The following is a 51102-nucleotide window of genomic DNA, read 5'->3' as shown; positions in this document are numbered from 1 at the left end:
AGCACATACATGATGCAGGCGGCCAGCACCAAAATCACGCCGAGCGCCAGAAAGGCGGCCACCATCGCGCGCGCCTCGCGCCGCAGCACTGCAGCCACCATGTTCAGCCCCGGCGCATAGCGCGCCAGCTTGAACAGCGTGAACATCTCCAGCACCAGAAACCATTCGCGCGGGATCGGCAACAGCAGGTGCAGGAAGAATGGCAGGATCACCAGCAGATCGGCGATGCCATGGAATGAGCGCAGATAGCGCAGCCGCATCACCCGCGCCGAGAGCCGCAGGTCGCCGGCATAATCCGGCGCGATCCAGATGCGCAGCAGATACTCTATGGTGAAGATGATATCGGTGGCTTCGCGCAGGCGATCCAGCCGATACACGGTTTCCGGCGTGATGCCCGGCATCGTCACCGCCATGATCGCCGCCGCACACGCGGCAACCGTCAGCAGGATGAATGCCGAAACGAAACGATGGCCGAGCGAATAGGCCTCGCGGCCATCGGCCAGCAGGTCGAAACAGCGGCGGCGCAGGCTATGCTGCCGCATGATGCTGTCCTCAGATTTTCGCCAAGGCGTCGGCCAGCGCCTGCAGCGCGGCATCGGCACCGGCCGGATCGGCACCACCACCTTGCGCGAAATCCTGCCGACCGCCGCCGCCCTGACCACCGATCAGTGGCGTGATCAGCTTGATGAAGCTGGCGGCATCCGCGCGGCCGGCCAGATCGGGCGTCACGCCCACCACAGCCGACACCTTGCCATCCACCGCCGAGATCAGCGCCACCACGCCGGAGCCGATCTCCTTCTTGATTGCATCGGCCATGCCGCGCAGATCCTTGGCCGGCACGCCATCCAGCTTGCGTGCCGCCAGCTTGATGCCGTTGATTTCCTGTACCTGCGGGCCGCCGCTGCCGCCACCTGTCGCCAATTGCTTGCGCAGATCCGACAATTCGCGTTCCAGCTTGCGCTTTTCGTCCAGCAAGGCGGTCAGGCGCTGCGGCACTTCGCGCGGCTGCGCCTTCAGCGCATCGGCAGCCGAACGCAGGGTGTGCTCGGCCTCAAGGAAATAATCGCGCGCGGCCTCACCGGTCAGCGCCTCGATGCGCCGCACACCGGACGCCACCGCGCCCTCGCCCACGATCTTGAACAGCGCGATATCGCCGGTGCGCTTCACATGGGTGCCGCCGCAAAGCTCGACGGAATAATCCACGCCATCGGGCAGCTTGCCCATGGAGAGCACGCGCACTTCGTCGCCGTATTTCTCGCCGAACAACGCCATGGCGCCGGCTGCAATCGCTTCATCCGGCGTCATCAGGCGGGTGGCCACTGCATCGTTCTGGCGCACGATATCGTTCACCTCGGCTTCCACAGCCGCGATTTCATCGGTGCTCACCGCCTTGGGATGCGAGATATCGAAACGCAGCCGCTCGGCGGAAACCAGCGAGCCCTTCTGCGTCACATGATCGCCCAGCTTGCGGCGCAAGGCGGCATGCAGCAGATGGGTGGCGGAATGGTTCGAGCGCACGCGCGTGCGGCGCGCATGATCCACGATCAGCTGCGCCAGATCGCCCATGGCGATTTTGCCTTTTTTCACCACGCCGATATGGGCATGCAGCGCGCCCAGCTTTTTCTGCGTGTCAGCGATTTCGATCTCGGCGCCCGTGGCCGTATTGATCCGTCCGGTATCGCCGACCTGGCCGCCGGATTCCGCATAGAACGGCGTCTGGTTCAGCAGCAGCGCCACCTGCGCGCCGGTCTCCGCAGTCTCCACGCGCTGGCCGCCGACAATGATGGCCTCGATGCGGCCTTCCGCGCTTTCGGTGTCGTAGCCGAGAAATTCGGTGGCGCCCTTCTCTTCCTTGATTTCGAACCACACCTTCTCGGTGGCGGCCTCGCCGGAGCCGGCCCAGGCCTTGCGGGCTTCTTCGCGCTGGGCCTGCATGGCGGCCTGGAAGCCATCGAGATTCACATTGATGCCACGATTGCGCAGGGCATCCTGGGTCAGATCGAGCGGGAAGCCGAAAGTGTCGTAAAGCCGGAACGCGGTTTCGCCGGGCAGCATGTCGCCCTTGCCCATGCCGGTAGTGGCTTCATCCAACAGCTTGAGGCCGCGTTCCAGGGTCTGCTTGAAGCGGGTTTCTTCCAGCTTCAAGGTCTCGGCAATCAGCGCCTCGGCGCGGCCAAGCTCCGGGTAAGCGCGCCCCATCGCGGAAACCAGCGACGGCACCAGGCGATGCATCAAGGGTTCCTTGCAGCCCATCAACTGCGCATGACGCATGGCGCGGCGCATGATGCGGCGCAGCACATAGCCGCGCCCCTCGTTGGACGGCAGCACGCCATCGGCGATCAGGAAGCAGGACGAGCGCAGATGATCGGCGATCACGCGATGGCTCACCTTATGCTCGCCATCGGCGGCGGCCTTGGAGAATTCGGCTGAGGCCTCGATCAGGCCGCGCATCAGATCGATATCGTAATTGTCGTGCTTGCCTTGCATCACGGCGGTGATGCGCTCCAGGCCCATGCCGGTATCGATGCTGGGCTTGGGCAGATTGATGCGCTCTTCCTTCGTCACCTGCTCGTATTGCATGAACACGAGATTCCAGATTTCGATATAGCGGTCGCCATCGGCTTCCGGCGAGCCCGGCGGGCCTCCCCAAACCTTGTCGCCATGATCATAAAAGATTTCCGAGCACGGACCGCAGGGGCCGGTATCGCCCATGGCCCAGAAATTGTCCGACGTGGCGATGCGCACGATGCGCTCATCGGGCAGGCCGGCCACCTTCTTCCAAAGATTAAAGGCCTGATCGTCGTCGTGATAGACCGTCACCCAGAGCTTATCCTTGGGCAGGCCGTATTCCTTGGTGATCAGGTTCCAGGCCAGCGGGATGGCCTCTTCCTTGAAATAATCGCCGAACGAGAAATTACCCAGCATCTCGAAGAAGGTGTGGTGGCGGGCGGTGTAACCTACATTGTCGAGATCGTTATGCTTGCCGCCGGCGCGCACGCATTTCTGGCTGGTGGCGGCCCGGCTATAGGGGCGCTTCTCCTGGCCGGTGAACACATTCTTGAATTGCACCATGCCGGCATTGGTGAACATCAACGTGGGATCGTTGCGCGGCACCAGCGGCGAGGACTCCACCACGCGATGGCCATTGCGGCCGAAATAATCCAGGAAGGCCTGGCGGATATCGCTGGCGGAGGTGGTCATCTAAGCGGCCTCTTCACAATAGATAATCTTTGGCGGCAACCCGCGGAAAGCCCGGCCAAATTCCGCAGGATAAGCCCCTGAATAAGTCCCCGGACAATCCCGGGCCGGACCGAGGTTTTTACCCTTCCCGGCCAAGCCCTGTCCAGCGCAACGGGGCGGGCCTGTTCCGGGAGTGTTTCACGTGAAACAAAATACATAAATTGTATGTTATAAGATGAAAATCCTAAACACACAAATCCCCCGAAGACAGAGCCCAGCGGGGTGCCAACGGGGGATTGTGAAAATTAAGTGGGCAACTGTGTCGGAGGGATGCCCAGCCCTCGCTCTTGGAACACTTACACTTTGCGTGCGGTAAGCGAGCCAATGCCGTCTTTGCTAAACTTGCAAAAGAATATCCCATACATTTAGATTGTTCAACATAATTATATGCCACCAGGGAGGGTGTAATGCTGGTATGGGGGTTTGATCTGGGCACAACCTCGGTGGGCTTTGCCGCCATCGAATACGACCAAGACCGTCGCATGGTTGGCAACATCAAGGCCCTGGGCAGCCGCATTTTCCCTGAAGGCATCACCGAAAAGGAGCGCGAGCCGCGCAACAAGGAACGCCGTTCCAAGCGCATGATGCGCCGGCAGCTTCGGCGCAAGCGCTGGCGGCGGCGGGCGATGCATGAGGCGCTGGCCGAAGCTGGCCTGCTGCCCTCTCCCAACCCCAAAGAATGGCCCGCCGAGCTTACCGCCGCCCTGCCCTATGAGTTGCGCGACCGGGGCCTGACCGAAAAGCTGGAGCCCTGGGAGGTTGGCCGGGCGCTGTTCCATGCCCTGAAACGGCGCGGCTTCAAGAGCGCACGGCTAGTGGATGACAAAAAACCCAGCAAGGACGAAGAAAAGGAAGAAGAAGGCATCAAGCAGCAGATCGCCGACCTGGATGCCAAGCGCGGCGACAAGACCGTGGGCGCCTATATCGGCCAGCCGATCCGGGCATGGCGCGCCAATCCCAAAGGGCCGGCGCCGAAAATCCGCGGGCAATATACCGCCCGCGCCATGGCGGAAGAGGAATTCGACCGCCTATGGGATGCCCAGGCGAAGCATCATCCCGCGTTGATGACGCCCGAACGCAAACAGATGCTACGAGACACCGCTTTCCGCCAACGACCGATCTTCTGGCGCCTGAAAACCTTGGGCACCTGCTCGCTGGAACCGGGCGAACCACTGGCCGCGAAAGGTTCTTGGTTGGGGCAGCAATTCGAAATGCTGCAAACCCTGAACAACCTGAAAATCGCCACCGGCAATGGCCGCGCTCTGGACGACAATGAACGCGACGTGCTGCGCCAGGCCCTGGCCGAACAACGCCGCCTGACCTTTGGCGACGCACGCAAATTGCTGAAAGCCCTGTGGCAGGAAAACGGCACGCCGTTCAAAGGCACGAAATTCAATTTCGAGGTGGAAGGCGGCCGCAAGGAATTGCATGGCAATGCCATGGAAGCCGCCTTGCGCAAAGCGTTCGGTGCGGCCTGGGGCGATCATCCGCAGAAGCAACAGATTCGCGACGAAGCTTTCCAACGGCTCTGGGGCGTGAATTACCGCCGCCTGGGCAACAAGCGGGTGGAAATCCGCACCGAACAGGATGTGGCCGCCGAGCGCCAGAAGCTGATCGCCCATGCCATGCAGCATTGGAGCATGGCCCGCAAAGCGGCGGAAGACTTCGCCGATACAGATATGCCCGCAGCCTGGCTGCATGTCTCCGAAAAAGCCATCCGTACACTACTGCCCGCCTTGGAATCCGGCGAAACCTATGGTGCCGCCCGCCCTCGCCTCTATCCCAATGTAGCGCCCACCGAGGCGGAGAAGCGCAAGCGGAAACGCAAGCCGAAATCCAGTCGCATCCTGGGCCTGCCCACCGATCCGCTGGATTTGCCGATCCAGCGTAACCCCACCGTACAGCGCGCCCTGACCGAACTGCGCAAGGTGTTCAACAATCTGTTGGAATCCAATGGCTATCGCCTGCCCGATCTGATCCGCATCGAACTGGCGCGCGAAGTGGCGCTTTCGGGCAAGGACAAGAAAAAGCTGCTGCAATCCATCCGCGACAACACCAACGAACGCAAGGCTGCCGAGAAGGCGCTGCGCGAACGCGGCGTTGAACCCACCGGCAGCGCCATCCTGAAATGGCGGCTCTGGCAGGAATGCGACAAGATTTGTCCCTATACGCAAGAAACCATCGGATGGGAGGATCTGTTCGGTCCGAAGCCGAAATTCGACATCGAGCATATCACGCCGCGTTCGCGCAGCCAGGATGACAGTTTCGCCAACAAGACCCTGGGCCATGTGGCGTTCAACCGCAACTTCAAGCGCAATTCCACCCTGGTGGAAGCATTCAAGCGCAATCACGGCAAACCCTTGCAACCCGATTGGCCGGACCTGGAACAGATTTCCAGCCGCCTCAACCGCCTGGCCGCCGAAAACAAGTTTCCGCGCGGCAAGGTGAAGCGCCTGCTGAATGCCGAAAGCCCAGAAGAGCGATTGAACCGGCTGGATAAATTCGACCCAACCGAACGCGACCTGGAAGACGATACCGGCAATAGCCGGCTGATCCGCGATACCGCCTATATCGCGCGCACCGCCTCGCTGTGGCTCGCCACCATGATGCCGCAAGGCGGCGATGGTGGCCGCAGCAAGGTGCAAACCCGCAATGGCCGCGCCGTAGCGCATCTGCGGCAATTGTGGCGGCTGAATCATCTGCTGGGGCCGGATGAAAAACCGCGAGGACCATCGCCATCATGCGCTGGATGCGGCGCTAGTGGCTTGTTTCGATGTGCGTGCGATGCAGCAGATCGTCGGTTGGTTCAAGCAACTGGAACTGGAGCCGGACAAGCCTTTCCCCGATATCCAGATGCCCTGGCCGAAATTCGTGGAAGACCTGCGGCTGGCACTGGATAAGATCGTGATCTCGCATCGGGTGCGGCGCAAGGTGAGCGGCGCATTGCATGATGAAACCCGCCTTGGGCCCACCAAAGAGCCCCCAATTACGGAAGCAGGCAAAACCTATCGCTTCTATGTGAAGCGCAAGGAACTGGCCTCCATGAGCAAGGGTGAGATCGCCGCCATCCGCGACGACAAGATTCGCGCCCTGGCCGAACATCGTCTGGCGCAGTTCGACGGCGATGTGAAAAAGGCTTTTGCCGAGCCCTTGATGCTGGATGATAAATCCGCACCAGATCGCAGGCGCGCAATCCGCAAGGCCCGTTTTTGTGTGAAGCTGCAAGCCGAAATGGTGGTGCCGGCCGGCCATGGCAACAAGGCGGTGGCCGAGCGCGGTGATGTGCATCATTATGTGCTGTACAGGTTGCCAGACGGCAAGGCCGATCATGAAACCGTCAGCCGCTTCGAAGCGATGCAAAGGCTGTCGCGCAAACAGCCAGTGATCAATCGCAAGCGCGACGATGGCGCCAGTTTCGTGATGACCCTGGCGCCTGGCGATATGCTGCGGCGTCGCAACGACAAGGGCGAATGGGAGTATCTGGTGGTGCGCAAGTTCAATGCCGCCGGCCAGGTTTTCATCAAGCCGCATAACCAGGCCGGCGCACCGAAACCGGAAATCAGTTTCGGCCGCGAAAAACTGGCCAGCGGCGAGATTGAAAAAATCTCCGTCGATCCGATCGGCCGCATCCGGCCGGCGCGGGATTAGCCGCCATGGCGGATTTGAAGCGGGTGATCGAGATTTCTTCCGCACCGACCCGGCTTTCGGTGAAGCATAAGCAGCTTGTGCTGGAAATCGCCGAGCGCGAACCGGTGCGGGTGCCGCTGGAAGACCTTGGCGTATTGGTTGTCGATCAGCCGGAAACCCGCTTCACCCATAATGCCTTGGTGGGGCTTGCCGAAGCAGGCGCGACCGTGGCGCTTTGCGGCGCAGATCATCTGCCTGCGGCTCTGCTGTTGCCGCTGGATGGCCATGGCCGGCAGGCCGAGCGTTTTCGTCGCCAGGCCGATGCCAATGCGCCGGTAAAGAAACGCCTGTGGCAGGCACTCATCGCCGCCAAGATTTCGCAGCAGGCCATTGTGCTGTTGGCCGCCAAAGGCCGCGACGATGGCCTGCCGCGACTTGCCGGCCAGGTGCGCTCGGGCGATCCGGATAACCTGGAAGCCCAGGCCGCGCAACGTTATTGGCCGGCCCTGATGGGTCGCGATTTCCGGCGTGACCGCTTCGGCGCGCCGCCCAATGGCCTGCTGAATTATGGCTATGCCGTGTTGCGTGCGGCCTGTGCGCGCTCTCTGGTGGGCGCCGGCTTGCATCCCAGCCTGGGCATCTTCCATGAGCGGCGCGATAACCCCTTCTGTCTAGCGGATGATTTGATCGAGCCCTTCCGCCCCTATGTGGATTGGGTGGTGCATGGCCTGATGGAGGCTGGCCATGCCGGCGAAGTGGACCGCGATGGCAAACGCGCGCTGCTGGGCTTGTTCGGCGAACGGGTGGATCTGGGCGGCCGCGCCGTGCCGCTCATGCTGGCCATCGAACGGGCAGCGCAGGGCTTGGCGGCGGCATTGGCTGGCGACGAAATCTCGGAAGCCGGCAATGCGGCGCGCCTGATCTTGCCGCGAGGGCTGACCTTGGGCGCTGAGGCTGCCTCCCCGCCCCTGCCCGATGATGAAGCAAGCGATGCTGGAGCCGGCGATGGCCCGCCGGCCGGCTGACAGCGGCCCAGCCTGGCCATTCGGGTGGCGCACCGTGTGGGTCTTCGCCTTCTTCGATCTACCGACCGAGACCAAGCCACAGCGCCGCGCCTATGCCCGCTTCCGCAAGGATCTGCTCGATGATGGTTTTTCCATGATGCAGTATTCAGTGTATTATCGCCATTGTGCCAGCCACGAAACAGCCGCCACCCATGTGCAGCGCATGGGGGGCAAAGTGCCGGGAGAAGGCGAAGTGCGGTTCATGACCATCACCGACAAACAATTCTCCCGCATACGCACTTATGTGGGCCGCAAACGCCAGGCGATGCCCGGGACGCCCGCCCAGTTGGAGATGTTCTGATGGGATGGCAAGCGGATTGGGCGACCCTGATACAGGGCGAATCGGGCCAGGAACATCTGGCGAAACCAGCCTTCCCGATTGCCCGGACGGGACAAGAAAAATGCCCGACCGAGAGCCCAGAGAGCATCCCAAATCGGGCATTTTACTTGACGATAGAAAGCTTTACACAAAGCCTAGTTTAGCAAAGACGGCATTGGCCGCAAACCGCAGCCCGTCCAACGACTACACTAACTCCGAAGGAGTTTAGCAAAGACGGCATTGGCCGCAAACCGCAGCGCCCACCAGCATGATGGTCGCCTCGGGCGCAGTTTAGCAAAGACGGCATTGGCCGCAAACCGCAGCCATGTTGGCGATGATCATCGCGTGGATCGTAGTTTAGCAAAGACGGCATTGGCCGCAAACCGCAGCGTTGCAAGGTTTCGAGATTGACGACCGGACAGTTTAGCAAAGACGGCATTGGCCGCAAACCGCAGCCGCTTCGCGTCATGTCGGCCGTCGAGGCACTAGTTTAGCAAAGACGGCATTGGCCGCAAACCGCAGCGGCTCGCCAAGATGTGACGGCGGATCGCGCAGTTTAGCAAAGACGGCATTGGCCGCAAACCGCAGCATCCATGGCTATATCCTGCCAGCCGATCTCAGTTTAGCAAAGACGGCATTGGCCGCAAACCGCAGCACGAGCCGCTGCCCGAAGCCGTCCAGGCGGAGTTTAGCAAAGACGGCATTGGCCGCAAACCGCAGCCAGGGGCCGCACCATGAAGCCGCGATTGCAAGTTTAGCAAAGACGGCATTGGCCGCAAACCGCAGCGATGGCGTCAGCCATGGCTCAAGCCTCCCAGTTTAGCAAAGACGGCATTGGCCGCAAACCGCAGCCATGCAGCGCATCCTTGCCTTCGATATCGAGTTTAGCAAAGACGGCATTGGCCGCAAACCGCAGCTAAACGCGACGGCATCACCGTCAAACGCCGAGTTTAGCAAAGACGGCATTGGCCGCAAACCGCAGCATGATCCGCATGGGCTATCCGCGCCCGGTGAGTTTAGCAAAGACGGCATTGGCCGCAAACCGCAGCGTTCGGCCATGTCATCGTCCGGTGCAATCAAGTTTAGCAAAGACGGCATTGGCCGCAAACCGCAGCACGTTGGTTTTCTTCCCCTTCACCACACCAAGTTTAGCAAAGACGGCATTGGCCGCAAACCGCAGCCGGCGCTGAGGGCGAATGCGTTGTCACCCAGTTTAGCAAAGACGGCATTGGCCGCAAACCGCAGCGGCTCCGGCCCCGCCCCCGAAATCCGCAGAAGTTTAGCAAAGACGGCATTGGCCGCAAACCGCAGCCTGCCGCGTGGTGGAAAGAACCACGCAGCAGTTTAGCAAAGACGGCATTGGCCGCAAACCGCAGCGCAGGCGTCACGGAGACCGATCGGCACTTAGTTTAGCAAAGACGGCATTGGCCGCAAACCGCAGCGCTCTTGTTGCCGGCGCGGTCCACGGCCTTAGTTTAGCAAAGACGGCATTGGCCGCAAACCGCAGCTGCGACGCAGCCTGTCCATTCCGTTTGTGGAGTTTAGCAAAGACGGCATTGGCCGCAAACCGCAGCCGCATCGGTCCCCTGGCCGATATCGCCGCAGTTTAGCAAAGACGGCATTGGCCGCAAACCGCAGCGGGCTGGAGCCGATACCGCACGAGCCGAGAGTTTAGCAAAGACGGCATTGGCCGCAAACCGCAGCAAGTTGCTTAATCAGGTAGTCGCGGCGCCCGAGTTTAGCAAAGACGGCATTGGCCGCAAACCGCAGCAGCCGCTTCACGACAAGCTTTTTCATGCTGAGTTTAGCAAAGACGGCATTGGCCGCAAACCGCAGCGCCATGATAAGCCTCGTAATCGTGAGCCGAGTTTAGCAAAGACGGCATTGGCCGCAAACCGCAGCTTCGAGCGCCGGCCGGCGCCGTATGGCGCGAGTTTAGCAAAGACGGCATTGGCGCTCCGCCTCAGCGGCTCGTTTGTCTTTTCATCGCACACCCTCCAACTAAAAAAATACCCCGGCGCCGAGGTCCGGGGCCGGGGTTCCCATGGAGGAGAGAAATCGTTCGGCCCGGGTGTGAAACCCGAGCCGCACGCTGGGAAAAACTGGTGTGAAGGATCAATCGTCGGCGGCTTCTTCTCCGTCTTCGCCCGGGCCGGCATCGATGGCGGCTGCCACTACGCCGGCATTGGCGCGGATGGCGGCCTCGATCTTGTCGGCCATTTCGGGATGTTCCTTCAGATAATTCTTGGCCTGCTCGCGGCCCTGGCCGATACGCGTGCTGTCGTAGGAGAACCAGGCGCCCGACTTTTCGACCACATTGGCCTTCACGCCGAGATCGATCAGTTCGCCGGTCTTGGACACGCCCTCGCCATACATGATGTCGAACTCGACGACCTTGAACGGCGGCGCCACCTTGTTCTTCACCACCTTCACGCGGGTCTGGTTGCCCACCACGTCGTCCTTGTTCTTGATGGCGCCGATGCGGCGGATATCGAGACGGACCGAAGCGTAGAATTTGAGCGCATTGCCGCCGGTGGTGGTTTCGGGATTGCCGAACATCACGCCGATCTTCATGCGGATCTGGTTGATGAAGATCACCATGGTATTCGACTTGGAAATCGAAGCGGTGAGCTTGCGCAGCGCCTGGCTCATCAGGCGGGCCTGCAGGCCGACATGGGCATCGCCCATCTCGCCTTCCAATTCCGCCTGCGGCACCAGGGCCGCCACGGAATCGACCACCAACACGTCGATGGCGCCGGAGCGCACCAGGGTATCGGCGATCTCGAGCGCTTGTTCGCCGGTATCGGGCTGGGAAATCAGCAATTCGTTGACATTCACACCCAGCTTGCGGGCATAGCTGGGGTCGAGCGCATGCTCGGCGTCGATAAAGGCGCAGGTGCCGCCCTTCTTCTGGGCCTCAGCCACGCAATGCAGCGCGATGGTGGTCTTGCCCGAACTTTCCGGGCCGTAAATCTCGATGATACGGCCCTTCGGCAAGCCGCCAATGCCCAGCGCAATGTCGAGGCCAAGCGACCCCGTCGAGATTGATTCAATCTCGATGCTCTGGCGCGTACCGAGGCGCATCACCGAACCTTTGCCGAAGGAACGCTCGATCTGAGCGAGCGCGGCGTCGAGCGCTTTACCCTTGTCCATGTTCTCCTTGTCCACCAAACGGAGGCTAGCGGCTGTCATAACGCCCTCATCCTTTCACGGCCCCAGCGGAATTGCAACGAGGCTCGGTTAACCCCGTATATGTTCTATTTTCGTATTGCTGTCCAGAGAATTTTGCAAACCCTTGGTTTGACTATATTTTCTCTGAGTATTTAGGCTATGTTCAGGTCAGGTTCCCGGCCTGATTTCGGATGTTCCGGGTGTTTTGTTCCAGAATCCGGCGGGGCCGGATTCCCTGCCACAGAAGCCCGAAAAGCCCCCGGAAAAGGCAAAAATAGCCCAGTTATACGCGCCCTTCCATAACGTCTTTCAATTTCCCCGCGAGTTGGCTGAGGGAGAACGGCTTGGGCAGGAAGGAGACGTTATCGGTGTTGGCGAGGCTGCGGCGCAGGCCATCCTCGGCATAGCCGGAGATGAAGAGAATCTTCAATCCCGGGCGGCGCTGACGCAAATGCTCGGCAAGCGTCGGCCCATCCATGTTGGGCATCACCACATCGGTGACCAGCACATCCACACGATCAAGCTGCTCTGCCGGCAGATCGAGCGCCTGCTCGCCGGAGCCGGCTTCGATCACGGTATAGCCCTTGTTGCGCAAGGCACGCACCGCGAAGGCGCGCACGGCATCTTCGTCTTCCACCAGCAGCACCAGGCCCTGGCCGGTGAGATCGGCGGCATTGGCCGGAGCATCCTCGCGGTTGCTACGCTGCTCTTCGCGGCTGGGCTGATGGCGCGGCAGATAGATGCGGAAGCAGGCGCCGGGATTTTCGCCGGCATCGCCATGGGGCTGGCAAGGGCTTTCCACCTGGATGAAACCGCCGGTCTGCTTGATGATGCCGTAAACCGTGGAGAGGCCAAGCCCGGTGCCCGCCCCCACCGCCTTGGTGGTGAAGAAGGGATCGAAAATCTTCGCCAGGTTTTCCGGCGCAATGCCATGGCCGGTATCGCTGACCTCGATCAACACATAATCGCCCGCCGGCATGGTTTCGCCGCCCACCGCGCCTTCCAGCAGGGCCGTGCGATCCTGCCGATGATTGGCGGTGCGGATCTGCAATTCGCCGCCAGATACACCACTGGCGGCATTGGCCGTGTTCATCGCATCGCGGGCATTCACCGCCAGATTGATGATCACCTGTTCGATCTGGCCCTGATCCACCTTCACCAGGCCGAGATCGCGGCCATGGGTGATGCGCAGGCTGATGGTTTCGCCGATCAGCCGGCCGATCAGGTTGCGCAGATCGGCCAGCACATCGCCAAGATCCAGCACCTTGGGCATCAGGGTCTGCTGGCGCGAAAAGGCTAGCAATTGCCGCACCAGATTGGCGGCGCGATTGGCATTCTGCTTCACCTGCATCACATCGGCGAAGGATTGATCGCCCGGTTGATGGCGCTGCAGCAGCAGATCGCAAAAGCCGATCATCGCGGTGAGCAGATTGTTGAAATCATGGGCGATGCCGCCGGCCAGTTGGCCCACTGCCTGCATCTTCTGGCTTTGATTGAACTGCGCCTGCAGGCTGCGCTGCTCGGTGGTATCCACCAGATAGACCAGTTGGGTGGCCTGGGTGTCGCCGCTTCCTGGCATGCTGCCGCCTGCCATGACATGCCCCGCCGAGCCGGCGAAGACTTCCGCCGCCCGGCCATGCTGGCCGCTGAAGCGCACTTCCAGCGGCCGCGCCGCGATGCCCGCCTCGCCGCGCCGCGCCGCCATCAAATGGCGCACCAGTTCGGCCCCATCCTCTTCGCGCACCAAAGCGGCCAGGCGCTGGCCCGGCCAATCCTCGCGGCCGCAAAGCGCGCTGAAAGCCGCATTGGCCTGCAGGATGGCGCCAGACGCATCCAGCACCAGAATGCCGATCGGCGCCTGATCGAAGAAGCGGCGGAATTCGCCTTCCACCGGCCGCAATGTGCCGCGCAAGCGCAATTCGCGGCTGAGATCATGCACCACACCGCTGAAGCGCTCGGAGCCGCCCTCGCCGCCGCGAACCGACGAGCCCGGCACCGGCGTATGGGTGATGCCGACCAGGCGCGGCGGCTGGTCGCTGGCCGGATCCAGCGGCATCAGGCGCGCTTCGCCGCCCTCCCAATCCGGCGCGATCTGCGTATTGCCATTCTCATGGCGCAGCAGATCGCCCAGGCGCACGGCGCCACGGGTAAGCTGGTCGGGCGTGGCGCCCACCCAGGTGGCGAAGGTCTGGTTGGCAAACAGAAAGCGGCCATCGAGGCCCACTGAATACAGCCCCACCGGCGCATGATCGAAAAACGCCGCCAGGGCATCGCGCTGGCCGGCCAGTTCGGTGAGCATGCGGGTGGTGTCGCCGATATCGGCAATATCCCAGATCAGTTGCACCGGATCGTCTGGCCGCGCCATCAGGGTGACGCGCAGATGCAACTCACCCACCAAGAAATCCTCGGCCAGGATGCTATCGGGCCCCAGCCGCCGCGCCATGCGCTGCAAAACCGGGCCGGCCTCGGCCAACAGGCTGGGCGGATCGGGCAGGCCGGCGGGATACGGCGGCAGATGGCCCAGTTTTTCCACCAGCCGGCGATAGGCGCCATTGGCCGCAACGATCTCCGCCCCACCACCCAGCCGGGTGAGGCAGCGCGCCATCGACGAGGCATCGGCTATCGCCTGCGCCTGCCGCGCACGAACCGCCGAAAGCTGGCTGTCGCGCGCCGCATCGCGGCCGCCGAACAGGCGCAACAGGCTCATTGCGCCGCTCCGCTCATGAGCCGCCCTCGCCCTTCAGCTTCATCACGAAGCTGATCACATCGGCCACCGCCTTGTAATGCTCCACCGGGATCGGATCATCCACCTCGACCAGGAACAGCGCGCGCGCCAGCGGCGGGTTTTCCACCAGCGGTACATTATTCTCGGTGGCGATTTCGCGGATGCGCTTGGCGATCAGATCGGCGCCCTTGGCGGTAACGATCGGCGCATCCATCTTGCCCAACTCGTATTTCAACGCCACGGCATAATGGGTCGGGTTGGTCACCACGACGCTGGCCTCGGGCACATTGGCCATCATACGGGTACGCACGCGCTGCATGCGGATCTGACGCAAGCGCGCCTTGATCTGCGGGTCGCCTTCGCTTTCCTTGTATTCGTCCTTCAATTCCTGCCGCGTCATGCGCAGGTTTTTCATGTAATTGTAGCGCTGATACATATAGTCGAACACCGCAACAACGAACATCACCGCCATCAGCGCGCCCAGCAGCTTGAACACGATACGCGCGGTATGCGGCAGCATCACGGTGATATCGAGAGCGATCAGGGCTTCCAGCGAATCCAGTTCAGGCCCGATCAGATAAGCCAGCAGCGCGCCGATCAAGCTGATCTTGAACAGGTTCTTCACGAACTCGACAACGCTGGATACCGAGAAGATGCGCTTCAGGCCGGATAGCGGATTGATCTTGTCGAACTTCGGAATGATGCGTTCGACACTGAATTTCGGCACATTCTGCACGGCGTTGCCGGCCAGGCCGAACAGCGCGAACAGGCCCAGGATCGGAAACAGCGCGCCCCCCACCACAAGCGCGACATCCAGGATCAAGCGCAGCAGGTTGGATGGATCCATGCCGATACGGTGCGGCTGTTCGAAAAAGATCAGGCTGCCGCGCATGAAGCTGCGGCTGAGATTGTCGCCCAGCATCCACATGCCGATCATCGCCGCCATGAAAACGAACCAATGGCCGATTTCCTGCGACTTCGCGATATTGCCTTTTTCTTCGGCTTCGCGAAGTCGCTTTTCGGAAGGTTCTTCGGTTTTTGATTCGGGATCGGCATCTTCCGACATACGGCGGCCTCCCTATCGTGGCAGCAGGAACTGCGCAGCCAGTTCCTCGAATTGCGTGGTGAACAGCAATCCAATGGCAGCGAGCGAAAACCCGAACAGCAGGAACGACATCGCAATCTGCGGCGCCTGCATGATGAAGAAAATCTGCAAGGTGGGCATCAGGCGGTTGAGCAAGCCAAGCGCCACGTTGAACACGATGCCGTAAACGATGAAGGGCGCGGCCATGCGCATGCCCAGCGAGAAGCTGGACGACACCATCTGCTGCGCCACTTCGGCGAAATCGCCATAGGCCGGCGCCCGCAGCGGCGGGAAAAGCCGGTAGGAATCCACCATGCCCTGCAGCAGCACCAGATGCAGATCGGTGGCGAAGATCAGCATCGTGCCCATGAAGACCAGCGCGCCGCTGAGGACGGCGGTCTGGCCGCCCTGGTTGGGATCGAAAAACATCGCCGCGGCCAGGCCGGCCTGCGAGGCGATCACGGTGCCTGCCACCTGCAAGGCCGACATCATCATGCGCGCGATCATGCCGAAAGCCAGGCCGAAGCCGATTTCGGTGAGGATCAGGAAGCCGAGCAGGAAAGGCTGCGACGGCATCGGCGGCAGGGTGGGCCCCAGCACAGGCACCAGCAGGCCGGCCATCAGCAGGGCAATGGAAAGCTTCACCCGTGCCGGCACGCTGGCCTCGCCGATGCCGGGCAGAGACATCAGCACAGCCCCCAGCCGGCAGAATAGCAGCAGGAAGATATAGACATTGCCGGCGACGATCTGTTGCAGCATGCGCCGCGTCTCCGTGCCCTCAAGCCGCCCGTATCACCAACGGGCCTGCATCCGTATCGCGCGCCGGAACCGCCAAGTCAGCCCGGCCCTAATTGAGGCCCGCAATGCGCTGCGCCAGTTGCTCCATGAAAGTAACCATGGTGCCGATCATGAACGGCATCACCAGGATCAGAGTGCCGAAGATCGCCAGAATCTTGGGCACGAAGGTCAGGGTGGGTTCCTGCAGCTGCGTCAGGGCCTGGATCAGCGAAATGCCGAGGCCGATCACCAGGCTGACAAGCATGGCGGGTCCGGATACCTTGATCAGCACCCAGATCGCATCGCGCATCACATCGGTTACTTCAACGGCGGTCATCGATTCGCTCTCCGCCGTCAGTTATAGCCGAAATGCCACTAAATGGGCATGCGCATGATTTCCTGATATGCGGTAATCACCTTGTCGCGCACCGCAACCACGGTATCCAGCGCCACTTCGGCATTGGTTACCGCCGTTACCACATCGGTCACATCGGCCTTGCCGGCCACGGCCTGAGCACTCACCTGCTCGGCCTGATGGTTCGCCTTGATGGTGCTTTGCAGGGCATCGCGCACCAGATCGCCAAAACCGCCGCCTTCGGGCACGGCATTGCCCACGCTCTTGGGCGCGCCGGACAGGCCCCCGATGAAACCGCCGATCCGCAGATCAACCATCGGCTTTCTCCTTCAATACCTTAGTTGCGCAGCAGGTCGATCGTGCGATTGATCATCTGCTTGGCGCTGTCCACCACGTTCAGGTTGGCTTCATAAGTGCGCTGGGCTTCGCGCATATCGGCCATTTCGATCACGGATTTCACATTCGGCAGCTTCACATAGCCATCGGCATTGGCCGAGGGATGGCCGGGATCGAATTTCAACTCGAAATCCGACCGGTCCTTGGTGGGCTTGAGCGCGGTGACCATGTTGGCGCCGGTGGCGCGGTCCAGCTCGGATTTGAAATTCACCATCTTGCGGCGATAGGGATCGGCGCCCGGTGTCTTGCCCAGCGAATCGGCGTTGGCCAGGTTCTCGGCAATCACCTTCAGACGGTCGCCCTGAGCTTTCATGCCCGAGGCGGAAATCTTCATGGCGTTTTTCAGTTCCATGGCCCTACTCCTTCATAACCTTATTACTGCCAGGCTATTGCTGTCAGGTTATTGCTGCCTGGGCCCCAAAGCCTTACGCAGCAAGCCAACCTGCTTGCGATACAGATTGGTCATCAGATTGTGGTCGCCCTGGTTTTCCGCCAGGCGCATCATCTGCTCTTCCAGATTCACCGCATTGCCGTTGGGCGCCACTTCGTAGGTGCCCTCCACCTTCTGGGTGCGCCAGGTTGCCGAGCCGGCGCCAGCCGCCGCCGGGAAATGCCCCGCCGCCGTCACCTTCAAACCCATGCGCTGATTGTTGCCCTGCACCAGTTCGGAGAAATTGGCGGGCTTCAGATCGCGCGGCTTGTAGTTCGGCGTATCGGCATTGGCCACGTTTTCGGCAAGCACGCGCTGACGCTCGCCGATCCAATCCATGCGGCGGGTGATTGCCTTCAGAATGCCAATGCTGTCGAGATCCATAGACTTTCGCTCCGGATGCCACCTTCCTCCCCGCCCATGAATAAATCGTTAACGAGACTTCGTGATATAATGGCAGCAATCAGATGAAAGGCCCGGATTTTGGCTCAGCCGCCAGAAAAACCGCAGAAATCCCAGAAAGCCGTTGCGCTGCGGTATGATGCCGCCCGCGAAGATGCCCCGCGCGTGGTGGCCGCCGGGCAAGGCCATATCGCCGAACAGATCGTCAGAATCGCCCTGGATAACGGCGTCACCATCCGCAAGGATGCCGATCTGGTGGAAATCCTGGGTAAACTGGACCTGGATACCCTGATCCCGGTGGAGGCCTTCGCGGCCGTGGCTGAAATCCTCAGCTATGTGTACCGCACGCAAGGCAAAACGCCCCCAGGCGCCGAGCCGACCGAAGCTCCTTGACCCGAATCGGAGCCGACCAGCACAGTCGCCCGACGCGTGAACCCGACGCGCAAACATGGGCGCCATGGACAACATAGACTATACCCGCATAGCCATCGGCCTCGGCGTTTTGCTGATCCTGCTGGCGGCTTTCTATTGGGGCATGCGTCGCCTCTCGGGCACCACGCGCCTGGGCAAATGGCGCCCGGGCCAACGCATCGGCCTGGTGGACATGGCCCCCGTGGATGGCACGCGCCGGCTGGTGCTGGTGCGGCGCGACCGGGTGGAGCATCTGCTGCTGCTGGGCGACGATGGCGACCTGGTGATCGAAAGCGGCATTCCGGTGGAAGAACCCGAGCCCGCAGCCGAAACCGGCAGCCGCGGCTGGCCCAGCCTTCGCCTTGGCACCGACCGGCGCCAGGAAGATCGGCGCCAGGACGATCGCAGATCGGGCGACCCGAAAACCGGCGGCACCGATGCTTAAACCAGCCGGCCTGTTCGTTGCCCTCTTCCTGCGCAGCGTGGAGCGGTTTTTCCCGTTCGGCGCCGCACGCAGCCTGGCCGTACTCTCGGCCTGCGCCATCATCTATGCCGCATTGGCCTTTCTGGGCCCGGCGCTGGCGCAATCCATCAATATCGACCTGGGCGATGGCGGCGGCGGCCTTACCGGCCGGGTGATCCAATTGATCGCGCTGACCACGGTGCTCACCCTAGCCCCCTCGATCCTGATCGTGATCACCAGCTTCGTGCGCATCGTGGTGGTGTTTTCCATCCTGCGCACCGCTTTGGGCACGCAATCCACGCCGCCCAATGCCGTGCTGGTAAGCCTGGCGCTGTTCCTCACCTTCTTCATCATGCAGCCGGTGCTGGAGCGCGCCTATACCGAAGGCGTGCAGCCGTTGATCGAAGAGCGTATCGACGAGCAGGCGGCCTTCGACCGCGCGGTGGCGCCGTTCCACCAATTCATGCGCGGCCAGGTGCGCGAGAAGGATCTGGCGCTGTTCACCGGCTTTGCCCGCCTTGCCCCGCCCGCCTCGCCGGAAGCCATCCCGCTGCGCGTGCTGGTGCCGGCCTATATGATCAGCGAGTTGAAGCGGGCTTTCGAAATCGGCTTCCTGCTGTTCATCCCGTTCATCGTGGTGGACATGGTGGTGGCATCCATCCTGATGTCGATGGGCATGATGATGCTGCCGCCAGTGGTGATCTCACTGCCGTTCAAGCTGATCTTCTTCGTGCTGGTGGATGGCTGGAACCTGGTCTGCGCCGCCCTGGTGGAAAGCTTCATGGGCCCGCCGCCGGGCGGATAAAGAATCAATTGATGGCGGTGATGCCGCCGCGCGAAACGCGCTCGCGATAGCGGCTCATGAAAGCCTCGTACTGGCCGATCTGCGCAATCGCGGAAGCCAGTTCGCGGGGGTCGCCGGCACCGCGTGCGATGGTGGCCGCGATGGCGTTGAAGGCTTCGGCATCGGGCGTGCCGCGCATCTTGTCCTGATACTTCTTGCGCAGATCTTCCAAGCCGGCGGCATCGTTGGTCATCGACAGCGCGACGGCCCATTGCAGCACCTGCTTGCGCTCGTCCACGCTGAGCGGCGCCGGATCGGTAAAGCGGTTGCCCAGATTCTGGCCCATCACACGCGCCGCCGCCACCCAATCCTTGGCCCGCCAATGGATATCGGCGCGCAAGCCACGGGCATCCGGGCTCTGATCGTTGGCCAACAGGTTCAGCGCTTCCGAGAAACGGTCCAGATCGGCCAGTGCCCGCACCTGCAGCAGCCGGCGTTCCTGCACCAGATTGCCCGACAGGCCCTGGGCATCGGTGCCCTGCAGCGCCTTGAGCGCGGCTTCGGGTTTGCGGTCGAGCAGGTCCACCACCGCCAAGCGGGCGCCGGCCCGGGCGCGATCCTCGCCGCGCAGGCGATATTGAATCTGATGCTCAAGCAATTCGGCGGCACGGTTGAGCAGATCTACGCCCACCAAACGGTCTGCCAGCTTGCCGATGATCTCGTCGCCATCGGGCCCCGGCGGGGTGAGTTCGCGGTAATCGTAATACAATGCCAGGGCTGCCAGCGGCGGCAGCGATTGCGCCCCGCCATCCAGGAACAGGCGAGCGAATTCATCGCTCATCTGCTTGGTCAGCAACGGCACATCCGCCGATTTCGGGAAGTATTTCACGATCTGGCGGAAAGTGGCGATGCCGTTGCGCAGATCGCCGCTGGCGAATTGCAATTCGCCCAGGCGCCGCAGCAGATTGAATTCGTAGGGATCGCCGCGCCAGGCGAAGCGCAGGCTGTCCAGCTTTTCGATAGCCTGTGGCGTATCGATCAGTTTACGCGCCAGCATGAACTCGGTCTTGGCATATTCGGCATAAGCGCGCGCCTTACGGTCGCCGCTGGCAATGGCCATATCGAAAGACTGGATCGCCTGATCGGGCCTGTTCTGCGCCTGGGCCAGCAATCCGCGCACGTAATGCGCTTCGGCTTCCTGACCACGACTGAGTACGTCGCCGGAAAGCGCCGCCAATTCGGCTTCGGCGCCGGCCATGTCGCCACCGGAAAGCCAGGCGCGTGCCATGCTGAGCCGCAGGCCGCCGCGAATATCGGCGGGGAACCGTGCCACGGCGCCGCCGGCCAGGGAATAGGCCTTGCGGGCCGAAGGCCAATCGTCGCGCTGTGCCGCCAGCAGGCCACGATAAGCCAGCACATCGGGATCGTCGTCGAACAAGCGGGAATCCAGATCATTGGCCGCATCGTTGAGGCGGCCGAGCATCAGGTTGGATACGCCGCGCATGGCGCGGAACCGCTTGTCGCGTTCGATATCCGGAGCTTCCATACGGGCGCGGTTCAGCACGCCCAGCGCCTCGGCATGCAGGTTCTCGGCAAAATAAAACTGCGCCAGCGCCAAACGCGCGGCCTGGCGCTGAGAAGCCGGCAACATCGCCAGGCGATATTGCAGATTCTGCCGCTTCTCCAACTCGGTATTGCCATCGACATTACGCCAAGTGTTGTAATCGAAAATCTCGTTGCCGGCGCGGCGCGGGTCGGCGCCTCGCGGCGCGGATAGCGCCAGGCCGTTGGCGCTGGCGATTTCGATGCCACGCGGATAGCGCCGCACATCAAGGTTTTCCGCCCGCGCCTCGAAGGCAAAACCCTGGAAGCTGGGCAACACCGCAAGTTCGACGAATTCGCGCCGTTCGGGCACGCCGCCATTCGCGCCGGCATACGGCACAACGGTAAGCGTATCGCCCACATCGGGGTCGATCAGCCGCACCGGCTGGGCCGGATCATTGGCGGCGAAAAACAGCTTGGCTCCGCCTTCATTATCCAGCAGGCGGCGCACATCGATCACCGGCGGCCGGGTGGCCCCAGGCATAGCAGCTGGCGCCGAAGCAGCCGGTGCCGCAGCCTGGCCATCGCCCGAATTCTGGCCATGGCCCTGGTTCTGGCCCGCCTCGGGTTCGGCCGGCGCGGCCGTGGGCGTGATATTGTCCTGATTGATCAGCGATACCGACCAGCCGGCATTGCGGCGGCTGAATGTAGCGCTGGTGCTGCTCGGTACCGCGAAACGCAGCACGGTCATGCCCGGCACGGGCAGTTGCATCACATCGTTGATCTGGCCATTCCAGTCGCGCGTGGTGATCGGCCGCAGATCAACCACATAGGGCCGGTCGAACACCATCCAGAGATGGCCGTTACGCATGAAGGCCGCCGCCCCCACCGCACGGGTGAACGGAAAGACAAGCAATGGGCCAGAGCGGCTGGCATCCACCACCGGCACCAACGGATCGCCGCTGGGCTGGCCGCTGAGCGGCGGCGGCATCAATGAGCCATCCGGCGCCATAGCCTGAACCGGCTGGACCGGCGCGGCAGCCGGCACGCCATTGCCGCCGGGGCGCGAAGTTGCAGTCTGTTGTGCGGGGGGCTGTTGTTGTGCCGGAGCCTGTTGTACCGGGGCCTGTTGTGCCGGGGCCTGTTGTGCCGGGGCCTGTTGTGCCGGGGCCGGGGCTGGGGCCGGCGCTGGTGCAGCGGGACGCACGGGCTGGGCAACCGGCGCTTGCGGCGGGGCGGCTGCGGCCTGCGGAGCTGGGGCCGGTGCTGGGGCCGGTGCAGTGGCCTGGGCAGCAGGCGGACGCTGTGCCGCAGCCGGCGCCGATGTCTGGGGTGCCGCCTGGGCCTGAAGCGCCTGGGCCTGGGGTGCCTGCTGGGCCTGGGCCGGCGCCTGTGCGGCCGGCGCTTGTGCGGCCGCCGCCTGCGGGGCGCCCACATCCACCACTACTTTGCCGCCGTCACGCCAATGCTTGAGGCTGGCCCCTTCCGGCATGGTGAAACCGACGCTGCTGCCGCCATTCTCGGTCCGCGCCGTCAGGCCTTCAACCCAACGCGGCGGACGGCGCGCCAGATTGCCAAGATCAATTGCCGTGGGACTTTCAAAGCGCAGGCTGGCATTGCGCCCCTGGCTTTCGGCGGTATAGGGCACGGCCTGCGGAAAATCGAAAACCAGGCGCGTATAGGTGGGATGTTCGCCAGCGCGCACACGGATGCTGCCGGCTGTGGCTGGCGCCTGCTGGCCCTGGGTTTGACCTTGAGCTTGAGGCGCCGCTGCCGGTTGCGAGGCAGCCGGACGCTGCTGCAGGGCAGCCGGGGCTTGCTGGGTATCGGGCAGGCGCTGGGGCATCGGCACGCCGATCGGCGTGGTATTCTGCTGTTGCACCTGGGCGAATGTTTCCAGCGGCAAACCCGCGATCAGCGCGCATAGCAACAGGCGGGAGGGCATGCCTCCGCCTCGCCTGCTAACGCCTTTGCGCCGATACGCCATATCCGGTCCTTCGCCTGGGCCGACCCATTGGCCCGATTCGCCCATTTTTACCATGGATTCCAAGGATTAGTGCAGTCCGGGTTAAAGGATCGTTCCCACCGGCAAGATGGCCTGCAATTTCGCCTTAAGTTGGGCATGGTCGAAGGGCTTGGCAATATAGCCATTCACCCCCGCCGCCTTGGCTTTCTGCACGTTTTCACGCTCGATTTCCGCGGTAATCATCACGAATGGCACATCGGCCAGCCGTTCATCGGCCCGCACCGCCTTCAGCAAGCCCAGCCCATCTATCGGCTTCATGCGCCAATCCGACAGGATCAAGCCATAGGGCTTGCGCCGGCACATGGTGATGGCTGCCAGGGGATCGTCGACGGTATCGATATCGCTGAAGCCGAGATTGCGCAGATGGGTATCCACCAGCTTGAGCATCGGGCGGTGATCATCGACCACCAGAACCGAGAGGGCCTGCGCCTGCGGTACCCCAGCCACCAGACCTAGCCGAACAGGCCCAGCAGATAACCGCCCTTACCGCCGGCAATGCCGCTGCTCTGGCTTTCCTTGTTGATCAGATAGCGCTGCACGATCCTGTCGATCTCGCCGCTATCGGAAAACTTCTTCACATCCACCTTGCGCTCCAGAGCCGTGACCTGGCTGGACACTTCCTGGATCGCCAATTCCTTCGGGATATTGTTGGCAACGGTGATCACTTCGCGCAGCACGGAATCGCCCAGCAACTGCACGGTCTTGGTGACATCCTTGGCGCGGCGGGAGAATTCCAGCGCGGCACGCACGCCGGGCGCGGCCTCGTCCAGCGACTGCTCGTATTTCACCTGCTCGTATTTGCCGACGATCTTGTCCACCATCGCGGTGGATTTGATGTTCAGTTCCTTGAACATGAACACGTTGAAATCTTCGGCCATCTGCTTGAAGCGCGGATCCTGGAAACGGTTGGCCAGCGAATTCTGATCGCTCAGATCGCTTTCCAGAATCTTACGGATCTTGCCCTTGTTGAGCGCCTCGCTCTCAAGGTCGTAGGCTGTCAGCGCGAAGCGCACCAGGCGGCTATCGCTGAAGAAATCTTCCGTCGATTTGATATTCTTGATGTTCTCTTTGTAATAATCGACCTCGCGCTGAATATCCGTGCGGCTGCGGAAGCGCTGGAATTCCGGACTGTCGAGATCGTAGCCGCCGCTGGCCTTGGACGGCGCCTGCTCTTCGGCCAGCAACGCGCGGGTATTCACCCTGGTAAAATCATCGGCCACGGTTTTGGCGAGATCACCGAGCTTGAGCAAAGCGCCATCGCCGCCCACGCCGGCTGTGCCGGAATTGGTGATCACCAGATTCTTCAGCTTGGACAGGCCGGCCTCGAAGGGATTGCCGGTGCCATCATTGCGCACCACGCCCTGGCCATCGATGGTCAGGGCATTGCCATTGGCATCGAGCACGCCGCCGGCGCGGCCGAAATCGAATTTGCGCGCGGCTTCCAGTTCCTTCACGCTGCCCTGGCGGGCGGCCGAATTGGGATCGTTGAGATCGCTTTTCAGCACATCGCGCAGACGGTCGCGGTTGAAAAGATAAAGATCGCCAAGCCCAGTGGCCCGGGCAATCACCTTCAGGGCACGGTCATCGTTGAGCAATTCGTCGACGGTCTGTGCCGTGGCGGCGCGGTTGCGGAAATACAGCGCGTCGTTCACCACCTGGGCATTGTCGGTCTTGATCTGGGCATTGCGCACGCGAGTGGACGAGTTGCGCACATCGCGCATCGCCGCATTGATTTCGTCGTTGCGGGCGGCATCGGCAGATTTTGCGGTGTTCTGTTCGGCAAGCTTCTGCAGCTTCTTGAACATCGCGAGCGGCGATGCACTAGCACTGCTTGCCAGAGGTAGATCAATCGAGACCATGTAGCCCGCCTCCTGCGTGCCGACCGGTTTGCCTGTATGCGACGGGGCTTACGCTATTCTGCCAAACCCGCGCCTTAAGCTGAAAAATACCATGAAAACTGCCAGGAACAACAGTTAACAGTAAAATTGTTAATGAAATGTGATTTCCGTCGCAGTGTAACCGGCTGAAATAATACCGGTTAACCGCCTCTATTGGGCTGGGCGGCAGCCGGAGCGGCCCCCCCTGGCGTAGCGCCTTGGGCCGGGCGAGCCTGGCCATTGGCGGGGGCGGCAGCGCCACTTCCAGCCTGGCCGGCGGCACCTGTGGCACCGGCCCGCAAGTTGGCCGGCAGCATTTTGCGGCGGGCCATCTGCACGGTGATGTCCTGGGCCTTGGCCGGATCCATCTTGGCCATGATGGCAGCCACACGGGCCTCCTTCATGCGCTCCATCACATTGAGCAGCACGGCATTATCGAGATCGGCAAAGATGCGGGCCGCTTCTTCCGGCTTCATCGTCTCGTAGATCTTCACCAGGCCGCGCAGATTCTCATCTTCCTGCTTGTCGGTGGTCTGCACGATCTGCTTGACGCTGGCTTCCAGCTTCTTCATTTCGTTGATGCGTTCGTCGATGCGCTTCTCGGCAGCCGCCAGAAGACTTTCGCGCAGATCGAGTTCGCGAGCACGCTGTTCCAGTTGTTCGCGGCGCTGTGCCAGATTGGCCAGCAGCTCGATTTCGGCACGCGTGAACGTAGTGGGGTCGCGGTCTGCCAGGCTGGCCACGGCAGAACTCTGCGGGGCCTGGGCCTGGGCCTGGGCCTGGGCCTGGGCCTGGGCTTGTGACTGAGTTGGTGCCTGCGACGGATTCTGGGCTTGAGGAGCCTGAGCCTGGGTTGCCTGACCAGCTTGGGCGGTTTGCGCCGGCTGCGCCTGCTGGGCATCGGCCGGTGTTACGAATAACGCACCCCTGCCCTGCCACAGGCCGCCGAGTTTGATACCCAGCAACAAGGCCACGGCCATAATGGTGAGCGGCAGCAGACGCACCCGGCTGCGCATCTTGCCGCGCATCTGTGCCGAGGGCGCCATCATGGCGGGCGATACGGCAATGGCCGGCTGTTCGATCTGAGCCTGCCCTACCTTGTCCTTGGCAGCCGAAGCATAAACCGCTGCATAAGCGGCAGCCGCAGCCGGCGGCAAACCTGCCCCTGGCTGTCTGCTGCCAGGCTGGCCCTGGTTACCTGCTTGCTGGCGCGGGCGGTCGTATCCTGGGATTTCGCTCACGTAACCTGCCTCAACGCGCCTGTCTCAGGGCCATGAGCAGTTCACGCTCGGCCTCGGATCGCGGCTCGAATTTGAAACGATCAACCGTCGTGCCTGCCTGGGCTGTAGCCTGGGATGTAGCCTGGGCTGCTGCTTGCGCACCAGCCGCCGGCCGCATCGCTGCCGCCGGGCGAGCTGCCGAAGCACGCATCGGCGTGAACGGACGGTCGGCATTGCCAAGATCCGGATCAGGCGCGGCAGAGCGGGCGGATGCAACGGTTTCGCGCACCAGACCATCTCGGCGTGCGGCATCGCGCTGAAGATTGTCACGCACCGGAGCGCTTTGCGGCGCGCCATCCTTACCTGTACGCAGCGAGCGGTTGCCCGCCGCCTCGCCGGCCAAACGGTCGGCCAGACGCTCGGCGGTCTCGATCATGAAACCGAGTTCTTCGCGCAATGCCTTGGCCTGTTTCATGCGTTCTTCATGCACGCCATCAACGGCGGCTGAAGCCGCTTTCAGGTCTGCCATGCCGACCCGAGCCTTCGACAAGGCCTTATCGAATTCACCGATCAGGCGGCGCATTTCATCCTGATTGGCGCGCAGATTGCCAAGCCGGCGATTGAGCGCAAGGCACATACCGAAGGTGCCGATCAACAGCACCGCAACGACAAGTTCGACAAGAAGGGTGATATTCATCAGATACCCTCCACGATCAAGCGCTTGATCGACCGATCAATCTTAATGGCGATATTGTTGCCCATGCGGCCCATGCGGCCTTCCACCATCGGCACGCCGCCGCAGCGCATCATGATGGTGGATTCCGGCGCGGCGTTGAACATGATGGTCTTGCCCACTTCCAGGTTCATCACCTGGCCGAGCGTCATCACCTGTTCATCCAGCACCGCTTCGATTTCCACATCGGTGGACCACAATTCGGTGGCCAAGTGGTTTTCCCAGATCGAGTCACGGCCGAATTTCTCGCCCATGAACATCTGCAGCAGCAATTCGCGCACCGGCTCCAGCGTCGCGTAAGGCAGCAGAAGCTCCAGGCGGCCGCCGCGATCTTCCATATCCACGCGCAGGCGGGCAAGAATTGCCGCATTGGCCGGGCGGGCGATGGTGGCGAAACGCGGATTGGTCTCGATCCGGTCGTAGGAGAAATTCACCGGCGCCAGCGGCTCGAAGGCTGCGCGCATGTCGTCGAGCACCACATTGACCATGCGCTCGACGAGGTTGCGTTCGATGGTGGTATAGGGGCGACCTTCGATGCGCATCGCCGCCGTGCCGCGACGGCCGCCGAGCAGCACGTCCACGATGGAGTAGATCAGCGAGCTATCGACGGTAAGCAGGCCGTAATTATCCCATTCCACCGCGCGGAACACGCTCAAGATCGCCGGCAGCGGGATCGAGTTCAGGTAATCGCCGAAACGGATGGAGGTGATGTTGTCGAGCGAGACTTCGACGTTATCCGAGGTGAAATTGCGCAACGACGTGGTCATCAGACGCACGAGGCGATCGAACACCACTTCGAGCATCGGCAGACGCTCGTAGGAAACCAGTGCGCTGTTGATGATGGCGCGTATGCCGGCCTTGTCGGAATCATCCTCGATAGACGCATCGAAGCCAAGCAGGCTGTCGATTTCGTCCTGATTCAGAATCCGGGTGGAACCGGCCGCGGCATCGCCGCCACCAGCGGCTTCGCCGCCCCAGTTACCGCCCTCTTCGCCCGTATCCGCCATATCCGTGCCCGCGTTGCGATCCAGCTACTGGATCAGCATTTCCTTGAACAGCACATCGTTGATCCTGATCGGCGCCACTGCCTGGTTGACGCGGATCAGCAACTCTTCCTTCAAGCGATACAGCCCCGCCGAACCCACAAGGTCGTCGGGGCGCAATTCGCGCAGATAGACCTGGAAATTGTCGATCACGCGCGGCATCAATTCGTTCAGCTTCGGCGTCGAAAGCGGCTCCTGGTGTTCCAGCGCCACCTTCAGCTTGAGATAGGATGCCTGCCGTCCCGTCGCATTCAGGTTCACGAGAATGTCAGGCAGATCGTGGAATACGGTCACCTTGGGCGGCTCGGGCTTGGGTTCTTCAACCTTCTTGCCGCCAAACACGCCGAGGAAATACGCCGCGCCGGCGCCGCCGATCAGCAGCAGCAAGACCAGCGGAATTACGATGAAGATGATCATGCGCTTGCCGGAGAGCTTCTTCTTGCCCTCTGTGCCTTCGCCTTCCGCGCCTTCGGTTTCGTCAGCCATCGGCCCTTCGCCCGCCTACCGCCTATATATAACGTGCCACCCGACAGGGCTGGCCCGCACGATTCCTCTACTTGCCCTGAACTGGGTAAAGCAGCCGGGTTAACGTTTCGTCAAAACCCGGCAGATTTTGCCGGGTGGGCTGGGGCGATCTACCGGCAAAAACCGCCACAGCCCCCTCTTTCCATTAGAAAACTCTGATATTTCAACACTTTAATAAGTTGGCACGGGCCCTGCAATTAAATCCGCGAACCCGGCCCTGGCCGACACGATATTACAGGAAGACCCTGCCATGGAAAACGCGAGCTACATCGGACTATCCCGCCTCTCCACCATGCGGCGCGAGATGGATGTTATCGCCAATAACCTGGCGAACATGAATTCCAATGCCTACAAGGGCGAGCGGATCATGTTCGAGGAATTCCTCTCCCGCGACGTGAAGAATAACCGCACCAGCTTCGTGACCGATACCGGCGTGCTGCGCAATTTCGCTCCCGGCAAGCTGGTTTCTACCGGAAATCCGCTGGATATCGCCATCAACGGCGAAGGCTATATGTCGGTGGATACTCCCCAGGGCCGCCGCTTTACCCGCGATGGCAACCTGCGCCTGGACGATGACCGCCGCCTGGTCACCTCGGGCGGCCATCCGGTGCTCGACAATCGCGGCCGCGAAATCAAGTTCCCGCAGAACCTGTCCGACCGCCCGGCCATCGCCGTGGACGGCACCATCACCGTGGGCCAGGAGCAGGTGGGCAAAATCGACCTGGTGACCTTCGAAAACGAACAGGGCCTGCGCAAGACCGCCCAGGGCCTCTACGCCACCGACCTGGAGCCCAAGCCGGCTCCGCAGCTGACCAATATCAGCCAGGGCCTGCTGGAAAGCTCCAACGTGGAGCCGATCCTGGAAATGACCAACATGATCGAACTGATGCGGCAATACCAGAACACCCAGAACCTGATCGACGGCGAACATGACCGGTTGCGCAAGGCGGTGGAACGCCTGGGCCGCAGCGGCAACGCCTGATCGTAGATTGAGATAGAGGAAGGAGAGAGCCATGCGTTCGCTCAACACCGGCGCCACCGGCATGATGGCACAGCAGCTCAACGTCGAAGTTATCTCGAATAACATCGCCAACATGAGCACCACCGGCTTCAAGCGCCAGCGCGCTGAATTCCAGGATCTGCTGTACCAGAACCAGCGCCGCCCGGGCGCCACCTCGTCGGATGCCAACACCATCGTGCCGTCTGGCATCCAGATCGGCGTGGGCGTGCGCACCGCCGGCGTTTACCGCATCCATGAGCAGGGCAACCTGAACTCCACCGGCAACACCTACGATCTCGCCATCAACGGCAAGGGCTTCTTCCAGATCACCCTGCCCTCTGGCGAAACCGCCTATACCCGCGCCGGCTCCTTCCAGGTGAACGGCCAAGGCCAGATCGTGAATGCCGATGGCTACCTGCTGAACCCCAACATCACCGTGCCGCAAGGCGCGCTGAGCGTGAGCGTGGACGTGACCGGCATCGTGGAAGCCCGCCTGGCTGGCCAGGCGCAGCCGCAGCAGCTGGGCCAGATCCAGCTTGCCAACTTCATCAACGAAGCCGGCCTGGAAGCCACCGGCGACAACCTGTTCCTGGAAACCCCGGCCTCGGGCCAGCCGCAGGTGGGCAATCCCAACACCCAGGGCCTGGGCACACTGCGACAGGGCTATCTGGAAACCTCCAACGTCAATCCGGTGCAGGAAATCACCAACCTGATCACTGCCCAGCGCGCCTACGACATGAACTCGAAGGTGATCACCACCTCCGACGAAATGCTGCAGACCACCACGCGCCTGCGCTGATGCACGGGATACGGAGAAAAGCCATGCTGTCGATCCGCACCACCCTCCTCGCCTCTGCTCTCGCTGGTGCCCTGGCTGCCGGTCTGGCCATGCCGGTCGCCGCGCAGACGCAGCTTGCAGCGGCGCCCCAGGGTATGTCTCAGGCCGCCGGCAAACAGATGGGTCGTTATGTCGGCGAACGCGAAGTGGCGCAGCGCCTGGCCGAATTGGTGCGCAAGCACAATGGCGGCAAGCCGGTGGAAATCGCCTTCCATGGCCGCGACAACGGCTTCATGCTGCCGCAGGATGCCGCCTGGCGCCTGGAGCAGTTCAGCTACGATGGCCGCTCGGGCCGCTTCAATGCCCAGGTGGCGGCAAACGGCCTGCGCGAGGAAATCCGCCTGTCTGGCCGCGCCACCAGCGTGGAAGCCCTGCCGGTACTGCGCAACCGCGTGGCACCTGGCGACACCATCACCGCCAACGATGTGGAATGGCGCCAGATGCCCGCCGGCCGCTATGGCAGCGACTATATCGAACGGGTGGAAGACGTTATCGGTCAGACCCCGCGCCGCTCGCTGGGCATGGGCCAGCCGATCCGCAGCGCCGATCTGAGCCGCCCGGAAGCAGTGAACAAGAATGCCCTGGTCACCATGATCGCCACCGTGCCGGGCCTGACCATCACCACCTCCGGCCGCGCCATCGAAGGCGGCGCGATCGGCGATGTGATCCAGGTGACCAACCTGCAAAGCAAGAAGATCGTGCAAGCCACCATCGTGGCGCCCAACCAGGTTCAGGTGATCACCGCCGCGCGGTTGATCGCCAGCAATTGATACATCCGGCTACGGCCAGAAGGCTTCAGAAGGAAACCGCATCATGATCCGCTCCCTCCGCATCCTCCCGCAGCTCGCAATCATGGGCAGCATCGCCCTGATGCTGGGCGCCTGCGATGTCAGCCGCCTGTCGGAAGTCGGCAAGACGCCGGCGCTGAGCAAGATCGAGAACCCGACCGAGATGCGCGACTACCGCCCGGTGAGCCTGCCGATGCCGGCCGGCGAAGTGACCGCGCGGCATTCCAACTCGCTGTGGCGCCCGGGTTCGCGGCAATTCTTCAAGGATCATCGCGCCTCCAAGGTGGGCGACATCCTGACCGTAAACGTGGATATCCAGGAACGCGCCACCCTGCAGAACAACACCACGGCCTCGCGCGACAACCGCGAGAATGCCGGTCTGCCGAACTTCCTCGGCCTGGAAGCCGCAGCCGATGGCGCCGGCGGCGTACTGACCGGCGCGGGCGTGGCCTCGGCCCTGAACCGCGTGTTCAACAATGCCAACCCGGATTCCCTGATCGGCGTTACCTCCACCTCGCAGGTGCAGGGCCGTGGCCAGGTGGATCGCCAGGAACAGATCACCATGCGCATCGCCGGCATCGTCACCCAGGTGCTGCCGAACGGCAACATGGTGGTGCAGGGCAAACAGGAAATCCGCGTGAACAACGAAGTGCGCGAATTGATCGTGCAGGGCATCGTGCGGCCGGAAGACATCACCGCCACCAACACGGTGAACCACACCCAGATGGCCGAAGCCCGCATCGCTTACGGCGGCCGGGGCCTGCTGAGTAACATGCAGCAGGCGCGCTACGGCCAGCAGATCTACGACATCCTCTTCCCGTTCTGATCGGCAAGCCCCGATCATCCAGGCGGGAAACGGAAAAAAGGCCGGTCAGAAAGACCGGCCTTTTTTATGCGTGCACAAATACGATTGCGCTCAGGCGGCTTTGTATTTCGAAAAGTCGCCACCGGCCAGGAATCCCGCCATATGGCCATTGGTTTTCTCGGCCTGCTCGAGATGCGGAATATGGCCGCTCTCTTCGATACCGATGAAATAGGCGTTCTTCGCCTGAGCCGCCAGCTTGCGTGCCAGCGGCACATCCACCTGCTTGTCGTTGAGGCCCCAGAGCATCAGCATCGGCGCCTCGATCTCGCCGAAACGGCCATCCACCGCAAACGGCTTCACCGCCTCCAGGTTCATCAGGTTACGCATCAGCTTCTCGAAATTGTCGCGCATGCCGGGCTGCGAGAAGATATTGAGTTGCAGCAAAGCCAACTCGCGCGGAATGCGGTCGGCATTGTGGAACAGGTTCTTCATGCGGCCGATCACGGTTTCGATCGTGGGGGCTCGGTAGGCGTCGATGCTGCTGTTGAATGCCTTCTTCAGGCTTTCCAGCCGCTGCTCGTCAGGAATCGTGGCCGTGGCACTGGATAGCAGCACGATACGCTCCACCCGCGACTTCAGCCGGAAATACACCAGCAGCGCCATCATGGCACCATAGGAACTGCCGGCAATCGAAAACCGCTGGAAACCCAGATGATCAATCAAGCCGATGATCTGATCCAGCATATGGGCCTGCGGCGCGCCCTCATAGGGCACGGTGGCTGAAAAGCCATGGCCCGGCAAATCCATGGCGATCACACGCTGCTGTTTCTCCAGCGCCTGCACGGTATAGATCCAGGTATCAGACGAAGAGCCCACGCCATGCAGCAGGATAACCGGCGGCAACGCCGACTGCTCCGGCCCGGCATCGTAATAACGGGTGCGGGCGCCGTTGATTTCCGCATATTTCACAAACATCACTTACTCCCAGATGCCTTAATGCCAACTATCATTTGGAACGCTTATGGGATGCCACGATATGCAGCAACATAGGCGGCAGAATGGTGACGAAAAGCAGAATTGTGGATACAGCTGCGATGGTTGGATCGATCTCATCGCGCACCGAGGCGAACATCACTTTGGTAAGGGTGGCATTGGAGCCGCCGGACAGGAACTGCGCGATCACCACCTCATCGAAAGCGATGATGAAGGCAAACAATGCCCCTGAAATCACCGACAGCTTAATCTGCGGCAACGTAACCGTGAAGAACGCCACGAACCACGACGCCCCCAGGCTGCGGGCCACCATCTCCTGCGACATATCATAGGTTTTCAAACCGGCAGCGACCGTGATCAGCACGAATGGGATGGAGAGCAACGTGTAGGCCAGCACCAGGCCTAAAATGCTGTTGATCATGCTGAAGCGCGCGTACACGAAGAACAAACCGATCGCCATCAGAATTACCGGCACCAGCATCGGCAGGGTGAGAATGAATTCGATCAATCGGCGGAAACGGAAACTGCCGACATGCAGCGAATAGGCCGCAGCCACACCGATCGGCGTGGCCACGATCATGGTAAGCACCGCCACCTTCAACGAGATGACGAAGGAATCGAACCAAGTGGGGTTGTTGAGAAAATTCTGATACCAGCGCAGCGACCAGCGCTGGGGCGGGAACACCATCAAGGTGGAATGGTTGAACGACATCGGCACAACCAACAGGCTGGGCAGGATCAAAAACGCCAGCAGGATGCCGACCAGGATATACAACCAGAGGCGATGGCTATGCGGGATATGGCTTTCCATTGCCCTACCTCCGCGCCAGTTTGCTGATCCACAGGCCGACCACCATCAGTACGATGGTAATCAACAGCAGAACCACGCCTAGCGCCGAGGCGGCACCCCAGCTTGGATACAGCGACACGCTGTTATCGATGCGTTGCGCGATCATGATCACACGGCCGCCGCCCAGCACCGCAGGGGTGACATAGAAGCCCAGGCAGAAGATGAAAACCAGGATCATGCCGGCATACAGGCCCGGCGCCGATAGCGGATAATAGACGCTCCAGAAGGCCCGGGTGGGCGACGCGCCGAGACTGCCCGACGCCCGCAGCAGATTGGGATCAATGGTTTTCATGGTGGCGTAAAGCGGCAGCACCAGGAATGGAATCATGACATGGGTCATGCCGATCAGGGTGCCGGTGAGGTTGTGCACCAATGCCAACGGCTGGTCGATGATGCCCCAGGAAACCAGCGTATCGTTAACCAGGCCACGGCGTTGCAACAGCACCAGCCAGGCATAGGTACGCACCAGCAAGGCGGTCCAGAACGGCACCAAAACGCCAAGCATCACGATATTGGCCCAGCGGGCCGGCATCTGTGCCAACAGATAGGCCAGCGGATAACCCAGCAGCGCGCAGAACAGGGTTACGATGGCGCTGACTTCGAAGGTGGTCCAGAAGATCGTGAAATAGGCGCCCTCGTCGAACATGCGGGCGTAATGCTCGAAGGTGAATTGCCCATGTTCGTTGTAGAAGGACAGATAGAACAGCCACAGCATCGGGCCGATGATGAGCACCAACACCAGGCCCAGCGCCGGGCTGGCCAACAGCCGCAGATTGCGGCGTTCGCGGCGGATATCCTCGGCAATGCCTTCGGCGTTCAAGCCGGCAGGTGCAGTCAGGCCAAGCGATGTGCCCCCCTGCCCGCTCATTGCTTGCTCTCGTCAAGGAAGATGGCATCGCCGCGATGCAGGCCGATTTCCACTTCGGTATCTATGTTAAGGCTGCCATTGCCCGCAGCAGTGCGCGAAACGGTTTGGCGCAGTTGCAGCGCTACGCCCTGTCCGCCGGCCTTATCGCTCAACAGCACCGTGCTGAGCAGACTGTCGCCCTGGAAGATCACGCTTTGCACGCGCCCGGCAAACTTGATCCAGTCGCCGCCATTCAATTGGCCGGGCTTTTCCACCTGCAAGCGCTCGGGGCGCACCACCAGAGTGCGGCCCTCATGCTCGATGAAGGTGGATTCCCCGATGAAACCGGCCACAAAACGATTGGCCGGCCGCTCGTAAAGTTCCACCGGAGTGCCGAACTGCATGAGTTTGCCATGATCGATCACCGCCACGCGATCCGACATGGTAAGCGCCTCGCGCTGATCATGGGTGACGGTGATGGTGGTCATGCCCAGTTTTTCATGCAACTGGCGGATTTCGATCTGCATCTGCTCGCGCAGATTTTTGTCGAGCGCCGAAAGCGGCTCGTCCATCAGCAGAACCTGCGGCTGGAACACCACGGCGCGCGCCAGGGCGACACGCTGGCGCTGGCCGCCAGACAATTGGTCCACACGGCGGTCGCCATACTGAGCCAACTTCACCAGATCGAGCGCGGCGGTAACGCGCTGCACGATCTCAGCCTTGGGCGTGCGACGCAATTTGAGCGGATAGGCGACATTCTCGCCCACGGTCATATGCGGAAACAGCGCATAATTCTGGAACATCATACCGATATTCCGCTTATGCGGCGGCATGCGGATCATTTCAGTCTCGCCGAACTTCACGCTGCCGCTATCGGGGCGGGCGAAGCCGGCCAAAATCATCAGCAAGGTGGTTTTGCCCGAGCCGGAAGGCCCCAGCAGCGAAATGAATTCGCCTGGCTTTATGAATATGTTGACGTTGTCGAGCGCCACATGGGAGCCGAATTTCTTGTTGATACCCGTGACAGTGACGGATAGGCCCTGTTTCGACAACCTTTGAATCCCTGCGCATGAAGGCGCCAGCAGTATTGGATATGGGGCGGCCAGACGGTGCCGGCCTGCTGGCCGCCGGCACCGTCCTCGCTGCTTAGCTTAACGCTGGTTTCAGCTTACTTCATCAACTTGTCGAAGCGCTCTTGCACTTCCTGGCCATGGTCGGCCCACCACATCACGTCCACCACAACCTGCTTGGCGCGGTTTTCCGGCGAGGAATTCAGGGTACGGGCCAGTTCCGGCGGAATCTTGCCGGTATCCATCGCCTTGGCATTGATCGGCGAATAGGCCACATGATGCGGCAGATTGGCCTGGATTTCCGGCGTCAGCATGGAGGCGATCACCTTCATGGCATTGGCCTTGTTCTTGGCGCCCTTCGGAACCATGAGGCATTGGATGCCCAGCAAAGCACCTTCATAGGTATAATCGATCTTGGCGCCTTCATTCTTCGCCGCCTGGGCGCGCGAGGTCCACATGGTGAGCATGTCAACTTCGCCGCTCAGCGCAAGCTGGGTAGACGCCGCACCGGTCATCCAGAAGGTGGTGACCTGCGGCTTGAATTCAGCCAGCTTCTTGAACGCGCGATCGAGATCGAGCGGATAGAGCTTGTCGGCCGGAACGCCATCGGCCAGCAAGGCCATTTCCACGGTCACGCTCTGCGGGCTGATCGAGCGGGTGCCAGGTACCTTCTTGTTGTCGAAGAATTCGGCCCAGTTCTTCGGCGGATTCTTCACCCGGTCGGTATTCCAAGCCATCACGGTGGAGTAGGAATTGATGGCGATCCAGTGGCTGTTCACCAACTGCGGCGGAATGCCGTCGGTCTTGATCACGCTGTAATCCAGCGGCTCGCTCAGATCTTCGCGGCGCGCCTGTTCGCAGCCGCCGCCAAACAATTCGGCGACATCCCACACCACGGCATTGGCCTTCACCTGCAGGCGCACATCGGCGATGCCCTTCAGGGTCACATCCTTGATGGTGATGCCGGTTTCCTTGCTGGCCGGGCCGTAAAAGGCCTTGCGGAGCGCTTCCTGATAGGTGCCGCCCCAGGATGCGACAGTCACTTCCTGCGCCATTGCCTGGCCGCTCACGCCGAGCAGGCCAGCGGCAATGCCACCGAGCGCCGACCATGCCATGAGCAGGTTTTTCGTCTTGCTGGTTTTCTTCATTTCAATACCTCTCCTGTTTACGCTTTGGGGTTGGTTTCGCTGTTACTCGGATCGGCATCGCAACGCGGCGGCTGCCGTCTCGTTTTATGTCCCGGCAGCCATGTTCATGGCCTATGCATTCATAAATCAAATAGATTGTTTTTATTTAAACATCATTTTGATTTATGAATGAGGCGGACCACACCTTTAGCTGCTGAAGCTTTTGCGACCCACGGATTAAAGCCCTCGTGCCGCGCAGAAGGCGGTTATTCCACCACCACAGTGATGTAATTCGCCGAAGCTTTGCCGCGCGGCCCCATAGCCGTATGCACGGGTTTCTTGAAAGCGGCCGACGAGAACGGTCGATCCTTGGCCGGCTTCAGCTTTTCGTCCGACTTACGCTTGGACGGTTCCTCGCGCAGATATTTCACGATCTCGCGGGCGAATACCGGCAAATCGCTGGGCAGGCGCGAGGTGATGATATTGCCATCGCGCACCACCGGCTGATCCACATAATTGCCGCCGGCATTGATCACATCATCCTTCACCAACGACACGCAGGTGACCGTGCGGCCGCGCGCGATATCGGCCGTGGCCAGCACCCAGCCGGCATGGCAGATCGCGGCTACCAGGCCGCCTTGATCATGGATGCCCTTCACCAGATCGACCATGCCCTTATCGCGGCGGATGCCTTCCGGCGCGAAACCGCCGGGGATGATCACGGCATCGAACTGTTCAGGCTTCACATCCGCCGGCGTCAGGTCACCGGTAACCGGATAGCCTAGTTTGCTGGCATAAGGCTGATCTATCCTGGGCGAGATCACCACCACATTGGCGCCTTCTTCGCGCAGGCGCAGCAGCGGATACCACAATTCCAGTTCCTGGTAGAGATGCTCGGCCAGCACGGCAATCTGGGCATCGGCGAGATTCATGGGGGCTGTCTCCGGTAAGAGGGATCAGAATGCCAGCAGGCGACGGGGATTTTCGACCAGAACCTTGTGCAGTTCCGCTTTGCCGAACCCCTTCTTTTCGAGCCGCGGCGCGAAGCTTTCGAAAATGTAGCCGACCGGCACATTCTCGTTGAGCAGGTCCGGCTCGCCCGGCGCGCCGTGTACATAGCTGAAGAAGCGGTCGTAAGAGAATACCAAGCGGTCGATATATCCCTTGTCGGCCAGGCCGCAAACCGCATCGGCGATCAGTTCGTCCAGTTCATCGGCGCTATCATGCTGCCAGGGAATGCCGATATGGTCGATCTGCAAGCAGGCGCCGCGTTCGCAGATCGCCAGCAACTGATCCAGATTGGGATGCACGAAAGCATGCCCGATGATGATGCGGGAGGGATCTGCGCCCTCTTCTTCCAGCAGATCCAGCAATTCGATGCCCGGATTGCGCTGCTTGTATTCCATCGGCTGGGTATGGGTGTTGATCGTCACGCCGGTCAGCTTCTGGGCACGGGCAACAGCGCGGATCACACGATCTTCGTAGAAACCGATATGCCGGCCGCCCACGCCAAGCTCTGCCTGCTTGGTGGAAAGCCCACCGGATGCGGCCTTCAGCATGCCCACCTTGTAGGGCGTAAGCTTACCGTCGTAGACCATGCCTTCGGTGATATCGCGGGCCAGTTCCTCGGCGATATAGTCGATCGGCATGCGGCGCCAGTGATACGGAATGCCCATGCCATCCACCTGCGGAAAAAAACCTGCCGTGGCGATGATGTGGGTGTTGGAGCGGCGCGAGACCTCGGCCAGCAATTCAGGATGGCGGCCGATTTCCGGCGGCGTCATATCCACCATCGTGGTGATGCCGAAATCATCGCGGCCGCTTTTCACCGCAGGCGCAATTTGCGACGCCAGGCTGTCCACGTTCCATATCTGGCGGTGGTCGTTCTGGAAGCCGTTATAAGCATAGCGGATATGCTCGTGGGTGAGCGTGACGCCCGCCTGATCGGGCGCAATATCACCAAGAACCGTGCGGATCTTAGCCATGGCAGCGCTCAGGCCAACTGGCCGCGAAACTGGCGGAAGAATTCCGGCAACGCATTGGCGTCGGCAGCGGCAGCCACCTTCGGCCCGGCTTGCACGCCGGCAGCCGTCAGAACGGCGGATGCACCGCCGATCACGCCAATCGCCGCGCCTGCCGCGGCGGCATCGGCAACGAAGCGGATCGCCTCGGGCGATGCCACCAGAGTCTCGCCAGCGCCGCGCCCGGGAATTACCACGCCGGTAAAGCCGCCGGCAGGCTCGGTGGAAAATGCCTGATCCGGAATCACCGGGTAGCCGAGATGACTGACATAAGTGGCATCTGCATCCACGCCGAGCACCACGGCATCGATCTCTTCCTCGCGCAGACGCAGCAAGGGATACCAGAATTCCAATTCCTGATAGCCATCGTGAACGAGCACGGCAACACGCGGTTTGGCTTGGGGCTGAGCCATAGAAATCTCCTTAATCCTTCGCAGCGATATGCGCGTCAATTCGCGCTGTCGCCCATGACGGTTTGAACCATGTGCTTGATGTAATGCTGCACGCCTTTTTCCAGGCGCGACATGCGGCCAGGCACGAAATATTCGGCCTTCATCACGTTTTGCAGCGATTCCACCATATCAACGTCTTCGGCAACCACCTTCTCCACCATGGTCTTGAACTCGGCCACGATGCGATCGGCATCCGGTTTGGCCAGGGTTTCCTGCCGCCACAGCGTGATGCCGGTCAGCCGCATACGGCTGGGGCCCAGCGGCCAGCTGGTATACATGGTCACATAATCGGGCCGGACGAAGAAGTTGATGTTCGGCGGCAACACGCCGGTGGAAGAAAAGCGCGGCGATTTGTCTTCCAAAGCCGCGATGCGAATGCCATTGGACTGGCCGGTCTGGGTCAGCGAACCCGTATCGTATTCGTTGATGAAAACCTGTCCGCGTTCGCGCAACTCGTAGGGCACATCGGTGGTACGCATGAAGCGGCCGATCGTATCCTTGTGCAACACGCCGATATGGTAGAAGTCGATGAAATTCTCCACCATCAGCTTCCAATTGCAATCCAGCTCCACATCCATGCGTAGGCCCATGCGCAGATCTTGCATCTGCAGGAAGCCGTATTTCTCGTCGAAATCCTTGATGTAGGTTTCAAAGGCCAGCGGTTCGCGGGCCAGCGAAACGAAAACCCAGCCGCACCAGACGCCCAAGGCCAATTCCGGCAGGCGGCATTTCTTCGCCTCGAAATTCTCCGCATCGCGCATATAGCTGGCGCCCAACAGCTGGCCATCCAGATTGTACAGCCAGCCATGATACGGGCAGGTGAATTCCGTGGTGTTGCCGCTGCCGGTGGCGATTTCCACACCGCGATGCAGGCACATATTGGCATAGGCACGCAGCTTGCCGGTTTCGTCGCGGCAGAGCAGCACGGGCTGGCTGGCGATGCGGTAGGTCTTGTAATCACCGGGCTTGGCGAATTCTTCCTCGCGCGCCAGGCAAAGCCATTCACGCTTGAAGATCACCTCTTCCTCACGCGCCAGAATGGCGGGATCGTGATAGAAACGGCCAGGCACATGGCTGGCCTGGGTTACTTCGCGGAAGGCGGCTTCATAACCGGCCGGCGTGGCGGCGGAAGAGCTGGTGGATTGCTGTTCAGACATAACATCTCTCCGTGGGGTGCCGGATGTAATCAGGATACACGGGCGGCCTGATACGAGCCGAGGAAGGCCGCCAGATTGCGCCCGAGATCGTCGCACATATAGCCGCCTTCCTGAACCAATACGGTTGGCAGATTCACTTCCGCCAGCGCTTTGGCGATGCTGCGGAAACCATCCGTGGTGATCTTCAGGAAAGCGAGCGGATCGTCCTTGTAGGAATCCAGGCCGAGGGAAACCACCATAGCCTGAGCGCCGAAATCGCGCACTTTGGCCAATGCGCGGCCCAGCGTTTCCAGATACACGTCATCGCTGGTATGCCGCGGCAAAGGGAAATTCGCATTCGCGCCAAGGCCTTCGCCAGCACCGGTTTCCTCAGGGTAGCCCCAGAAGAACGGATAGAACTCGTTCGGATCGCCATGCAGCGAGGTGAACAGAACATCGCCACGGTTGTAGAAGATTTCCTGCGTGCCATTGCCGTGGTGTACATCGACATCCACAATGGCCACGCGATCAAACCGGGCCCGCATGATCTCGGCAGCGATAGCCGCATTGTTGATATAGCAGAAGCCACCGGCAAAATCCGCGCCGGCATGATGGCCCGGCGGGCGGCACATGGCATAAGCGTAATCCTGCCCGCCATCACGCACCGCCAGAGCCGCAGCCGTTGCCGAATGGGCACCCCAAAGCGAAGCCTCCCAGGTGTTTTCGGTGATCGGACAGGCTAGGTCGGACAGGTGATATCCGGCTCGGCCAACAATGGAGCTGGGATAGGCCTTGCCGGCATGGCGCGGATGCACATTGGGCACCACCTCGCTGCCGGCATTGGGCAGACGTGCCCATTTGCCATAGGCGCTGCTCAGGAAATCCACATAATTGGCGGCGTGCACGCTGGCCACATATTGCTTGCCGTAATCCTGCGGCTCGGCGATTTCATGGCCCTCATCGGCAATGCCTGCCATGAAACGCTCGGTGCGTTCGGGTACATCGGGATTGGGCCGGAACTTGCCTGCCACCAGAAACTGTGCCGGGCGATGGGTCTTCTGGGTGGGCGAAAAGAACACCTTCATTCTTCGTACCGTTTCATGCGAATGACCTCTGCACGCAACCGTTACGGAGATGCTGCTCCGCGATCGCGACATGGACAATGCTGCCTGGATATGGCAACATAAATCAAATAAATTGATATTATTTCAGCATTAATACTATTTATATGTAGGATCGAAGAACGACAGAGGCGGCGAGAACATGGTGGCCAAAAGCGGCAACAAGGATATGTCCATCCTGCTCGGCAGCAATCCTGTCGCACGTCTGCTCGACTGGAATCTGCTGCGGGTATTCCTGGTGATCGCCGAGGAGCGCAGCATATCCCGGGCTGCCGAGGTGCTGCAACGTACCCAGCCGGCAGTGAGCACGGCGCTGAAGCGGCTGGAACAGAATATCGGATCGAAACTGGTGCTTCGCAGCGCCACAAGCTTCGAACTCACCGATGCCGGCACATTGCTGCACAGGGAATGCAAGGAGGTGTTCAACACCATCTGCCACATCCCAAACCTGATCAGCGAAAACTCCGACTCGCTGGCCGGCACATTGTCGCTGACCATGGCGAGCCACATCATCAGCGACCTGATAGACGACACGCTCACCCTGTTTCATCAGCGCTATCCGAAGGTGACGGTGGATGTGTCGCTTGCAACCAGCGCCTATGTGCTGGAAAAGGTGCTCACCCGCTCGGTGAATTTCGGCATCTGCCTGGTGGGCAACAAATTGCCCGATCTGGATTATTTCCACCTCTACAAGGAATATTTCGCTTTCTTCTGCGGGCCGAAGCATCGGTTTTTCCGCAAACGCGATCTCAAATTCGAACAGCTAGCCGGCGAGAATGCCGTATCCTTCAAAGCCTTCACCGTATCGGAAGTGCTGCATTCGGTGGCCAACATGTATCGGCAGGCCAATCTGGCCATGCCATTCGTGGGCGTATCCGATAATCTGGAAGAAATCCGCCGCATGATCATCGCCGGCATGGGCATCGGCGCCCTGCCTGTGCATGTAATGGAACGCGATGTGCGCGATGGCCTGCTTTGGCCATTGCCGCCCTACGACAATCCCACGCCGATCGATGTGTATCTGGTTTCCTCGCCCAAAGCGCAATTGGCCCGCGCCGAGCAGGCTTTCATCAATGTGCTGCGTGAAGTGACGGCACGCAAAACCCCGAACGAACGCATTTACGCTTCTAAAATCGCGCTGCCTGCGGCCAAGCCGCCCAGGCAGCGATAACGCAACCAGCAACCTCAGGAGCAACAACAAGGTCATGGCTTGGCATAAAGCAGCAACAACCGCCGAATTGGAAAGCCGCGATGTGATCGGCGTGGAAGTGAATGGCGTGGAAGTGGCAGTCTATCGCCTGGACGACGGCTATTACGCCACCAACAATATCTGCACCCACCAGCGCGCCTTCATGTCTGACGGCTATATCGAAAACAACTGCATCGAATGTCCGCTCCATCAGGCAATTTTCGATATCAAGACCGGCGAAGCCCTGGAAGGCCCGGCCAAGGGCCCGTTGGCCACCTACCCCACCCGGGTGGACGGCAGCGATATATTTGTTGATCTGCCCTGAACGCGGCAACGGAGCACGCTATGGCTGTCCGCCCCATTTTACGCCTAGGCAACCCCGATCTGTTGAAGGTTTCAGCGCCCGTGGCCGATCCCACCGCGCCGGAAATTCGCGCGTTGGTGCAGGATATGCGCGATACGCTGGACGATGTGCAGGGTATCGGCCTGGCAGCGCCGCAAATCAGCCAGCCGCTGCGCGTGGTGTTGTATTGCCTGCCGCAGCATCGCATTCCGTCCGGCGCCAAAGCCCAGCCGATTCCGTGGACCGCGATGATCAACCCGGTGATCGAGCCGATGGGCGACGATAAACGGGTGATGTGGGAGCGCTGCCTTTCCCTCCCCGGCCTCTATGCCAAGGTGCCGCGTTTCAACGAAATCGTGATTCGCTATTCCACACTGGAAGGCAAACAGATTGAACAGCACTGGCAGGGCTATGTGGCCATGCTGCTGCAGCATGAATGCGACCATCTGGATGGCGTGCTGTATCCGATGCGGATGGAAAACCCGATGGATATGGCCTTTGCCAGCGAGATGACCGGCAAAGGCGGCGTATTCAGCTACGATCCGAACGAATTCGACGGCTAGGCGGAGATGCTACGCAGCGGAATGGCGGCATCGGCCAGCTTTTCCGCCGCCAGCACCGCGCCCTCCTTCATCCACTTCGTCACCTGCCGTCGCTCGCGCCCGGCATTGACCAAAACCGCCTGGCGGATGCGCCCATCAACCAGGCTGAAATGCATGTAGGCCGCCAGGCCGAATTGACCGCGACTGACAGTCTGCACGTTGCCCTTGGCCGGCAAACCCAGCATCTGGATATTCAGATCATACTGGTCCGTCCACATCCAGGGCAGTTCATCATACTGCGCCGGCTTGCCCAGCATGGCCTGTGCTGCAATCGCTGCCTGTTTCTCGGCATTGTCCCAGGTTTCCAACCGCAGCAAACCGCCATGGAAACGGCTGGGAAAGCGCGTCACATCGCCGATGGCATAGATATCCGCATCCGAAGTGCGGCAGCTTTCATCCACCAGGATACCATCATCGCAGGCCAGGCCCGCTGCCTCCGCCAGTTCCGTATTGGGCTGGGCCCCGATACCGATCACAGCCATATCGCCCTCCAGGCTTGTGCCATCGGCCAGATGCAGGCGCACGCAAGATGCCAATGTTTCGATCCGATCAATCCGGGCCTGATTACGGATCGCAACCCCTTCGGCGACATGGCGCGCCGCGATCAAAGCCGCTACATCAGCCGGCAGTACACGCCCCAACAGACTGGGGGCAGCCTCCAGCACCGTAACCTTACAGCCGATCTTGCGGGCGCTGGCGGCAATCTCCAACCCGATGAAACCACCGCCGATCACCAGAAGATGCTGACCGGGACGCAAGGCCTGCTTCAATGCCGTGGCCTCTGCCTGATCGCGCAGGCTGTGTATCAGTCGCCCATCCGGCATCAAGCCGGGCCAGCCCCGCGCACGCGCACCAGTGGCGATCAGCAGCTTGCCATAGCGCAGGGTTTCGCCAGTGGCCAAATGCAGGCTATGCGCAACAGTGTCGATTCTGGATACGCGGCTATTCAGCAGCAGCACGATGCGCTGTTCGCTATAAAACGCATCCGCATGCAGGCGCAGCGGCGCCAACCCGGCATCGCCATGCAGAAATTCTTTTGAAAGCGGCGGGCGCTCGTAAGGCAATACCGGCTCTTCGCCGATCAGCGTGATGCTGCCTTGATAACCTTGCGCGCGCAAATGTTCTGCGGCACGGCCACCGGCCTGGCCGGCACCTAAAATCACGATCCCATCATTTTCGTTCAGCACGTTTCATATCCTGCTATCTGCCAGCTTGCCGAAGCCCGGCAAACGTCTACACTTCATGGCTCTGGAGTTGATCCTATGCCAATGCAAGCAGCCAAAGCCACGCAGCCTGTTAAAACCGCTTCGCGCCGCGGCTTTATCAAGCAATCCGCCGACCAACGGCGCCTGCAATTGATCGAAGCCACCTTGCGCTGCCTGGGCCGCGATGGCGTGGAAGCCACTGTGGTGCGGCGCATCGCCGAAGAGGCCGGGCTTTCGATTGGCATGGTGCGGCATCATTTCAGCGGCAAAGACGAATTGCTGGCAGCCACATACCGCCATCTTTCGCTGCTGCTGCAGGAGGCCACCGCCAAGGCGCTGGCTGCGGCAGCGCCGGAGCCAGCCGAGCAATTGCGAGCCTATATCTTGGCCGGCTTGCAGCCGCCAATCCTGAATCACGATTACATCCGCGCTCGTTTCCTGTTCTGGCACCTGGCCCATAGCCACGCCGCTGTGCGCAAGGTGCATGATGAAATCTATACCCGATTTGAAAAACGCCTGCTGCGCCTGGTGCGCGCGGCGGCCAAAGCGGCAAATGCGGATATCGATGCCGCCACCCTGACCATCACCATCATGGCTTTGCTCAAGGGCATCTGGCTGGAATGGAGCCTGGCGCCCACACGCATCAACGCAGCCCGGCTGGCCGATCAGGTTCTGGCGCTGCTTGCCCGCTCGCTGCATCGGACGGACCACTAGACGAACCCTGATTGCTAGAAGAATCTGGGCTGCAGCTTCTCGTAAGCCGCCACCAGCGGGGCCGGCCCCACCAGCTTGCCGCCATCCAGAATCTGTTCGCCATCGATCCAGAGCGATTGATCGAAGATCACGCCATCGGGATGGTTCTCGCCGCCGCCAGCCTCCCACCACGGCAGCCCCATGCCGATGGCATTGGTGCCCGGCAGGCGGATATCCTCCACGAAATGCCGTTCGGTCATCCGCGTGGCCGGGTGGAAGCCCATGGTGAAGTGGATGCAATAGCCATATGTCTGGCTACCGGTGCCGCTGGCCCGGCGCAGCGAACGCTCCAGGCGCGCCACATCTTCTGCCGCAGCGCCCGAGAATCCCTGGATGCGGCCATCCACAGCGATGGTGATCGGCCGGCGCAGCGGGCGATAGATTTCGTCGAACAGGGCTTGCAGCACCACCTTGCCCTTCACGGTTTCCATCAGCGGATAAAGATTCTGTGCCCCCGGCACGGTGTGCATGCCAGGCACATTGGCAACGCGATGGCGCTTCAGCTTCACCTTGTCCATGGTGAAGGTGATGTCGGTACCTAGCGGGCATGTGAACCGCGCCTGCGACCCAGCCTTGCTGCCCACGAAATCCGATACCGCTATCTGGAAATCCATCAGCGCCGAAAAATCCACGCCGCCATACATGCGCGCAAAGCTTTCCGCGCCGGCCGTGGCCAGCAGGCAATAGCGGCTGCGATTGGCCTTCATGGCACGATCCTGCAACTTCGAACCGGCCATATACGGGAAACAGAAATCGAACCAGGCATCCGAAGCCTCGGCAGCGGCGGCCAGCGAGTCGGTGAGAAAGGGATCTGCCAAGGCGCCCTGGAACGGCAATTGCGGGATCAATGCCACCAGTGGCCGGCCGCCGGCAGCGCTGACGGCGCCAAAAACTGCATCGATCAGCGCCGTATCGGTGCCGGTATCCACTGTGATCAGCACATTCTCGCCCGGCGCCACGGCAAAATGCTCGCGCACCAAAGCCTGCGCGGCGCGGGTAAGGATTTGAGTGTTATGCAGAACCATGGGGCCACCTGTCGGCTGATGATTATCGCCGGAATTTTATACAGATGTATAATACAAGGCAATCACAGGCTCATCCGCTCAATATTTTGAACAAAACACCAAGGCAGACAGACGCTTAGCCGCAGGTTCGCAGGCCGAGAGTGGCTTATAGATAAGGTGGCGTGCAGGCACTTACGATGATGCAGGGCTCATCGCCGATATTGCGGAAACGATGCATCTGCCGGCTGTCGAACAGATAACCATCGCCCGGTTTGAGGATTTTCACCTGGCCGCCGACGGTCACTTCGATGCTGCCCGACAGCACCACCCCGCCCTCATGCGACTTATGCTCCAGCATGCTTTCGCCGGTATCGGCGCCGGGTTCGTAAAATTCGTGCAATATCTGCAAATTATAAGCGGCGGCATCGCCTACCTGACGCAAAATCACCCGTCCTTGAGAGTTTCTGGCCTGCGCGTTTTTCGCGTCTTTCTTGGCTTTCACCGCACCATGGATATGCGATGTAAGGTCGATGAATTCATGCGCAGCATAGAAAACCTTGCTACCTGGTCGCTGTTCGCCTTCCTCGAAAAAATCCGCCAGGGTGAGCGAAAGCCCCCCCACGATCTTGCGCAGGCTGGCCACCGATGGGCTGCTCTTGTTGCCCTCCACCATGGCGATCAGGCCATTGGGCACCCCTGCCCGGCTGGCCAGTTCGCGCTGAGATAGCCCGGCGGCAATGCGGAACTGGCGCAGGCGCTCGCCCAGATCGAAGCCGTCGCCGGCCTTTTGCTTACCCGCTTTAGGCCGGCTTGTGGGGCTTTTGACGGATTTCATCTTTGTGCCATCCCGTGTTTCAAATCCCGTTGCTCAAAATATTGAGCGATGGTAATTTGCCCCTCGCCCCATTTGCAATACGGCGTTTCTAACACATCCCGAAAGGAAATCACCATGAGTGCGGCCTCCAGTCTGGCAGCCCGGCAATCCTCAGCCGTTCCCCGCGGCGTTGCCACCAAGGCAATCTTCGCCGCCCGCGCAGAGAATGCCGAGCTTTGGGATGTCGATGGCAAACGCTATATCGACTTCGCCGCCGGCATCGCCGTGCTGAATACCGGCCATCGCCATCCGGCGGTGATCGAAGCCGTGAAGCAGCAGGCCGACAGCTTCACCCATACCTGCTTCCATGTGGCGCCCTATGAGAGCTACATCCGGCTGGCCGAACGGCTGAACGCCATCACCCCGGGCGACCACGCCAAAAAGACCATGTTCGTCACCACCGGCGCGGAAGCGGTGGAAAACGCCGTGAAGATCGCCCGCGCCTATACCGGCCGCACCGCCATTGTAGCCTTCAACGGCGCCTTCCATGGTCGCACCATGATGGGCATGGCGCTCACCGGCAAGATCGTGCCCTACAAGAAGGGCTTCGGCCCCTTCCCGGCCGAAATTTATCATGCCCCCTATCCGAAGCCCTATCATGGCATCACCACGGCCGATGCCATCGAAGGCCTGCGCCAGCTCTTCCTCACCGATGTGGATCCGGGCCGCGTGGCCGCGATCATCGTGGAGCCGGTGCAGGGCGAAGGCGGTTTCTATATCGCCCCGGTCGACTTCCTGCAGGCCCTGCGCAAGATCTGCGACGAACACGGCATCCTTCTCATTCTGGACGAAATCCAGACCGGCATCGGCCGCACCGGCAAGATGTTTGCCGTTGAGCATGCCGGCGTGGTGCCAGACCTGATCACCAGCGCCAAGAGCCTGGCCGGTGGCTTTCCGCTGGCAGCCCTCACCGGCCGTGCCGAGATCATGGATGGCGCACTGCCCGGCGGCCTGGGCGGCACCTATGGCGGCAGCCCGATCGGCATTGCCGCCGCCAATGCCGTGCTGGATGTGGTGGAAAAGGAAAAGCTCTGCGAGCGCGCTGAAAAGCTGGGCAAGCTGATGACAGATCGTCTGCTGGAGATGCAAAAGCGCAACAGCTTCTCCTGCATTGGCGAAGTGCGTTCGCTCGGCTCGATGGTTGCGGTGGAAATGGTGAAGGATCGCGAAACCCGCGAGCCCGATGCCGCCCTCACCGCCGCTTTGATCGCCAAGGCGCAAGACAAGGGCCTGATCCTGCTGTCTTGCGGCGTGAATGCCAACATCATCCGCATTCTCGCCCCGCTGACCATTCCCATGGAACAGGCCACGCAAGGCCTGGATATCCTGGAAAGCGCCCTGGCCGAGGCCGTCGAAGCCTCGCGCTGATCGGCAACTCGCGCTATGACTGCCGGCAGCCAGGCCGCAAGCCTGGCTGCCTCTGGTTTTTTGCTCACAAGGATTTTCAGCATGAACGGCGCCGATCGCCTGTGCGATACCCTGCTTGCCCATGATGTGGATGTCTGCTTCGCCAATCCGGGCACTTCAGAGATGCATTTCGTCGCTGCGCTGGACCGCAAGCCGCAAATGCGCTGCATCCTTGGGCTTTCGGAAGGTGTGGTAACCGGTGCCGCCGATGGCTACGCCCGCATGGCCGACAAGCCGGCCGCAACCCTGCTGCATCTCGGACCCGGCTTGGGCAATGCGCTTGCCAATCTGCATAATGCAAAGCGCGCCCATACCCCGATGATCAATGTGGTGGGCGATCACGCAACCTATCACCTGCATCTGGATGCACCGCTGACCAGCGATATAGAAAGCATCGCGCGGCCGATGTCGAAATGGGTCGGCCGCATCAACCGGCCCGGCCAGGTGGAAGGCCAGACCGTGGCCGCCTGGCAGGCTGCGATGATGCAGCCCGGGATTTCCACGCTGATTCTGGCAGCCGATGCAGCCTGGGGCGAATTACCGGCAGGCGAGGTGAAAAAAACCATATTGCCGCCGCGCCGCCAGGCCGATGCCGGCGATATCCGCCGCGCGGCGGAAATCCTGCGCAGCAAGCGTCGCACAGCCATCATCCTGACAGGCCGTGCCCTGCGCGCCGATGCGCTGGATGTAGCCGGCCGGATTGCCCATGCCACAGGGGCGCGCCTGCTTTCGCAAGGATCGAATGGCCGCATCGAACGCGGCGCCGGCAGAATCTCGGCCCGGCGCGTGCCATATCCGATCGATCAGGCCATTGAATTTCTGGCCGATCTGGAAGCCGTTATCCTGATCGGTGCCGGCGAACCGGTGGGCTTCTTCGCCTATCCCGGCAAACCCGGCCACCTGCTGCCACAAAGCTGCGAGATTCTGGAACTGGCCGGCATCAGCGACGACCTGCCCCATACACTGCAATGGCTGGCTGACGAACTGGGGGCAAAAGCCGCCGCCCCAGTACCACCACACAAGGCTTTGGAGCGCCCGGCCAGCGGCAAGCTGACTATAGAAAGCATCAATCTGGCGCTGGCAGCAGCGATTCCGGAAAATGCCATTGTCTGCGATGAGATGGTGACATCCGGTCGTCAGTTCTTCGGCCTCACCGAACAGGCCGCGCCGCACGATTTTCTGGCGCTTACCGGCGGCGCCATCGGCATCGGCATTCCGCTCGCCACTGGCGCAGCCATTGCCTGCCCAGACCGCAAAGTGATCGGCCTGCAAGCCGATGGCAGCGGCATGTACACATTGCAAGCGCTGTGGACCCAGGCGCGCGAAAAGCTCGATGTAGTGACTGTGGTGTTTGCCAATGCCGCTTATGCCATCCTGCAAGGCGAAATGCGTGCCGTGGGCGTGAACAATTTCGGCACCAATGCGCGCCGCATGCTCACGCTGGATGAACCCGTGCTGGATTGGACGTTGATGGCGCGCGGCATGGGCGTGGAAGCGGCACGAGCGGAAACGCTGGAGGATTTCAACAGCCTGTTCGACGCCGCCCTGCGCCGCCGTGGGCCATTCCTGATCGAGGCGCGGATTTAAACGAGGACACGGTCTTCCAGACCCGCAAAACAGCAAGCCGCCATCTGCCATGGCCTACAATGGCGGCCCAAGCTTTGCTGTCGCCAGGAAAAACCATTGAAGCCTTGAAGAAGACCAGCAGATCTTCGTTGATCACATCGGCATTGATGCAATCATACTGCGCCTTGCTGCCCCCCATCATACCCTGGTGCCACCAATTCTGAATGATGCCCTGTGATACCTTGGTGCCCGGCCGGTTGAAGCCATAAAACGGCCCTGACGGCACGTCCATGAAGAATTGCGCGCGGTTGGCGACATGGGCGGCACGGAATCCGTCAAACACCCCCAGCGGCAGGCCGCCGGGAGTATATCGTCGGCAGCCCACTGGGTTTCAGCCAGGAATTGGCCGGCCGGTGGACGAGCACAATATCTATGCCCTGCTGCCGCACCTTACTGGCCGATCTGCCGCCCGAGCTGCGCAGCCAATGTGAATGTTGCCGCCGCATTGAGCCTGGCCGGGATCGGACCGGACGCCACAAGGTGAAGGTTTGGACGAATCCCGGCATCACGCGCAACACCCATTCGATCCATGTCGTGTCTGATAGCGCATTGCTCACGGCCAGTATCGAAAACCTGCCGATGGTGAATAATTCACGCTCCAGCCGGATCACTGCAGCCTCGATCGTCAGTTGCCTGCGGCGCCTGGGCGCCTCGCTCCGCGTCGGCACCTAATACATAGATCAAGCCAAGCAGATGAGGCGCAACGGGGCTATTTGATGGCGAGTGGATTGGTAGGCGAGCCCACCGCGCCGGAGAAGGGCAAGGCCGGCCCAACGAACTGATCCACCCCCACGAGGTGGTCCGGTAGGTATTTTAGTTTAGTCGTGTGGTTTTGGG

47 protein-coding genes, 2 pseudogenes and 1 CRISPR repeat array are annotated in these 51102 nt (G+C 61.2%); of the genes and pseudogenes, 18 read left to right on the top strand and 31 right to left on the bottom strand.

Annotated elements, in window-relative coordinates:
• Window positions 1-542, bottom strand: a 542-nt coding sequence (locus tag KF827_RS13450; protein ID WP_291006400.1) for an ion transporter, incomplete at its 3' end; no start/stop codon positions are given.
• Window positions 543-552: 10 nt separating this feature from the next.
• Entirely contained in the window at window positions 553-3201 is a 2649-nt protein-coding gene (alaS, locus tag KF827_RS13445; protein ID WP_291006396.1) for an alanine--tRNA ligase, read from the bottom strand.
• Window positions 3202-3647: 446 nt separating this feature from the next.
• On the opposite strand from alaS, the pseudogene cas9 reads away from it, so the two are divergent.
• From cas9 to cas2, 4 genes and pseudogenes are all read left to right on the top strand, one after another.
• Window positions 3648-5921: pseudogene (gene cas9 / locus KF827_RS13440) on the top strand (type II CRISPR RNA-guided endonuclease Cas9); the annotation flags it as partial.
• A gap of 31 nt (window positions 5922-5952) precedes the next feature.
• On the top strand, window positions 5953-6888 hold the full coding sequence (locus KF827_RS13435; protein WP_291006393.1) for a hypothetical protein: 936 nt from the start codon (window positions 5953-5955) through the stop codon (window positions 6886-6888).
• A gap of 5 nt (window positions 6889-6893) precedes the next feature.
• Window positions 6894-7892: a type II CRISPR-associated endonuclease Cas1 gene (gene cas1, locus KF827_RS13430; RefSeq protein WP_291006390.1), complete on the top strand. Its 999-nt coding sequence runs from the start codon at window positions 6894-6896 to the stop codon at window positions 7890-7892.
• A 34-nt stretch (window positions 7893-7926) separates the two neighbouring features.
• The gene (gene cas2, locus KF827_RS13425) at window positions 7927-8232 is read left to right on the top strand and encodes a CRISPR-associated endonuclease Cas2 (RefSeq protein ID WP_291006387.1); all 306 of its coding nucleotides are present in this window, start codon (window positions 7927-7929) and stop codon (window positions 8230-8232) included.
• A 175-nt stretch (window positions 8233-8407) separates the two neighbouring features.
• Window positions 8408-10218: direct repeats of the CRISPR family, unit length 36 nt; unit sequence AGTTTAGCAAAGACGGCATTGGCCGCAAACCGCAGC.
• A 147-nt stretch (window positions 10219-10365) separates the two neighbouring features.
• Here cas2 and recA read toward each other — a convergent pair.
• The 8 genes from recA to flgB all read right to left on the bottom strand — a co-directional run bounded on the left by recA (window position 10366) and on the right by flgB (window position 17572).
• Window positions 10366-11442 carry a recombinase RecA gene (gene recA / locus KF827_RS13420; protein WP_291006384.1) on the bottom strand — a complete coding sequence of 359 codons (1077 nt, stop codon included), beginning with the start codon at window positions 11440-11442 and terminating at the stop codon, window positions 10366-10368.
• 262 nt (window positions 11443-11704) lie between these two features.
• Window positions 11705-14128: a response regulator gene (locus tag KF827_RS13415; RefSeq protein ID WP_291006381.1), complete on the bottom strand. Its 2424-nt coding sequence runs from the start codon at window positions 14126-14128 to the stop codon at window positions 11705-11707.
• A 13-nt stretch (window positions 14129-14141) separates the two neighbouring features.
• Entirely contained in the window at window positions 14142-15212 is a 1071-nt protein-coding gene (gene flhB / locus KF827_RS13410) for a flagellar biosynthesis protein FlhB (RefSeq protein ID WP_291006378.1), read from the bottom strand.
• A 12-nt stretch (window positions 15213-15224) separates the two neighbouring features.
• On the bottom strand, window positions 15225-15989 hold the full coding sequence (gene fliR, locus KF827_RS13405; protein WP_291006376.1) for a flagellar biosynthetic protein FliR: 765 nt from the start codon (window positions 15987-15989) through the stop codon (window positions 15225-15227).
• Between the two features lie 88 nt (window positions 15990-16077).
• Window positions 16078-16344 (bottom strand): flagellar biosynthesis protein FliQ, encoded by a 267-nt coding sequence (gene fliQ / locus KF827_RS13400; protein WP_291006373.1) that lies wholly within the window; start codon window positions 16342-16344, stop codon window positions 16078-16080.
• A 38-nt stretch (window positions 16345-16382) separates the two neighbouring features.
• Window positions 16383-16679, bottom strand: a complete 297-nt coding sequence (gene fliE, locus KF827_RS13395; RefSeq protein ID WP_291006370.1) for a flagellar hook-basal body complex protein FliE — start codon at window positions 16677-16679, stop codon at window positions 16383-16385.
• 20 nt (window positions 16680-16699) lie between these two features.
• The gene (gene flgC / locus KF827_RS13390) at window positions 16700-17110 is read right to left on the bottom strand and encodes a flagellar basal body rod protein FlgC (RefSeq protein WP_291006367.1); all 411 of its coding nucleotides are present in this window, start codon (window positions 17108-17110) and stop codon (window positions 16700-16702) included.
• Between the two features lie 48 nt (window positions 17111-17158).
• Window positions 17159-17572: a flagellar basal body rod protein FlgB gene (gene flgB, locus KF827_RS13385; protein WP_291006364.1), complete on the bottom strand. Its 414-nt coding sequence runs from the start codon at window positions 17570-17572 to the stop codon at window positions 17159-17161.
• Window positions 17573-17671: 99 nt separating this feature from the next.
• Between flgB and KF827_RS13380 the strand changes: the two genes are divergently transcribed.
• The 3 genes from KF827_RS13380 (at window position 17672) to fliP (ending at window position 19269) form a co-directional block, all read left to right on the top strand.
• Window positions 17672-17983 (top strand): EscU/YscU/HrcU family type III secretion system export apparatus switch protein, encoded by a 312-nt coding sequence (locus KF827_RS13380; protein WP_291006362.1) that lies wholly within the window; start codon window positions 17672-17674, stop codon window positions 17981-17983.
• A 64-nt stretch (window positions 17984-18047) separates the two neighbouring features.
• On the top strand, window positions 18048-18446 hold the full coding sequence (locus tag KF827_RS13375; RefSeq protein ID WP_291006358.1) for a flagellar biosynthetic protein FliO: 399 nt from the start codon (window positions 18048-18050) through the stop codon (window positions 18444-18446).
• The gene (gene fliP, locus KF827_RS13370; protein WP_291006355.1) at window positions 18439-19269 is read left to right on the top strand and encodes a flagellar type III secretion system pore protein FliP; all 831 of its coding nucleotides are present in this window, start codon (window positions 18439-18441) and stop codon (window positions 19267-19269) included. The genes KF827_RS13375 and fliP overlap by 8 nt, the downstream gene beginning before the upstream one ends.
• A 4-nt stretch (window positions 19270-19273) precedes the next feature.
• Here the strand turns inward: fliP and KF827_RS13365 are convergent, their stop codons facing one another.
• The 7 genes from KF827_RS13365 to KF827_RS13335 all read right to left on the bottom strand — a co-directional run bounded on the left by KF827_RS13365 (window position 19274) and on the right by KF827_RS13335 (window position 28175).
• Window positions 19274-22735, bottom strand: a complete 3462-nt coding sequence (locus tag KF827_RS13365; protein WP_291006352.1) for a hypothetical protein — start codon at window positions 22733-22735, stop codon at window positions 19274-19276.
• 123 nt (window positions 22736-22858) lie between these two features.
• Window positions 22859-23263, bottom strand: a complete 405-nt coding sequence (locus KF827_RS13360; protein ID WP_291006349.1) for a response regulator — start codon at window positions 23261-23263, stop codon at window positions 22859-22861.
• Window positions 23264-23268: 5 nt separating this feature from the next.
• The gene (locus KF827_RS13355) at window positions 23269-24621 is read right to left on the bottom strand and encodes a DUF1217 domain-containing protein (RefSeq protein ID WP_291006346.1); all 1353 of its coding nucleotides are present in this window, start codon (window positions 24619-24621) and stop codon (window positions 23269-23271) included.
• Window positions 24622-24854: 233 nt separating this feature from the next.
• Window positions 24855-25934, bottom strand: coding sequence for a hypothetical protein (locus tag KF827_RS13350; protein ID WP_291006343.1), 1080 nt, complete (start codon window positions 25932-25934; stop codon window positions 24855-24857).
• A 10-nt stretch (window positions 25935-25944) separates the two neighbouring features.
• Window positions 25945-26610, bottom strand: coding sequence for a DUF6468 domain-containing protein (locus tag KF827_RS13345; protein ID WP_291006340.1), 666 nt, complete (start codon window positions 26608-26610; stop codon window positions 25945-25947).
• Window positions 26610-27653 carry a flagellar motor switch protein FliM gene (fliM, locus tag KF827_RS13340; protein WP_291006337.1) on the bottom strand — a complete coding sequence of 348 codons (1044 nt, stop codon included), beginning with the start codon at window positions 27651-27653 and terminating at the stop codon, window positions 26610-26612. The genes KF827_RS13345 and fliM overlap by 1 nt, the downstream gene beginning before the upstream one ends.
• A gap of 24 nt (window positions 27654-27677) precedes the next feature.
• A complete protein-coding gene (locus KF827_RS13335; RefSeq protein ID WP_291006334.1) occupies window positions 27678-28175 on the bottom strand; it encodes a flagellar basal body-associated FliL family protein in 498 nt (165 codons plus the stop codon).
• 289 nt (window positions 28176-28464) lie between these two features.
• Between KF827_RS13335 and flgF the strand changes: the two genes are divergently transcribed.
• The 4 genes from flgF to flgH are packed head-to-tail and all read left to right on the top strand — an operon-like array spanning window position 28465 to window position 31666.
• Entirely contained in the window at window positions 28465-29196 is a 732-nt protein-coding gene (gene flgF / locus KF827_RS13330; protein ID WP_291006332.1) for a flagellar basal-body rod protein FlgF, read from the top strand.
• A gap of 31 nt (window positions 29197-29227) precedes the next feature.
• Window positions 29228-30013 carry a flagellar basal-body rod protein FlgG gene (gene flgG / locus KF827_RS13325; RefSeq protein WP_291006329.1) on the top strand — a complete coding sequence of 262 codons (786 nt, stop codon included), beginning with the start codon at window positions 29228-29230 and terminating at the stop codon, window positions 30011-30013.
• Window positions 30014-30036: 23 nt separating this feature from the next.
• A complete protein-coding gene (gene flgA, locus KF827_RS13320; protein WP_291006326.1) occupies window positions 30037-30822 on the top strand; it encodes a flagellar basal body P-ring formation chaperone FlgA in 786 nt (261 codons plus the stop codon).
• A gap of 43 nt (window positions 30823-30865) precedes the next feature.
• On the top strand, window positions 30866-31666 hold the full coding sequence (gene flgH, locus KF827_RS13315; protein WP_291006323.1) for a flagellar basal body L-ring protein FlgH: 801 nt from the start codon (window positions 30866-30868) through the stop codon (window positions 31664-31666).
• A 90-nt stretch (window positions 31667-31756) separates the two neighbouring features.
• Here flgH and KF827_RS13310 read toward each other — a convergent pair whose 3' ends face one another.
• The 10 genes from KF827_RS13310 to KF827_RS13265 all read right to left on the bottom strand — a co-directional run bounded on the left by KF827_RS13310 (window position 31757) and on the right by KF827_RS13265 (window position 41226).
• Entirely contained in the window at window positions 31757-32620 is an 864-nt protein-coding gene (locus tag KF827_RS13310; protein ID WP_291006320.1) for an alpha/beta hydrolase, read from the bottom strand.
• Between the two features lie 31 nt (window positions 32621-32651).
• Window positions 32652-33449, bottom strand: coding sequence for an ABC transporter permease (locus KF827_RS13305; RefSeq protein WP_291006316.1), 798 nt, complete (start codon window positions 33447-33449; stop codon window positions 32652-32654).
• Between the two features lie 4 nt (window positions 33450-33453).
• Entirely contained in the window at window positions 33454-34356 is a 903-nt protein-coding gene (locus KF827_RS13300; protein WP_291006313.1) for an ABC transporter permease, read from the bottom strand.
• Window positions 34353-35387, bottom strand: coding sequence for an ABC transporter ATP-binding protein (locus KF827_RS13295; protein ID WP_291006311.1), 1035 nt, complete (start codon window positions 35385-35387; stop codon window positions 34353-34355). Before KF827_RS13295 ends, KF827_RS13300 begins: the two co-directional genes overlap by 4 nt.
• A 116-nt stretch (window positions 35388-35503) precedes the next feature.
• The gene (locus KF827_RS13290; RefSeq protein WP_291006308.1) at window positions 35504-36553 is read right to left on the bottom strand and encodes an ABC transporter substrate-binding protein; all 1050 of its coding nucleotides are present in this window, start codon (window positions 36551-36553) and stop codon (window positions 35504-35506) included.
• 245 nt (window positions 36554-36798) lie between these two features.
• On the bottom strand, window positions 36799-37464 hold the full coding sequence (locus KF827_RS13285; RefSeq protein WP_291006305.1) for a type 1 glutamine amidotransferase domain-containing protein: 666 nt from the start codon (window positions 37462-37464) through the stop codon (window positions 36799-36801).
• A 24-nt stretch (window positions 37465-37488) separates the two neighbouring features.
• On the bottom strand, window positions 37489-38517 hold the full coding sequence (locus tag KF827_RS13280) for a hypothetical protein (protein WP_291006302.1): 1029 nt from the start codon (window positions 38515-38517) through the stop codon (window positions 37489-37491).
• A gap of 8 nt (window positions 38518-38525) precedes the next feature.
• Window positions 38526-38966, bottom strand: coding sequence for a DJ-1/PfpI family protein (locus tag KF827_RS13275; protein ID WP_291006299.1), 441 nt, complete (start codon window positions 38964-38966; stop codon window positions 38526-38528).
• A gap of 35 nt (window positions 38967-39001) precedes the next feature.
• Window positions 39002-40162: an aromatic ring-hydroxylating dioxygenase subunit alpha gene (locus KF827_RS13270; RefSeq protein WP_291006296.1), complete on the bottom strand. Its 1161-nt coding sequence runs from the start codon at window positions 40160-40162 to the stop codon at window positions 39002-39004.
• 29 nt (window positions 40163-40191) lie between these two features.
• Window positions 40192-41226 carry a histone deacetylase family protein gene (locus KF827_RS13265; RefSeq protein WP_291006293.1) on the bottom strand — a complete coding sequence of 345 codons (1035 nt, stop codon included), beginning with the start codon at window positions 41224-41226 and terminating at the stop codon, window positions 40192-40194.
• Between the two features lie 178 nt (window positions 41227-41404).
• Here KF827_RS13265 and KF827_RS13260 point away from each other — a divergent pair, with 178 nt between their 5' ends.
• Genes KF827_RS13260 through KF827_RS13250 form a run of 3 tightly spaced genes read left to right on the top strand, consistent with a single transcriptional unit; the run spans window position 41405 to window position 43357 of the window.
• Window positions 41405-42433 (top strand): LysR family transcriptional regulator, encoded by a 1029-nt coding sequence (locus KF827_RS13260; protein ID WP_291006291.1) that lies wholly within the window; start codon window positions 41405-41407, stop codon window positions 42431-42433.
• A gap of 34 nt (window positions 42434-42467) precedes the next feature.
• Window positions 42468-42776: a non-heme iron oxygenase ferredoxin subunit gene (locus KF827_RS13255; RefSeq protein WP_291006288.1), complete on the top strand. Its 309-nt coding sequence runs from the start codon at window positions 42468-42470 to the stop codon at window positions 42774-42776.
• Window positions 42777-42796: 20 nt separating this feature from the next.
• A complete protein-coding gene (locus KF827_RS13250) occupies window positions 42797-43357 on the top strand; it encodes a peptide deformylase (protein WP_291006285.1) in 561 nt (186 codons plus the stop codon).
• On the opposite strand, the gene KF827_RS13245 is transcribed toward KF827_RS13250, so the two are convergent.
• A complete protein-coding gene (locus KF827_RS13245; protein ID WP_291006283.1) occupies window positions 43354-44583 on the bottom strand; it encodes an FAD-dependent oxidoreductase in 1230 nt (409 codons plus the stop codon). The genes KF827_RS13250 and KF827_RS13245 overlap by 4 nt on opposite strands.
• A 75-nt stretch (window positions 44584-44658) precedes the next feature.
• Between KF827_RS13245 and KF827_RS13240 the strand changes: the two genes are divergently transcribed.
• Window positions 44659-45315 (top strand): TetR/AcrR family transcriptional regulator, encoded by a 657-nt coding sequence (locus KF827_RS13240; RefSeq protein WP_291006280.1) that lies wholly within the window; start codon window positions 44659-44661, stop codon window positions 45313-45315.
• 14 nt (window positions 45316-45329) lie between these two features.
• Here the strand turns inward: KF827_RS13240 and KF827_RS13235 are convergent, their stop codons facing one another.
• A complete protein-coding gene (locus tag KF827_RS13235; protein WP_291006277.1) occupies window positions 45330-46379 on the bottom strand; it encodes a hypothetical protein in 1050 nt (349 codons plus the stop codon).
• 145 nt (window positions 46380-46524) lie between these two features.
• Window positions 46525-47193 (bottom strand): cupin domain-containing protein, encoded by a 669-nt coding sequence (locus KF827_RS13230; protein WP_291006274.1) that lies wholly within the window; start codon window positions 47191-47193, stop codon window positions 46525-46527.
• Window positions 47194-47307: 114 nt separating this feature from the next.
• Between KF827_RS13230 and gabT the strand changes: the two genes are divergently transcribed.
• Window positions 47308-48600 carry a 4-aminobutyrate--2-oxoglutarate transaminase gene (gene gabT, locus KF827_RS13225; protein WP_291006271.1) on the top strand — a complete coding sequence of 431 codons (1293 nt, stop codon included), beginning with the start codon at window positions 47308-47310 and terminating at the stop codon, window positions 48598-48600.
• 81 nt (window positions 48601-48681) lie between these two features.
• Window positions 48682-50226, top strand: coding sequence for an acetolactate synthase large subunit (locus tag KF827_RS13220; RefSeq protein ID WP_291006268.1), 1545 nt, complete (start codon window positions 48682-48684; stop codon window positions 50224-50226).
• A 139-nt stretch (window positions 50227-50365) separates the two neighbouring features.
• Here the strand turns inward: KF827_RS13220 and KF827_RS13215 are convergent.
• A pseudogene (locus tag KF827_RS13215) lies at window positions 50366-50569 on the bottom strand (alpha/beta hydrolase); the annotation flags it as partial.
• 176 nt (window positions 50570-50745) lie between these two features.
• Between KF827_RS13215 and KF827_RS13210 the strand changes: the two are divergent.
• A complete protein-coding gene (locus KF827_RS13210; protein WP_291006265.1) occupies window positions 50746-50937 on the top strand; it encodes an aspartate dehydrogenase domain-containing protein in 192 nt (63 codons plus the stop codon).
• Window positions 50938-51102: the final 165 nt, after the last annotated feature.

It is taken from the genome of Ferrovibrio sp. (assembly GCF_019636075.1).
GTDB lineage: Bacteria > Pseudomonadota > Alphaproteobacteria > Ferrovibrionales > Ferrovibrionaceae > Ferrovibrio.
Note: the sequence above shows the minus strand (reverse complement) of the source record. Positions and strands in the feature narration are given on the sequence as shown.

Excerpts from the sequence above, each read along its gene's own strand:
- KF827_RS13435 (WP_291006393.1), top strand. The coding sequence starts at position 5,953 with ATGAAAAACCGCGAGGACCATCGCCATCATGCGCTGGATGCGGCGCTA.
- flgB (WP_291006364.1), bottom strand. The coding sequence starts at position 17,572 with ATGGATCTCGACAGCATTGGCATTCTGAAGGCAATCACCCGCCGCATG.
- flgA (WP_291006326.1), top strand. The coding sequence starts at position 30,037 with ATGCTGTCGATCCGCACCACCCTCCTCGCCTCTGCTCTCGCTGGTGCC.
- KF827_RS13260 (WP_291006291.1), top strand. The coding sequence starts at position 41,405 with ATGGTGGCCAAAAGCGGCAACAAGGATATGTCCATCCTGCTCGGCAGC.
- KF827_RS13220 (WP_291006268.1), top strand. The coding sequence starts at position 48,682 with ATGAACGGCGCCGATCGCCTGTGCGATACCCTGCTTGCCCATGATGTG.
- alaS (WP_291006396.1), bottom strand. The coding sequence starts at position 3,201 with ATGACCACCTCCGCCAGCGATATCCGCCAGGCCTTCCTGGATTATTTC.
- KF827_RS13310 (WP_291006320.1), bottom strand. The coding sequence starts at position 32,620 with ATGTTTGTGAAATATGCGGAAATCAACGGCGCCCGCACCCGTTATTAC.
- KF827_RS13365 (WP_291006352.1), bottom strand. The coding sequence starts at position 22,735 with ATGCCCTCCCGCCTGTTGCTATGCGCGCTGATCGCGGGTTTGCCGCTG.
- KF827_RS13345 (WP_291006340.1), bottom strand. The coding sequence starts at position 26,610 with ATGAATATCACCCTTCTTGTCGAACTTGTCGTTGCGGTGCTGTTGATC.
- KF827_RS13265 (WP_291006293.1), bottom strand. The coding sequence starts at position 41,226 with ATGAAGGTGTTCTTTTCGCCCACCCAGAAGACCCATCGCCCGGCACAG.
- flhB (WP_291006378.1), bottom strand. The coding sequence starts at position 15,212 with ATGTCGGAAGATGCCGATCCCGAATCAAAAACCGAAGAACCTTCCGAA.
- flgC (WP_291006367.1), bottom strand. The coding sequence starts at position 17,110 with ATGGAACTGAAAAACGCCATGAAGATTTCCGCCTCGGGCATGAAAGCT.
- KF827_RS13230 (WP_291006274.1), bottom strand. The coding sequence starts at position 47,193 with ATGAAATCCGTCAAAAGCCCCACAAGCCGGCCTAAAGCGGGTAAGCAA.
- KF827_RS13285 (WP_291006305.1), bottom strand. The coding sequence starts at position 37,464 with ATGAATCTCGCCGATGCCCAGATTGCCGTGCTGGCCGAGCATCTCTAC.
- fliE (WP_291006370.1), bottom strand. The coding sequence starts at position 16,679 with ATGGTTGATCTGCGGATCGGCGGTTTCATCGGGGGCCTGTCCGGCGCG.
- KF827_RS13305 (WP_291006316.1), bottom strand. The coding sequence starts at position 33,449 with ATGGAAAGCCATATCCCGCATAGCCATCGCCTCTGGTTGTATATCCTG.
- KF827_RS13290 (WP_291006308.1), bottom strand. The coding sequence starts at position 36,553 with ATGAAGAAAACCAGCAAGACGAAAAACCTGCTCATGGCATGGTCGGCG.
- fliM (WP_291006337.1), bottom strand. The coding sequence starts at position 27,653 with ATGGCGGATACGGGCGAAGAGGGCGGTAACTGGGGCGGCGAAGCCGCT.
- recA (WP_291006384.1), bottom strand. The coding sequence starts at position 11,442 with ATGACAGCCGCTAGCCTCCGTTTGGTGGACAAGGAGAACATGGACAAG.
- KF827_RS13275 (WP_291006299.1), bottom strand. The coding sequence starts at position 38,966 with ATGGCTCAGCCCCAAGCCAAACCGCGTGTTGCCGTGCTCGTTCACGAT.
- KF827_RS13415 (WP_291006381.1), bottom strand. The coding sequence starts at position 14,128 with ATGAGCCTGTTGCGCCTGTTCGGCGGCCGCGATGCGGCGCGCGACAGC.
- fliQ (WP_291006373.1), bottom strand. The coding sequence starts at position 16,344 with ATGACCGCCGTTGAAGTAACCGATGTGATGCGCGATGCGATCTGGGTG.
- gabT (WP_291006271.1), top strand. The coding sequence starts at position 47,308 with ATGAGTGCGGCCTCCAGTCTGGCAGCCCGGCAATCCTCAGCCGTTCCC.
- flgF (WP_291006332.1), top strand. The coding sequence starts at position 28,465 with ATGGAAAACGCGAGCTACATCGGACTATCCCGCCTCTCCACCATGCGG.
- KF827_RS13235 (WP_291006277.1), bottom strand. The coding sequence starts at position 46,379 with ATGGTTCTGCATAACACTCAAATCCTTACCCGCGCCGCGCAGGCTTTG.
- KF827_RS13250 (WP_291006285.1), top strand. The coding sequence starts at position 42,797 with ATGGCTGTCCGCCCCATTTTACGCCTAGGCAACCCCGATCTGTTGAAG.
- KF827_RS13335 (WP_291006334.1), bottom strand. The coding sequence starts at position 28,175 with ATGGCTGACGAAACCGAAGGCGCGGAAGGCGAAGGCACAGAGGGCAAG.
- KF827_RS13255 (WP_291006288.1), top strand. The coding sequence starts at position 42,468 with ATGGCTTGGCATAAAGCAGCAACAACCGCCGAATTGGAAAGCCGCGAT.
- KF827_RS13280 (WP_291006302.1), bottom strand. The coding sequence starts at position 38,517 with ATGGCTAAGATCCGCACGGTTCTTGGTGATATTGCGCCCGATCAGGCG.
- KF827_RS13300 (WP_291006313.1), bottom strand. The coding sequence starts at position 34,356 with ATGAGCGGGCAGGGGGGCACATCGCTTGGCCTGACTGCACCTGCCGGC.
- KF827_RS13270 (WP_291006296.1), bottom strand. The coding sequence starts at position 40,162 with ATGTCTGAACAGCAATCCACCAGCTCTTCCGCCGCCACGCCGGCCGGT.
- flgH (WP_291006323.1), top strand. The coding sequence starts at position 30,866 with ATGATCCGCTCCCTCCGCATCCTCCCGCAGCTCGCAATCATGGGCAGC.
- fliR (WP_291006376.1), bottom strand. The coding sequence starts at position 15,989 with ATGCTGCAACAGATCGTCGCCGGCAATGTCTATATCTTCCTGCTGCTA.
- KF827_RS13355 (WP_291006346.1), bottom strand. The coding sequence starts at position 24,621 with ATGTTCAAGAAGCTGCAGAAGCTTGCCGAACAGAACACCGCAAAATCT.
- KF827_RS13375 (WP_291006358.1), top strand. The coding sequence starts at position 18,048 with ATGGACAACATAGACTATACCCGCATAGCCATCGGCCTCGGCGTTTTG.
- flgG (WP_291006329.1), top strand. The coding sequence starts at position 29,228 with ATGCGTTCGCTCAACACCGGCGCCACCGGCATGATGGCACAGCAGCTC.
- cas1 (WP_291006390.1), top strand. The coding sequence starts at position 6,894 with ATGGCGGATTTGAAGCGGGTGATCGAGATTTCTTCCGCACCGACCCGG.
- KF827_RS13240 (WP_291006280.1), top strand. The coding sequence starts at position 44,659 with ATGCCAATGCAAGCAGCCAAAGCCACGCAGCCTGTTAAAACCGCTTCG.
- fliP (WP_291006355.1), top strand. The coding sequence starts at position 18,439 with ATGCTTAAACCAGCCGGCCTGTTCGTTGCCCTCTTCCTGCGCAGCGTG.